The 57,671-nt window shown below is 35.2% G+C and carries 59 protein-coding genes, 2 pseudogenes and 1 riboswitch (2 of these 62 only partly in view); of the genes and pseudogenes, 59 read left to right on the top strand and 2 right to left on the bottom strand.

Annotated elements, in window-relative coordinates:
* The 33 genes and pseudogenes from HMPREF1140_RS04365 to HMPREF1140_RS04200 all read left to right on the top strand — a co-directional run.
* On the top strand, positions 1-303 hold the 3' portion of the coding sequence (locus HMPREF1140_RS04365) for an ACT domain-containing protein (RefSeq protein ID WP_007591092.1). The gene continues 141 nt to the left of window position 1, outside the view; only the last 303 of its 444 coding nucleotides appear in the window; the start codon falls outside the window, past its left edge; its stop codon occupies positions 301-303.
* 3 nt (positions 304-306) lie between these two features.
* Positions 307-1,525: pseudogene (locus HMPREF1140_RS14020) on the top strand (homoserine dehydrogenase).
* 50 nt (positions 1,526-1,575) lie between these two features.
* On the top strand, positions 1,576-1,917 hold the full coding sequence (locus HMPREF1140_RS04355; protein ID WP_009662703.1) for a DUF2752 domain-containing protein: 342 nt from the start codon (positions 1,576-1,578) through the stop codon (positions 1,915-1,917).
* Positions 1,918-1,930: 13 nt separating this feature from the next.
* Positions 1,931-2,284 carry a hypothetical protein gene (locus tag HMPREF1140_RS04350; RefSeq protein ID WP_007591106.1) on the top strand — a complete coding sequence of 118 codons (354 nt, stop codon included), beginning with the start codon at positions 1,931-1,933 and terminating at the stop codon, positions 2,282-2,284.
* 24 nt (positions 2,285-2,308) lie between these two features.
* The gene (locus tag HMPREF1140_RS04345) at positions 2,309-4,462 is read left to right on the top strand and encodes a Tex family protein (protein ID WP_009662412.1); all 2,154 of its coding nucleotides are present in this window, start codon (positions 2,309-2,311) and stop codon (positions 4,460-4,462) included.
* Between the two features lies 1 nt (position 4,463).
* Positions 4,464-4,952: a YcxB family protein gene (locus HMPREF1140_RS04340; RefSeq protein ID WP_009662510.1), complete on the top strand. Its 489-nt coding sequence runs from the start codon at positions 4,464-4,466 to the stop codon at positions 4,950-4,952.
* A gap of 52 nt (positions 4,953-5,004) precedes the next feature.
* The gene (gene tsaE / locus HMPREF1140_RS04335) at positions 5,005-5,466 is read left to right on the top strand and encodes a tRNA (adenosine(37)-N6)-threonylcarbamoyltransferase complex ATPase subunit type 1 TsaE (RefSeq protein ID WP_009662562.1); all 462 of its coding nucleotides are present in this window, start codon (positions 5,005-5,007) and stop codon (positions 5,464-5,466) included.
* Complete coding sequence (gene tsaB, locus HMPREF1140_RS04330; RefSeq protein ID WP_009662468.1) at positions 5,447-6,154, top strand: tRNA (adenosine(37)-N6)-threonylcarbamoyltransferase complex dimerization subunit type 1 TsaB; 708 nt, start codon at positions 5,447-5,449, stop codon at positions 6,152-6,154. The genes tsaE and tsaB overlap by 20 nt, the downstream gene beginning before the upstream one ends.
* Positions 6,144-6,584: a ribosomal protein S18-alanine N-acetyltransferase gene (gene rimI / locus HMPREF1140_RS04325; RefSeq protein WP_035619851.1), complete on the top strand. Its 441-nt coding sequence runs from the start codon at positions 6,144-6,146 to the stop codon at positions 6,582-6,584. The genes tsaB and rimI overlap by 11 nt, the downstream gene beginning before the upstream one ends.
* The gene (locus tag HMPREF1140_RS04320; protein WP_035619848.1) at positions 6,578-7,489 is read left to right on the top strand and encodes a ribonuclease Z; all 912 of its coding nucleotides are present in this window, start codon (positions 6,578-6,580) and stop codon (positions 7,487-7,489) included. Before rimI ends, HMPREF1140_RS04320 begins: the two co-directional genes overlap by 7 nt.
* On the top strand, positions 7,476-8,492 hold the full coding sequence (gene tsaD / locus HMPREF1140_RS04315; protein WP_009662546.1) for a tRNA (adenosine(37)-N6)-threonylcarbamoyltransferase complex transferase subunit TsaD: 1,017 nt from the start codon (positions 7,476-7,478) through the stop codon (positions 8,490-8,492). The genes HMPREF1140_RS04320 and tsaD overlap by 14 nt, the downstream gene beginning before the upstream one ends.
* 1 nt (position 8,493) lies before the next feature.
* Positions 8,494-9,186 carry a 2-C-methyl-D-erythritol 4-phosphate cytidylyltransferase gene (gene ispD, locus HMPREF1140_RS04310; RefSeq protein WP_009662465.1) on the top strand — a complete coding sequence of 231 codons (693 nt, stop codon included), beginning with the start codon at positions 8,494-8,496 and terminating at the stop codon, positions 9,184-9,186.
* Between the two features lie 98 nt (positions 9,187-9,284).
* On the top strand, positions 9,285-10,067 hold the full coding sequence (locus HMPREF1140_RS13910; protein ID WP_156789895.1) for an Imm12 family immunity protein: 783 nt from the start codon (positions 9,285-9,287) through the stop codon (positions 10,065-10,067).
* A gap of 137 nt (positions 10,068-10,204) precedes the next feature.
* Positions 10,205-11,047: an AraC family transcriptional regulator gene (locus HMPREF1140_RS04295; RefSeq protein WP_009662448.1), complete on the top strand. Its 843-nt coding sequence runs from the start codon at positions 10,205-10,207 to the stop codon at positions 11,045-11,047.
* A gap of 433 nt (positions 11,048-11,480) precedes the next feature.
* On the top strand, positions 11,481-11,801 hold the full coding sequence (locus HMPREF1140_RS04290; protein WP_035619845.1) for a hypothetical protein: 321 nt from the start codon (positions 11,481-11,483) through the stop codon (positions 11,799-11,801).
* 14 nt (positions 11,802-11,815) lie between these two features.
* Positions 11,816-12,736, top strand: a complete 921-nt coding sequence (locus HMPREF1140_RS04285; RefSeq protein ID WP_009662659.1) for an ORF6N domain-containing protein — start codon at positions 11,816-11,818, stop codon at positions 12,734-12,736.
* A 100-nt stretch (positions 12,737-12,836) separates the two neighbouring features.
* Positions 12,837-13,277, top strand: a complete 441-nt coding sequence (locus HMPREF1140_RS04280) for a GNAT family N-acetyltransferase (RefSeq protein WP_009662700.1) — start codon at positions 12,837-12,839, stop codon at positions 13,275-13,277.
* A gap of 72 nt (positions 13,278-13,349) precedes the next feature.
* Positions 13,350-13,760, top strand: a complete 411-nt coding sequence (locus tag HMPREF1140_RS04275) for a GNAT family N-acetyltransferase (protein WP_035619843.1) — start codon at positions 13,350-13,352, stop codon at positions 13,758-13,760.
* 108 nt (positions 13,761-13,868) lie between these two features.
* The gene (locus tag HMPREF1140_RS04270) at positions 13,869-14,627 is read left to right on the top strand and encodes a class I SAM-dependent methyltransferase (protein ID WP_034243279.1); all 759 of its coding nucleotides are present in this window, start codon (positions 13,869-13,871) and stop codon (positions 14,625-14,627) included.
* 28 nt (positions 14,628-14,655) lie between these two features.
* Positions 14,656-15,045: a bleomycin resistance protein gene (locus HMPREF1140_RS04265; protein WP_035619841.1), complete on the top strand. Its 390-nt coding sequence runs from the start codon at positions 14,656-14,658 to the stop codon at positions 15,043-15,045.
* A gap of 13 nt (positions 15,046-15,058) precedes the next feature.
* Positions 15,059-15,871 (top strand): annotated as a pseudogene (locus tag HMPREF1140_RS04260) (ORF6N domain-containing protein); the annotation flags it as partial.
* Between the two features lie 208 nt (positions 15,872-16,079).
* Positions 16,080-17,558 carry an ABC-F type ribosomal protection protein Lsa(C) gene (gene lsa(C), locus HMPREF1140_RS04255; RefSeq protein ID WP_009662418.1) on the top strand — a complete coding sequence of 493 codons (1,479 nt, stop codon included), beginning with the start codon at positions 16,080-16,082 and terminating at the stop codon, positions 17,556-17,558.
* Between the two features lie 337 nt (positions 17,559-17,895).
* Positions 17,896-19,377 carry a phytoene desaturase family protein gene (locus tag HMPREF1140_RS04250; RefSeq protein ID WP_009662485.1) on the top strand — a complete coding sequence of 494 codons (1,482 nt, stop codon included), beginning with the start codon at positions 17,896-17,898 and terminating at the stop codon, positions 19,375-19,377.
* Between the two features lie 192 nt (positions 19,378-19,569).
* Positions 19,570-19,950, top strand: a complete 381-nt coding sequence (locus HMPREF1140_RS04245) for a hypothetical protein (protein ID WP_009662649.1) — start codon at positions 19,570-19,572, stop codon at positions 19,948-19,950.
* 47 nt (positions 19,951-19,997) lie between these two features.
* Complete coding sequence (locus HMPREF1140_RS04240; RefSeq protein ID WP_035619839.1) at positions 19,998-20,315, top strand: hypothetical protein; 318 nt, start codon at positions 19,998-20,000, stop codon at positions 20,313-20,315.
* An 80-nt stretch (positions 20,316-20,395) separates the two neighbouring features.
* Positions 20,396-20,806, top strand: a complete 411-nt coding sequence (locus HMPREF1140_RS04235) for a GNAT family N-acetyltransferase (protein WP_035619838.1) — start codon at positions 20,396-20,398, stop codon at positions 20,804-20,806.
* Between the two features lie 77 nt (positions 20,807-20,883).
* Positions 20,884-21,501: an SAP domain-containing protein gene (locus tag HMPREF1140_RS04230; RefSeq protein ID WP_009662436.1), complete on the top strand. Its 618-nt coding sequence runs from the start codon at positions 20,884-20,886 to the stop codon at positions 21,499-21,501.
* Positions 21,502-21,545: 44 nt separating this feature from the next.
* Positions 21,546-22,505, top strand: coding sequence for a DUF4846 domain-containing protein (locus HMPREF1140_RS04225; RefSeq protein WP_035619836.1), 960 nt, complete (start codon positions 21,546-21,548; stop codon positions 22,503-22,505).
* Positions 22,506-22,755: 250 nt separating this feature from the next.
* Positions 22,756-24,288 (top strand): type I restriction-modification system subunit M, encoded by a 1,533-nt coding sequence (locus tag HMPREF1140_RS04220; RefSeq protein ID WP_009662615.1) that lies wholly within the window; start codon positions 22,756-22,758, stop codon positions 24,286-24,288.
* Positions 24,278-25,339, top strand: a complete 1,062-nt coding sequence (locus tag HMPREF1140_RS04215) for a restriction endonuclease subunit S (RefSeq protein WP_009662554.1) — start codon at positions 24,278-24,280, stop codon at positions 25,337-25,339. The genes HMPREF1140_RS04220 and HMPREF1140_RS04215 overlap by 11 nt, the downstream gene beginning before the upstream one ends.
* Positions 25,340-25,478: 139 nt before the next feature.
* Entirely contained in the window at positions 25,479-26,084 is a 606-nt protein-coding gene (gene fic / locus HMPREF1140_RS04210; protein ID WP_009662437.1) for a protein adenylyltransferase Fic, read from the top strand.
* Between the two features lie 82 nt (positions 26,085-26,166).
* A complete protein-coding gene (gene xerA, locus HMPREF1140_RS04205; RefSeq protein WP_009662530.1) occupies positions 26,167-27,150 on the top strand; it encodes a site-specific tyrosine recombinase/integron integrase in 984 nt (327 codons plus the stop codon).
* A 12-nt stretch (positions 27,151-27,162) separates the two neighbouring features.
* Positions 27,163-27,858, top strand: a complete 696-nt coding sequence (locus tag HMPREF1140_RS04200; RefSeq protein ID WP_009662687.1) for a restriction endonuclease subunit S — start codon at positions 27,163-27,165, stop codon at positions 27,856-27,858.
* Here the strand turns inward: HMPREF1140_RS04200 and HMPREF1140_RS04195 are convergent.
* Positions 27,855-28,418: a restriction endonuclease subunit S gene (locus HMPREF1140_RS04195; RefSeq protein WP_009662570.1), complete on the bottom strand. Its 564-nt coding sequence runs from the start codon at positions 28,416-28,418 to the stop codon at positions 27,855-27,857. The genes HMPREF1140_RS04200 and HMPREF1140_RS04195 overlap by 4 nt on opposite strands.
* Positions 28,419-28,602: 184 nt before the next feature.
* On the opposite strand from HMPREF1140_RS04195, the gene HMPREF1140_RS04190 reads away from it, so the two are divergent.
* The 20 genes from HMPREF1140_RS04190 (at position 28,603) to HMPREF1140_RS04095 (ending at position 52,728) form a co-directional block, all read left to right on the top strand.
* A complete protein-coding gene (locus HMPREF1140_RS04190; RefSeq protein ID WP_009662398.1) occupies positions 28,603-31,752 on the top strand; it encodes a type I restriction endonuclease subunit R in 3,150 nt (1,049 codons plus the stop codon).
* 95 nt (positions 31,753-31,847) lie between these two features.
* Positions 31,848-31,943, top strand: a riboswitch (SAM riboswitch).
* A gap of 61 nt (positions 31,944-32,004) precedes the next feature.
* Positions 32,005-33,189 (top strand): methionine adenosyltransferase, encoded by a 1,185-nt coding sequence (metK, locus tag HMPREF1140_RS04185; protein WP_009662555.1) that lies wholly within the window; start codon positions 32,005-32,007, stop codon positions 33,187-33,189.
* The gene (locus HMPREF1140_RS04180) at positions 33,189-34,220 is read left to right on the top strand and encodes a sensor histidine kinase (RefSeq protein WP_009662664.1); all 1,032 of its coding nucleotides are present in this window, start codon (positions 33,189-33,191) and stop codon (positions 34,218-34,220) included. Before metK ends, HMPREF1140_RS04180 begins: the two co-directional genes overlap by 1 nt.
* 10 nt (positions 34,221-34,230) lie before the next feature.
* Entirely contained in the window at positions 34,231-34,920 is a 690-nt protein-coding gene (locus tag HMPREF1140_RS04175; RefSeq protein ID WP_009662429.1) for a response regulator transcription factor, read from the top strand.
* A 323-nt stretch (positions 34,921-35,243) separates the two neighbouring features.
* Positions 35,244-35,603 carry an Asp23/Gls24 family envelope stress response protein gene (locus HMPREF1140_RS04170; RefSeq protein ID WP_009662438.1) on the top strand — a complete coding sequence of 120 codons (360 nt, stop codon included), beginning with the start codon at positions 35,244-35,246 and terminating at the stop codon, positions 35,601-35,603.
* A gap of 12 nt (positions 35,604-35,615) precedes the next feature.
* Positions 35,616-37,271 (top strand): DAK2 domain-containing protein, encoded by a 1,656-nt coding sequence (locus HMPREF1140_RS04165; protein WP_009662550.1) that lies wholly within the window; start codon positions 35,616-35,618, stop codon positions 37,269-37,271.
* A 70-nt stretch (positions 37,272-37,341) separates the two neighbouring features.
* Positions 37,342-39,393, top strand: coding sequence for an ATP-dependent DNA helicase RecG (gene recG, locus HMPREF1140_RS04160; RefSeq protein WP_009662515.1), 2,052 nt, complete (start codon positions 37,342-37,344; stop codon positions 39,391-39,393).
* 10 nt (positions 39,394-39,403) lie between these two features.
* Complete coding sequence (locus HMPREF1140_RS04155; RefSeq protein WP_009662457.1) at positions 39,404-40,963, top strand: L,D-transpeptidase family protein; 1,560 nt, start codon at positions 39,404-39,406, stop codon at positions 40,961-40,963.
* A gap of 3 nt (positions 40,964-40,966) precedes the next feature.
* A complete protein-coding gene (rsmD, locus tag HMPREF1140_RS04150) occupies positions 40,967-41,521 on the top strand; it encodes a 16S rRNA (guanine(966)-N(2))-methyltransferase RsmD (RefSeq protein ID WP_009662692.1) in 555 nt (184 codons plus the stop codon).
* A 2-nt stretch (positions 41,522-41,523) separates the two neighbouring features.
* Positions 41,524-42,027, top strand: coding sequence for a pantetheine-phosphate adenylyltransferase (gene coaD, locus HMPREF1140_RS04145; RefSeq protein WP_009662623.1), 504 nt, complete (start codon positions 41,524-41,526; stop codon positions 42,025-42,027).
* Entirely contained in the window at positions 42,020-42,685 is a 666-nt protein-coding gene (locus HMPREF1140_RS04140; protein WP_009662408.1) for a hypothetical protein, read from the top strand. The genes coaD and HMPREF1140_RS04140 overlap by 8 nt, the downstream gene beginning before the upstream one ends.
* 66 nt (positions 42,686-42,751) lie before the next feature.
* Entirely contained in the window at positions 42,752-44,158 is a 1,407-nt protein-coding gene (locus HMPREF1140_RS04135) for an RsmB/NOP family class I SAM-dependent RNA methyltransferase (protein ID WP_009662551.1), read from the top strand.
* Positions 44,158-44,859: a pseudouridine synthase gene (locus HMPREF1140_RS04130; RefSeq protein ID WP_009662578.1), complete on the top strand. Its 702-nt coding sequence runs from the start codon at positions 44,158-44,160 to the stop codon at positions 44,857-44,859. Before HMPREF1140_RS04135 ends, HMPREF1140_RS04130 begins: the two co-directional genes overlap by 1 nt.
* On the top strand, positions 44,856-48,014 hold the full coding sequence (locus HMPREF1140_RS04125) for an AAA domain-containing protein (RefSeq protein ID WP_009662639.1): 3,159 nt from the start codon (positions 44,856-44,858) through the stop codon (positions 48,012-48,014). Before HMPREF1140_RS04130 ends, HMPREF1140_RS04125 begins: the two co-directional genes overlap by 4 nt.
* The gene (locus HMPREF1140_RS04120; RefSeq protein WP_009662469.1) at positions 48,011-48,655 is read left to right on the top strand and encodes an HAD family hydrolase; all 645 of its coding nucleotides are present in this window, start codon (positions 48,011-48,013) and stop codon (positions 48,653-48,655) included. The genes HMPREF1140_RS04125 and HMPREF1140_RS04120 overlap by 4 nt, the downstream gene beginning before the upstream one ends.
* A complete protein-coding gene (locus tag HMPREF1140_RS04115; protein WP_009662556.1) occupies positions 48,652-49,191 on the top strand; it encodes a hypothetical protein in 540 nt (179 codons plus the stop codon). The genes HMPREF1140_RS04120 and HMPREF1140_RS04115 overlap by 4 nt, the downstream gene beginning before the upstream one ends.
* Complete coding sequence (locus HMPREF1140_RS04110) at positions 49,191-50,213, top strand: RluA family pseudouridine synthase (RefSeq protein WP_009662619.1); 1,023 nt, start codon at positions 49,191-49,193, stop codon at positions 50,211-50,213. Before HMPREF1140_RS04115 ends, HMPREF1140_RS04110 begins: the two co-directional genes overlap by 1 nt.
* Positions 50,185-50,718 (top strand): Holliday junction resolvase RecU, encoded by a 534-nt coding sequence (locus tag HMPREF1140_RS04105; protein WP_009662630.1) that lies wholly within the window; start codon positions 50,185-50,187, stop codon positions 50,716-50,718. The genes HMPREF1140_RS04110 and HMPREF1140_RS04105 overlap by 29 nt, the downstream gene beginning before the upstream one ends.
* Positions 50,719-50,755: 37 nt before the next feature.
* The gene (locus HMPREF1140_RS04100; RefSeq protein ID WP_009662459.1) at positions 50,756-51,121 is read left to right on the top strand and encodes a phosphoribosyl-AMP cyclohydrolase; all 366 of its coding nucleotides are present in this window, start codon (positions 50,756-50,758) and stop codon (positions 51,119-51,121) included.
* Between the two features lie 2 nt (positions 51,122-51,123).
* Positions 51,124-52,728 (top strand): potassium/proton antiporter, encoded by a 1,605-nt coding sequence (locus tag HMPREF1140_RS04095; protein WP_009662520.1) that lies wholly within the window; start codon positions 51,124-51,126, stop codon positions 52,726-52,728.
* Positions 52,729-52,774: 46 nt separating this feature from the next.
* Here HMPREF1140_RS04095 and HMPREF1140_RS04090 read toward each other — a convergent pair whose 3' ends face one another.
* Entirely contained in the window at positions 52,775-53,293 is a 519-nt protein-coding gene (locus tag HMPREF1140_RS04090) for a COG2426 family protein (RefSeq protein ID WP_009662587.1), read from the bottom strand.
* Between the two features lie 131 nt (positions 53,294-53,424).
* On the opposite strand from HMPREF1140_RS04090, the gene HMPREF1140_RS04085 reads away from it, so the two are divergent.
* From HMPREF1140_RS04085 to HMPREF1140_RS04065, 6 genes are all read left to right on the top strand, one after another.
* On the top strand, positions 53,425-54,291 hold the full coding sequence (locus tag HMPREF1140_RS04085; protein ID WP_009662401.1) for a patatin-like phospholipase family protein: 867 nt from the start codon (positions 53,425-53,427) through the stop codon (positions 54,289-54,291).
* Between the two features lie 88 nt (positions 54,292-54,379).
* Entirely contained in the window at positions 54,380-55,369 is a 990-nt protein-coding gene (locus HMPREF1140_RS04080) for an ABC transporter substrate-binding protein (protein ID WP_009662451.1), read from the top strand.
* Positions 55,370-55,383: 14 nt separating this feature from the next.
* Positions 55,384-55,479, top strand: a complete 96-nt coding sequence (locus tag HMPREF1140_RS14115; RefSeq protein ID WP_442852169.1) for a hypothetical protein — start codon at positions 55,384-55,386, stop codon at positions 55,477-55,479.
* Entirely contained in the window at positions 55,451-56,302 is an 852-nt protein-coding gene (locus tag HMPREF1140_RS04075) for an ABC transporter permease (protein WP_432706862.1), read from the top strand. The genes HMPREF1140_RS14115 and HMPREF1140_RS04075 overlap by 29 nt, the downstream gene beginning before the upstream one ends.
* Position 56,303: 1 nt before the next feature.
* Positions 56,304-57,101: an ABC transporter ATP-binding protein gene (locus HMPREF1140_RS04070; RefSeq protein WP_009662574.1), complete on the top strand. Its 798-nt coding sequence runs from the start codon at positions 56,304-56,306 to the stop codon at positions 57,099-57,101.
* A 22-nt stretch (positions 57,102-57,123) separates the two neighbouring features.
* Positions 57,124-57,671, top strand: partial view of an AAA family ATPase gene (locus HMPREF1140_RS04065; RefSeq protein ID WP_009662547.1) — the 5' portion only. It continues 85 nt past the right edge of the window; the window shows 548 of its 633 coding nt (coding positions 1-548); its start codon is at positions 57,124-57,126; its stop codon lies beyond the right edge, outside the window.

The following is a 57,671-nucleotide window of genomic DNA, read 5'->3' as shown; positions in this document are numbered from 1 at the left end:
AGAAGCTCATTTTACAAATATAAAGATGATATCTTTCCATTTGATGATTCTTCAAAGGGAAGGAATATCACCCTCTCTATTCAGATATCGGATGAAATGGGACTTTTATCGGAGTTGTTGGCAGTGGTTGCAAAGTATCATGCCAATATCCTGACAATACATCAGACCATACCCGTAAGCGGTGTGGCGACTATTTCTTTATCTATAGAGGTTTTAAATGATACAGGAGACTTATCTAAGATGGTAGATGAAATCGGAAATTTGGACGGCATCTTTGATATAAAAATATTGGCTAGGGAGTAAATTATGTTTAATATTGCGATATTGGGATTTGGAACAGTAGGTTCAGGCGTATATGAAGTTATAAAGCAAAATAATGCACTTTTAAAGGAGAAGACAGGTGAGGATATAGTTGTGAAAAAAATCCTTGATCTGCGTGAGTTCCCGGGAACCGAATGGGAAAACTTATTGGTACATGATATTAAAGAAATCATAGAAGATAAGGATATAGATGTAGTAGTAGAGACAATGGGCGGAACATCACCGGCTTTTGAGTTTGTAAGGGATGCGCTTTTGTCAGGTAAGCATGTTACCACATCAAACAAGGCTTTGGTGGCGGCACATGGCACGGAACTTTTAAAGATTGCAAGAGAAAAAAATGTAAACTTCTTCTTTGAAGCAAGTGTAGGCGGCGGTATTCCTATTATCAGAACTTTAACAGAGAGTTATGCCGGAGAGCATTTTAAGGAGATCACAGGTATCTTAAACGGTACTACAAACTATATACTTACAAAGATGGATGCAGAGGGTGAGAGCTTTGAAAGGGCACTTGCTACAGCACAGGATCTCGGATATGCGGAGAGAAATCCTGAGGCTGATGTGGAAGGACATGATACTTGCAGAAAGATTGCAATACTTTCATCTCTTGCAACAGGCAAGGAAGTAAACTTTGAAAATATTCATACAGAGGGGTATCACAAAGATAGATACAACGGATTTTGAGTATGCAAAGCATCTTAATACATCAATAAAGCTTTTCGGTGATGCGAAGTTTGAAAATGATAAGCTTTACGCATTCGTAGCACCTGTAATGGTTGAGAGCAGTCATCCGCTCTTTATGGTAAATGATGTATATAACGGAATTATGGTAGAGGGAAATATGCTTGGAAAGAGCATGCTCTACGGTAGCGGTGCAGGAAAGCTTCCTACTGCAAGTGCAGTAGTTGCAGACATTGTTGCAATTGCAAAGAATAAGCATGGAAATGTACCTTTCGGATGGGGTGAGAACAAGCAGGAAGTTGTAGATATGCAGGAGACAAGCCATAGATACTTTGTAAGATTTATGGGCAGAGACAGTGAGTTTATAGAAAAATGCAAGTCCGAATTCAAGGATTCAAGAGAAGTATACCTTGACGGCAAGGACGAATTCGCTTTGATAACAGGAGTACTTAAGGAAAAAGATTTCCTTAGTGCTTTGAATAATCTGAGCGGTGTGATAAAATATATAAGAACAAAGATAGTTTAATTTTTATTGGCACTACCATTGGTGGTGCCAAAATTATATTTGGGAAGAAAATGAGAAAGATATTAGAATTTTTATTAAGTTTTGTACCTCCATGTGCATTTCATGAATTTACAGGTCTATATTGTCCGGGCTGTGGAGGAACCAGAGCAGTGAGATTTTTGGTAAGGGGAAATATATGGAAAAGCTTTATTTATAACCCCACAGTACTTTATATTGTTATTGCAACTTTTATTTTTTTCGCTTTTGTAGTAAAGTATAAGATTAGTGGCAAGCATTTGAATAAAGACAAGATTGTCTTGCCGATGTTATATATAGGAATTGCCATAATGATTTTAAACTGGATTATAAAAGACTGGTTTTTAATTTTTAGAGGAATTGACTTATTAAAATAGACGAGGATTATAGATGAAAGATACCGTAAGTATTGCAAAAAGAAGATGGGAAAACAGAGCTCTGCTATTCGGAACAGTTTCAATAGTTTTGAATATGTGTGCTTTGCCGACATCAGGAGTTCCACTGGGTATTCCTATGGGAATATTTGCTGTTGCATTCGGAATTATTTCAGCCAAAGGCGGAATAAGAGGAAGAGCGGTTGCAGGTATTATTACAGGAATATTCGGTATATTGATAGGTTTAATTATATACTTAATGATACTTTTTGTTATCACACAATTAAAAGACCCTAATATTATGAGTATGTTTAAGCCTGAGCAAATCAAAATATTACAGGATTATATCCAAACTTATATAGCACAGTGATTGTAGATAATGGAGGAGATGACTTTGACTGATATAGTAAAAATACTCGCAGAAGAACTTGGTATAAAGACCACACAGGTTGAGGCCACCATAAAGCTTATAGATGAAGGCAATACCATTCCTTTTATTTCAAGATACAGAAAAGAAGTGACAGGCTCTCTAAATGATGAAATACTCAGACAATTTGATGAGAGATTAAAGTATCTCAGAAATCTTGAGGAAAAGAAGGAGCAGGTATTATCGGCAATTGAGGAGCAGGGAAAGCTTACAGATGAACTTAAAAAAGAAATAGAGTCTGCACTTACCTTAGTGGCGGTTGACGATCTTTACAGACCTTTCAGACCGAAAAGACGTACAAGAGCAATGATTGCTATTGAAAAAGGTCTTGAGAATTTTGCCACAGATATTTACGAGGAAAAGCTGAAGCAGCCTGCACTTGAGGAAGCAAAGAAATACCTTTCAGATAAAGAAGGCCTTGAGGTGGAAACACCTGAAGATGCTATAGCAGGTGCTATGGATATTATCGCAGAGAAAATCTCTGATGATGCGGCTTTTAGAAATAAGATAAGAGATCTCTCATTTAAGCAGGGTATACTGACTTCTGTGGCAAAGGATGAAACTGTAGAATCTGTATATGAAAACTATTACAATTTTGCAGAGAGCGTTTCAAAAACAGCAGGATATAAGATACTTGCAATCAACAGAGGAGAGGAAGAAAAGATACTTACTGTAAAGCTTGACCCTCCGGTTGAGGAGATTATCAGATATCTGGAAAAATGCATTATAAAAAAGCATAATGAACATACAGAGCAGATATTAAAAGATACTATTGATGATGCATATAAGAGACTTATTGCGCCTTCAATAGAAAGAGATATCAGATCAAGTCTTACAGAAAAGGCAGAGGATGAGGCTATAAAGGTATTTGGAAAGAATCTTACACAGCTTTTGATGCAGCCACCTGTAGCAGGAAGAGTGGTACTTGGTTGGGATCCGGCTTTCAGAACAGGATGTAAGCTTGCAGTAGTTGATGAGACCGGAAAGGTGCTTGATACCAAAGTTATCTTCCCTACAGCACCGCAAAATAAGGTTGCAGAGTCAAAGAAGATATTAAAAGAGCTGATAAAGAAATATAATATAAGTCTTATTTCGCTTGGAAACGGTACCGCTTCCAGAGAATCCGAGGCTGTTATTGTGGAGCTTATAAAAGAAGTTGATACAAAGCTTGAGTATATTATTGTAAACGAGGCAGGAGCCAGTGTATATTCTGCAAGTAAGCTGGCGACAGAGGAGTTCCCAAACTTTGACGTAGGTCAAAGATCTGCGGCTTCTATTGCCAGAAGACTTGAAGATCCGCTGGCAGAGCTTGTAAAGATAGATCCTAAGTCCATTGGTGTCGGTCAGTATCAGCATGATATGAACCAGAAAAAACTCTCAGAAGCACTTTCGGGAGTTGTAGAGGACTGTGTAAATAAGGTAGGTGTGGATCTTAATACAGCTTCAGCACCTCTTTTAGAGTATATATCAGGTATTTCAAAGGCTGTTGCCAAGAATATAGTTGTATACAGGGAGGAAAACGGAAGCTTTAAGACAAGGAAAGAGCTTTTAAAGGTTTCCAAGCTTGGACCTAAGGCATTTGAGCAATGTGCAGGTTTCCTTCGAATAAATGACGGTAAAGAGCCGCTTGATATGACAAGTGTGCATCCTGAAAGCTATGAAGCTACAAAGAAGCTTTTAGAGAGTATAGGCTACAGTTCCAAGGATATCACGGTTGCCGGACTTAACGGTATTTCAAAGAAAATTACCGATTTTAAAAAGGTATCCGATGAAATCGGAATAGGTGAGATAACTTTAAAGGATATAGTAAAAGAGCTTGAAAAACCGGGAAGAGACCCCAGAGATGAGATGCAAAAGCCTATACTTCGCACGGATGTTATGGAGATGGAAGATTTAAAAGAGGGCATGATATTAAAGGGCACAGTCAGAAATGTGATTGACTTCGGCGCATTTGTGGATATCGGAGTACATCAGGACGGACTTGTACATATATCAAAGCTTAGTAAGAAGTTTATAAAGCATCCACTTGAAGCAGTGAGTGTAGGAGATATTGTTGAAGTAAGGGTAGACAGCGTAGATCTGAAAAAGAAGAGAATAGCACTGTCTATGGTATTGGATTGATATGAATAAAATAAAGATAGATATGCAGCTTAATGCAAAGGATATATGGCTTTTTTCCATGTATCACAGCAATAGAGGTTTCCTACTGATATTTAATGTGCTTTTTACAATAGTAATGTATTATTATATGATCACCTCTTGGAATACAATTGATATTCCAAGGAAAATCTTGTTTTTGGCATTGGCAAATATGTTTTTACTGATACAGCCGGCAATGCTTTATCTAAAATCTGCAAAACAGGCAAGAAGTGAGGCTATAAGAGCAGGACTTTCACTTGAGATGAATGATGAGGGAATTGTGGTTTCATCAAAGGGAGAGAGTATTGACTTTAAATGGGAGAGCGGATTTCGTTCAAGGATAGTACCCGGTATTATAATAATATATGTGGATGCTGTCAGAGGTTATTTGCTACCTGACAGATATACAAAGGAAAACAAAGAAAAAATAGTTGCTGTTTTAAAAGAGAAGACAAGGGTAAGTTTGTTATAAAATTATAAGTGCTTTTAAAAGCCTATAATTTACAAAGGTGGTTGGAATAAGGATGAATACAAGGGTATTTGAGAGTTTTTCCGATAAGGAAACATTTGATATTGCCTTTAGGATTGCAAATAATCTGAAGGCAAAAACCGGTTCTGTGGTGGTATGCCTTGACGGGGATCTTGGAGTCGGTAAAACCGTTTTTGCAAAGGGATTCGGTGCGGGACTTGGAATAAAGAGAGATATTGTAAGTCCTACATTCAATATAGTAAAAAGCTATGAAGGTGATAAAAGACTGCATCATTTTGACGTGTACAGAATTTCCGATATCTCTGAGCTTGATGAAATAGGATTTGATGAATTTATATATGATGATGCTATAGTCCTTATAGAGTGGTCAAAGCTTATAGAAGAAGCATTGCCGGCAAATATTATAAGGGTTGTTATATCAAAGGATCTTGAAAAGGGATTCGATTACAGAAAAATAGCAGTGGAAGGCATAAATAATGAAGATTTTGGGAATTGAAAGTGCTGCATTAGTGGCTTCAGTTGCAATAATAGATGAAAATGTGACAATAGCGGAATATACCACAAATTTTAAAAAGACTCATTCAGAGACATTATTGCCAATGCTTAATGAAATAGTAAAAATGACGGGAGTGAATTTAAAAGAGCTTTCGGCTATTGCAATTTCAGGAGGTCCGGGATCGTTTACCGGACTTAGAATAGGTGCCGCCAGTGCAAAGGGACTTGGGCTTGCACTTGATTTGCCGCTTATTCATGTGCCTACACTTGATGCTATGGCATTAAATATATACTCAAGTGATGCTCTGATTGTGCCTATAATGGATGCCAGAAGAAATCAGGTATATACAGGTATATATAAAAATGACCATCATTTGGAAGTAGTAAGAGAGTCTATGGCAGTGTCTATAGATGAATTATTAGATATACTTAGAGAGATAGATAGAAAAGAAAAGATAAAAAACATAGTATTCCTGGGTGACGGAGTGCCGGTATTTAGGGAATATATTGATGAAAACTTTGAAATTGCACATGATTTTGCTCCGGCAAATTTGAACAGACAGAGGGCGTCAAATATTGCAATGATTGGTATGGAGATGTTTAAAGAAGGGAAAACCATGATTTCTGATGATATGAGACCGGAATATCTTAGAAAAAGCCAGGCTGAAAGGGAGAGAAATGTGGATTAGACCCATGCTTCTTTCTGATGTGGAAGCAATAAGAAGCTTAGAAAGCGATATTTTCAGTGACGCATGGAGCGAAAATAACATAAAAGACTCTATAGAATCTAAATTCGATTACTGCATAGTGATTGAAGAAGACTATAGAGTCTTGGCATATATAGTTTTCAGAGTAAATGAAGATGAAGCGGAGCTGTTTAGAATAGCTACCGATATGCAGTACAGAGGATTGGGCTGTGGACATAAGTTAATGAACTTTATGATTTCAAATCTTAGAGATATGAAAGTAAAAAAGGTTTTTCTTGAGGTGAGATGCCAAAACAAAGATGCCATAAGTCTGTATGAGCATTATGGCTTTAAGAAGATAGGTATCAGAAAAGAATATTACTCTGATCCCACAGATGATGCTCTGTTAATGGAAGGATATATAAAATGTTAGATATTTGTTTATTAGGTACCGGAGGTATGATGCCGCTACCTTACAGATGGCTGACTTCAATGATGGCCAGATGTGAGGGAGTAAATCTTTTGATAGATTGCGGCGAGGGTACTCAGGTTGCCATAAAAGAGAAGGGATGGAGTCCGAAGCCTATAGATGTAATCTGCTTTACACATTTTCATGCGGATCATATAAGCGGTTTACCGGGACTTTTACTTACAATCGGAAATTGTGAAAAGACCACTCCGCTCCTTATCATAGGTCCTAAGGGACTTGAAAGAGTTGTAAATGCTATGAGAGTTATAGCACCGGAGCTTCCTTTTGAAATTCAATTCCATGAACTTAGAGAGAATGAGGAAGTGATAGATTTTGCACCTTATAAGATAGAAGCGTATAAGGTAAGCCATAGAGTAACATGCTACGGCTACAGAATTTCTATTGACAGAAAGGGCAAGTTTGATGCTGCCAGAGCAAAGGAGCTTGACATACCGTTAAAATACTGGAATAAATTGCAGCATGGTGAAACTATCACTGACGGAGATATCACATATACACCGGATATGGTAATGGGAGAGGCAAGAAGAGGTATAAAGGTAAATTATTGTACAGATACAAGACCTGTTCCGATTATTGCAGATTATGCCACAGATTGTGACCTCTTTATATGTGAGGGTATGTATGGTGAAGATGAAAAAGAAGAAAATGCCAAAGAACATAAGCATATGACTATGATGGAGGCGGCAAATCTCGGAAAAGTTGCTAATCCTAAGAGAATGTGGTTGACACATTATTCACCGTCAATGAATAAACCGGATGAGTATATCGATAAGCTGAAAAAAATCTGTCCGGTTATAGAAACCGCAAGAGATGGATGGAGTGTAGAGCTTGGTTATGAAGAAGAGTAATGTAAAAATACTTGCAATAGAAAGTTCATGTGATGAGACTGCGGCAGCAGTTGTGGAAGACGGAAGAAAGGTGCTTTCAAATGTTATCTCATCACAGATAGACTTGCATACAATATACGGAGGCGTAGTCCCTGAGATTGCCTCCAGAAAGCATATAGAAAATATAAATTTTGTCATAAAAGACGCACTGAAAGAGGCAAATGTTACCTTTGATGATATAGATGCAATAGCGGTTACATACGGACCGGGGCTTGTAGGTGCACTGCTTGTAGGCGTAGGAGAAGCAAAGGCGCTTGCTTACGGCCTAAACAAACCTCTTATAGGTGTACATCATATAAAGGGACATGTTCTGGCAAATCTTATAGAGCATGAAGAACTGGAGCCGCCATTTGTATGTCTTATCGTTTCAGGCGGTCATACTGAAATAGCAATTGTAAAAGATTATAATGATTTTGAGATAGTTGCTACCACCAGAGATGATGCGGCAGGTGAGGCATTTGATAAAGTGGCAAGAAGCGTGGGACTTGGGTATCCCGGGGGTCCGAAGATTGATAAAGCCGCAAAACTTGGAGATTCTCATGCCATAGAATTTCCAAAGGCAAGAGTAAATGATTCCAAATATGATTTCAGCTTTTCAGGTGTAAAGTCTGCCGTATTAAATTATCAAAATAAGGCAAATATGATCGGTGAAAAGATAAATGTAAATGATTTGGTAGCTTCATTTCAAAGAGCAGTTGTAGAAGTTTTAGTAGAACATACCATTACTGTAGCCAAGGATTACAATATAAAAAATGTTGCTATGGCAGGCGGTGTGGCTTCAAATACCGCACTTAGAAGTCTGATGGAAGAAAAATGCAGTGAAGAAGGTTTGAAACTTCACTTCCCTTCACCGATATATTGCACTGATAATGCAGCAATGATAGGTGTAGCCGCATACTTTGAATATTTAAATGAAAACTTTAAAGATTTGACACTTAATGCAGTGCCGAATCTGGAATTATAATATGAAGAGTATAGCAATAATACTTGCGGCAGGCAGCGGTAAGAGATTTAATGCCAAGAAAAAGAAGCAGTTTGTAGAGCTTTTTGATAAGCCATTATTATACTATTCTTTAAAAGCCTTCAGTGAAAGTAAGGCGGATGAAATCATTGTAGTCACTTCAAAAGATGATATTGATTTTGTAAGAGAAGATATTGTAAATAAATATGGATTTAGTAAGGTGATCAGTATCGTAGCCGGTGGTGATGAAAGGTATGACTCCGTATACAACGGGTTAAAAAAAGCTACAGGCGATATCTGTATGATACATGATTCTGCCAGAGCAATGATAAGTGTGGAGCTTATAAACAGATGTATAGAAGAGACCTTTAAATATAGGGCTGTTGTACCTGTAGTAGCTCCAAAGGACACTATAAGAGTTAGAGACGGAGAATTTGGTGGTGAGACAATTGATCGAAATACACTTTGTATCATCCAGACTCCACAGTGCTTTGATATAGCTTTAATAAAGTCTGCCTTTGAAAAGCTGTATAAAACAGATTATAAAAATCTTGGAATCACAGATGATGCAATGGTGTTGGAGAAATTTACCGATACCAAAGTAAGGCTGATAGATGGTGATTATAAAAATATTAAGGTAACAACACCTGAGGATATAGTGATAGCTAAGGCGTTTTTGGACGCCGAGAATTGCTGATAGAAAAGCCGATGCAGCCTTTGGTTGCGTTGGCTTTTTGGGTATTATGTCAAGCGTTGGGGGATTTTTTAACTTCACAGCCGGAATTCGAGGGAAATATGAAAGTCAATATGAATATTATTGTTGGCGGAACGGATGATATATTGGATGATATACTGTCTGCCGCAAGAACGGTAAGAAAAGAAATGAAAAATATTTTTGAAAGCGTTGAGACGGAGACATTACAGAAGATGGATATTTGTGTTTGTCTTAGCGGAAATATATCAAAGTATTATCCTAAGTCGGGAATTTATCAGGCAAGATATTATTCTAAAGCTAAGAAGTTTATGGTATATGTTCATTTCAGCTCTAATGAGTGGAACTCAAAAAAGACAGAAAGTGTAAGTAAGTTTCTTAAAATGTATAAGGACTATCTTATGGAGCTTTCGGATATCATTAAGACGAAAACGACGAAGTATAAACCGGATTTTGATAGTAGGTGTTATGAAGATGGGATTAAAAGCGTGTTTGAGAATTTGAAGATGATGTTAGGTTTGAATTTGGTGATGGAAGATATGATTGGCAAAATTGTAAAAGTTAAAGTTGATCGTAAGCTTGGGAGTGCTCATCCTGATTATCCTGAACATATTTATCCAATCAATTATGGTTATATTGAAGGAATAATCGCTCCTGATGGAGAAGAACAAGACGTATATATACTTGGGGTTGATAAAGCAGTAGATGAATATGAAGGAGAATTAATTGCTGTTATCAAAAGGGACGATGATGAAGAAGAAAAATGGGTTATTGCTCCAATAGGAATAAAGTTTACAGTAGAAGAAATTGAAGAAGCTGTTAGATTTCAAGAGAAATATTTCAAGTCTCATATTGAAATGTTATGATCAAATCTGAATTTGTTGAACGTGGCATACTATAAGTTTCTATGAGATAAAACCTATAAAACTTGTACGGATATTGTAGGGTAGGAAAAGAAATCTTCCTCTATACTAAAATAAACTGAAGGAAAGGAGGAATCGAAATGAATATTATCAAGTCGTTTAACGATACGATTGATTATCTTGAAACAGTTCTTGATGATGAAATTGATGAAAAGAAAGTAACTCAGTTATCCGGATATTCGTATTCAATGTTCAGTCGCTTGTTTTCTATTCTGACTGAAACAACGCTTTCAGAATATTTAAGAAGCAGAAGATTGACGGAAGCAGCCATTATATTAAGAAATACGGATGAAAAAATTATTGATGTTGCTTTCAAATTTGGATATGAGTCATCAGATTCATTTGGAACAGCTTTTAAAAATTTTCATGGATTTACTCCTTCTGAGGTAAGAAATGGAAATCCGTTCAAATTAGTATCACGAGTGCAATTAGCACTAAGTGTAAGGGGAGGAAGAAGCATGAACATTACAATTCAAAAGAAACAAGCATTTACAGTTGCTGGTGTAAATGAACAAAGCATCAATTCATCATTATGTCCGAGTGTATGGAATAAGCTATATAAAAAATATAGCTACGATGAACTTGCAAGTTTGGGAAGCGGTCAAAGTATGGGCGTTTGTCATGATGTAGAAAATCCAAGCAAAATAAACTACATGGCAGGCTATATTGTTAATGATGTAGACAAAGCCATAAGCATGGGGTTAGATGTTTTGGAAGTGGAAGAAGCAGAGTATGCCGTTGTAGAGTTAATAGGAAGGGTTCCGAATTGTATTCATAACGGATGGAAGTATGCGATGGAAGTATTTTTCCCTGAGCATGGTTATGTACATTCAGGTAAACCTGACTTTGAATATTATTACGAAGGTGATATGGATAGTGAAGAATATAAAATGGAACTTTGGATTCCTATAACTAAAGCTTAAAAAAACGGTATGTCTAAATAATCGAATAGCGTAAAAACTAAGCACATAACTTTAAGATTATAGAATCTTTCAGATATGTGCTTTTTCTGTAGTCGGTAATTTTGTTGGAAAAGTTGTAGTAAAGCTTGAAGAATCTGCGAGTACCATAGTAGTGGAGCAGATACAGAAAAGTTTTTCTACAGGCCGGGACTAAAAGATGGACTGAATATGAAAAGTACAGTAAAATCTATATTAGAAATGTTTTCCGGAAATATTCCGGGAGAGGAACTAAAGGATGAAGATATATATAGTTAAAACGAGAGAGTACTACAATTTATTGTCCTCAGGATTGTTATGTGACTGTGATTATTGTAAGCTTTACTATGAAATTATCTATTAAGGGATAATTCGGGTTTGTAGAAATAAAGTATGTGAATTTACGGAGGTAAAGAAAATGAAAAAAATAAGAGAAATGTCTCTTTACTTAATAGTGATAATTCTAGCTTTTTATGTGTTACCTGTTTTAATTAATGATACAGGAACCGGTATATTCTTCTTACTAATTTTAATTACGATTATTTGTTTTTTAACTTCTCTAATTTATGGGATTAGGCATTCTTTTAACTTGATATTTTTATTGCTAATTATGATACTCTTTGTTCCGACTATATTTATATTTTATAATGAAAGTGCAGCTGTTTATGTATTGATATACGGTATAATTGCAACAACAGGAAATCTTTTGGGAAGATTAATTAAAAAAATGAGTAATTAAGAAATCAAAAGGTTATGCTTGATTTTGATCTTGTTGAAATTTATGGGTATTCTACCAAAAGATTTAATGAACAAGTTAAAAGAAATGACGAAAAATTTGATGATGATTTTATGTTTCAATTGACTGAAGAGGAAATATCTGAAATTTCAAGGTCGCAAAATGCGACCTTGAACAAAGGAACAGGTAGAGTAAGCAATATAAAGTATAAACCTTACGCCTTTACGGAACAGGGTATCTATATGCTTATGACTGTATTAAGAGGAGAACTTGCTGTTAAGCAAAGCAAGGCTTTAATACGAATGTTTAAGCAGATGAAAGACTTTATTATTGAGAATCAAGACTTTATTGGTTCAAAAGAATTGTTGCAAATTGCAGTACAGACAAACCAAAATACAAAGGATATTGCAGAAATAAAATCTCAAATGGCTACTAAAGAAGATTTGAAAAAAGTGATGGAAAATTTCATAGATCCGGACACCTATAAGCATTTCCTTTTGATGAATGGAGATAAGATTGAAGCGGATGTTGCCTATACAAAAATATATAAGTCTGCAAAGAAAAGTATTTTTGTGATAGATAACTACATAGGCTTAAAAACATTAGAGCTGCTAAGAACTGCAAAAGATAATGTGGAAGTCATCATATTTAGCGATAATGTTAGAAATAAAGATATGCTTACAAAAAGTATTTTAAATGATTTTATAAGAGATTACCCTAACATTAACTTAAAAATAAAGATTGCAGGTAAAAAGTATCATGATAGGTATATTTCAATAGACTATGGAACGGAAAATGAAGCATTTTATCTTTGTGGAGCATCATCGAAGGATGCAGGAAATAAAATCTCAAGTATTACCAAGATAGAAGAATCGGCAAAGGATTTGTATCATACAATATTTGGTGGAATGTTAAATAATAAGGATTTGAGAATTTAGTGTGTAAATAACAGGACACCTTTTAGTAAGTTTATTAAAAAAGTAATTAAGAAATCCATGTTTACTAGTCTGGGTAAATTTGAATCTGGTGGTGTGAAGCATGAATTATATAAGACAAGCAACGGTTGATGATTTAGTGAGAATAGCCGAAATATTTGTATTTAACAATAGGCTAAATTTTTATCCGATATTTCAAAAAGATACTTTCTATTTTGAAGATTTAACAGTTTTTAATATGGTAGAAAGTTTTGCAAAAGAATTGGATAGCATTTGGGTTTATGATGATGGTGTTGTAAAAGGGTTTATTCAAATCGAAAAAAGGGAAGTGAGGAGATTATTTGTTGAACCTACTCTTCAAGGAAAATCTATTGGGGCTGATTTATTAGAATATGGAATAGCAGAAAAAGATGTTGATTTTTTATGGGTATTAGAAAAAAATATAAAAGCAATAGTATTTTATAAGAAACATGGTTTTGACACTACAAATAAAAAGAAATATAAAGAAGACACGATAGAGTTTCTTGTTCGTATGGAGAGATAAATCCATGTTTGCTAAGTTCGGTAATTAGAATTTAAAAAATTGAAGTACAAAATAGTGAAGGACTTATAAAGTATGAAATTGGAATTAGAAAACACTAAATCGGAAAGAACGCATGAACTGGCAAATTTAATAAGAGCATACAATAGAGCCAATAGAGAACCGTCTAAAAGTGAACCTCTTAATATTTATTTGGAAGATGAAGAGGGCAATTTGGTTGCAGGAATGGTAGCGGAAACTTTTGGAAATTGGCTTGAGATTGAATATTTATATGTCAGTGAGGATTTACGGAGACAAGGGATCGGTTCAAAAATCTTGAAAATGGCGGAAAATGAGTCAAGAAATAGAGGCTGTAAGTATTCATTTGTGGATACTTTTAATTTTCAAGCACCAAAATTTTATGAAAAACATGGTTATAAAGAGGTGTTTGCATTGAAAAAATATCCTTATATAGGGGAGAGGTACTATTATACAAAAGAGTTGTGATTTGAAATGCTGTTTAGAAGTAGATTGTTTACTATGATAAACAGTATAGTTAAATCATGGTTTACCAAGGTTAGTGAATTTTTAGTTGTTATGGAGGTAAGTAAAATAATGAAAACATATCAGGATATAAACAAAGAAACTATTGACAGATGGGTTGAGGAAGGTTGGGAATGGGGGAAACCAACTTCACATGATGCATATATCAGTGCGAAAAATGGAGAATGGAAAGTTTTTCTTACTCCTACATTTCCGGTTCCACATGAGTGGCTGGGAGATTTAAAAGGAAAGAAAATTTTAGGTTTAGCATCAGGTGGAGGTCAGCAAATGCCTATATTTAATGCTTTAGGGGCAGAATGTACTGTGCTTGATTATTCTTCAAAGCAAATAGAAAACGAATTTTTAGTTGCTGAAAGAGAGGGCTATAATATTAAAGCAATTGAAGGTGATATGACAAAAATTTTGCCTTTTGAAAATGAAACTTTTGATATAGTGTTTCATCCTGTTTCAAACTGTTATGTTGAAGATGTGCAACATGTTTTTAACGAAGCATATAGAGTTCTGAAAAAGGGTGGAATTCTTCTTGCAGGTTTAAATAATGAGATAAACTACATTGTGGATGACGAAGAAAAAGAAATTGTTTGGAAAATGCCTTTTAATCCATTAAAAGATAAAGCGGCTAAAGAATATATGATTAAAGGAAATTCAGGAATTCAGTTCTCTCACAATATAACTGAGCAGATAGGTGGACAATTAAAGGCAGGATTTACTCTGCTTGATATATATGAAGATACAAACGGTTCCGGTAGGTTGCATGAAATGAATATTAAAACATATATTGCAACTAAATCAGCTAAATTATCGAAATAGATAAATTAGAATTTTAGGAGAAGTTGATATGGATTTTAATAATTTGATTCCTGAATTATCAGTTTTTGATATTCTTCAAACTAAAAAATTTTACAAAGAACTAGGGTTTAAAATAGAGTACGAACGACAGAAAGAGAAATTTATTTTTATGTCTTTTCAAGATAGTCAGTTTATGTTTGAACAAATTCATGATGATGGGTGGAACACGGGAGAATTAAGTTATCCATTGGGAAGAGGTATAAATTTTTCAATAGCAGTCGAAGATGTTGAAGAACTTTATAAATTAGTGAAAACTCTAAATTTTGAAATATATAAAGAACTAACAAGAAATAAATATCAAGTTAATGGGACAGAAGAAACACAAATTGAGTTCTTAATACAAGATCCCAATGGATATTTATTAAGATTTACAAACTGATAAAGTTACGACAGGTAATTTGAATAAAGCAATGAAAAGAAATATTGCAAGGTTTCCTGAACGCTTTTGTTTTCAAATAACGGAGGTGGAATATAAAAACTTGAGATTCCAAAATGGAACCTCAAGTACAAACAGTACTTATGGCGGTAGGCGATATATGCCTTATGTTTACACAGAACAAGGGATTGCAATGTTATCTGCTGTGCTTAAAAGTGAAGTTGCGGTAGATACCGGCATTAAAATTATGGATAGCTTTGTTGAAATGCGTAAGTTTTTGCTTACGAATCAGGAACTCTTTTCCAGACTTGATAGACTGGAACTTAGTCATTTGGACTTGAAAAAAGAAATAGATAAGGGGATGAATAAGCAACTGGAAACAGATAAGAAACACGAAGAAGTATTCAACTATATTGCGAGCAATACAGAGGTAAAACAAAAGATATTTTTTGATGGTCAAATCTATGATGCTTTCAGTTTTATTGCAGATTTAGTTGGAAAAGCACAGAGTAAACTGATCTTGATTGATAATTATGTGGATGTAAATACGCTTAACATACTTTGTAAGAAGAATTCAGGAGTTGATGTACTGATAGCAACAGCAGGAAAAGAGAGCTTAACAACAAAAGATATCAATAAGTTTAATGCTCAATACCCGAGTGTGAGAATAAAAACGACTACAGATTTTCATGACCGTTTTTTGATTATAGATGACAAAGAAGGTTATTTCACCGGTGCATCTATAAAAGATGCCGGCAAGAAGAGCTTTGCAATAACAAAAATTGAAGATGGAAATTTGGTTCAGGATTTGATAAATAAAGTGAGGTAGGAGGAGAAAAATGCAATCTAATTTTGTTTTTTACAAAATGATTTTCCGGTCTTATATCAGATTGGAATTATTGCTGAAAAATATCTATATACAGATTCAAATGCTTGTTTGATAAAATTGGAAATGTTTGGAGAAACGGTGGTTAATCTAATACTGCAATTAGACAAAATTTCTGCACCACAAACAGGAATTTGAGGGGGGTATTTTTGTGTCAACAATTAAAATTGAAAACCTTAGTTTCTCATATTATGGCTATGAAAAACCTATATTTGAAAATGTATCATTTTCATTTGATACAAACTGGAAAACAGGGTTAATAGGAAGAAATGGAATTGGAAAATCAACACTATTTAAGTTACTTCTAAACCAAGAAGTTTATAGTGGAAAAATCAGCAAAAGTGTTGACTTTATTAAATTCCCACCCAATTTAAGTGATACTTCAAAATTAGGGATTGAGTTATATAAAGAACTAATATCAGATGAGGAAGAATGGAAATTATTTAGAGAACTTAATTTGCTAAATGTAGATGAGAGTCTTGTTTACAGAAAGTTTGAAACACTTTCTAAAGGAGAACAAACAAAAATCCTTTTAGCTATTTTGTTTACAATAGAAGATGGTTTTTTACTTATAGATGAACCAACGAACCATTTGGATATGGACGGAAGAAAAATTGTCAGTGAATATCTGAAAAATAAAAAAGGTTTTTTGCTTATATCTCATGATAGAGATTTTTTAGATGGTTGTATAAATCATGTCATTTCTATTAACAGGAATTCTATTGATGTTCAATCAGGAAATTTTACATCGTGGTATGAAAATAAATTGATGAAAGACCAATTTGAAATCGGTGAAAACGAGAAATTAAGAAAAGATATTAAACGATTAAAAGAAGCTGCAAGACAAAGTCAGATTTGGTCTGATAAAGTTGAAAATACTAAAAACGGTGTGAAAGTATCAGGCGTAAAACCGGACAAGGGACATATAGGTCATCAATCAGCTAAGATGATGAAAAAATCTAAGAATTTGGAGTTTAGACAAAATAGGGCAATAGAAGAAAAACAAAGTTTACTGAAAGATATTGAAACAAAGGAAAGACTATTATTGCATCCGTTACATCACCACAAAAATCCTCTAATTTCAGTTTGCGATTTATCATCATATTATGGAGAAAGGCAAATATTAAGTAATGTAAGTTTTGAGATAAAGCAAGGTGATATAGTGGCTATATATGGTGGTAATGGTAGCGGAAAATCAACCTTGATTAAAATTTTATTAAGGTTACATCATGAGTATTCAGGTGATGTAAAATTAGCAAGTGATTTAAAAATATCATATATTCCTCAGGATACATCAAATTTAACGGGTAGTCTAAATGAGTATATTGAAAGCCAAGGTGTTGATGAAACATTGTGCAAAACAATTCTTAGAAAATTAGATTTTGCAAGAGAATTATTTGAAATGGATATGAAGAACTATAGCGATGGACAAAAAAAGAAAGTTTTAATTGCTGTAAGTTTATCAAAGCCGGCTCATATATTTGTTTGGGACGAACCACTGAACTATATAGATGTAATATCAAGAATACAGATTGAGGAAATTATAAAAGAAGCAAGTCCTACACTCATATTTGTGGAACACGATAAGAGGTTTGTTGAAGATATAGCTAATAAAATAATACGATTATAAACTAAATAACAACTTCCGTTTTGTCGAGCTAATACCTTTTAACGATAACCTTAAGCTATCGTTAAAAGTTAATGGATATGTTCCCACATACGAACACAACTACTTGACATACTTAGTGTTCACTCGTTTCATATGGAATGCGTAACACTGCTTGTACGAGCAACGAAGTAGCGTAGTAGATGTAACCTCTCTTGTAAAGATTTCCTACAGTCAGAGAGTGGGGTGAAATAGTCTACTGAAAGCATAGAACATAGACAAAAAGCGAAATAGTGAAAATCATTAATTTAAGCAGTGTAGAAATTTTATTTTTTGTAGAAGAAGGAGAAGTTGAGACAGTATGGTTAAAAAAGTAGTAATTATTGGAGCAGGTGTTTCGGGGTTGAGTGCTGGAATATATGCATTGCAGGCTGGATATTCAGTAGAAATATATGAAAAAAATAAAATGCCTGGAGGTGAGTGTACGGGGTGGAACAGGCAAGGATATCATATAGATAATTGTATACATTTTCTTGTTGGATGCAATAAGGATGAACAACTATATAAAATGTGGGAAAATCTAGGTGTTATTTCTGATAGTTTGAAAATCTATCGTGAGCCATATTTTTATTGTATGAATATGGATGGAATAACACTACATTTGTGGAGCGATTTAGAGAGGGCAAGAAAAGAGTTTTTAGAGCTTGCTCCGGAAGATTACAAAGAATTAAATTTGTTTTTTGACTGTGCCAAAACCTTAGAGTGTGTAAAGCCACCGTGCGATTATTCGATTGCTCATATGAATCCTTTGCAATTTATAAAACTAGGAATGAGCATGAAAGATGCAAGTAAAGCAATTAAGGAATATGGAAAGCAGTCGATTGAGGAGTTTGTCAATCGCTTTAAGAATCATTACATTAGAGCAATGTTTAAAAATTACTTTAATAGCAATTTTAACGCTCTTTCCCTTGTTGCATCATATGCTTTTTTTACAAGCAACACAGCAGCTATACCGGAAGGAGGTTCTGTTGGATTGGTTGGTAAAATGCTTGCTAAATTTGAATCCTTAGGTGGGAAGTTGCATCTAGGTATTAATATTGTAAAAATAAATATTGTAGATAGTCAAGTTGTTAGTATTCTGGGTAATAATGGAGAGGTAATCAAATCAGATAACTATATTTGGTGTGCAGACCCACATTATCTTTTCTATGACTTAATTGATGAAAAATATTTAGATAAAAATCTTAGGTACATGTATGATAATCCACAGGGCTATGTTTCTAATACATGTTATCAGGTTGCATTTGGAATAGCTACTGAGGAAGATTTGAAATTACCTAAAGGAAGCATTATTTTCCCTTGTGATGAATATGATGTTGCAGGGGAAACACACAATTTTTGTGGAATGCGAGTTTTTGATTATGATGAGACACTATTTCCAATGGAAAAGAGAGTCATTCAATGTAATATTTTACAAAATGATGAAAATTACGCCTATTGGTTTGGACTAAAAAATAATATTAGCTTATACAATCAAGAAAAACAGCGTCTTGCAGATGACTTGAGATTAAGAATTGAAAAAAAGTATCCACAGCTTGAAGGGAAACTCATCGTACTTGGAACATATTCTCCGGTTACATTTACAACTTGGTGTAATGCATATAAAGGGGGTTACATGAGTTTTAATCCACAGAAAGGATATAAAAACAAGTATGTTAAGAGCACTATTAAAGGTTTAAATAATTTATACCTTGCAAGTCAATGGATTCAAACTAGTGGAGGACTTCCTATTGCTGCAGTAAGTGGAAAGTTTGCTATAGATATTATGAAATCTAGTAGATAAAGCTCGGTTTGTCTAAATAATCGAATAGTGTAAAAACAAAGCACATAACTTTAAGATTATAAAATCTATATTAGAAATATTCGAGTGGGGAAACTAAAGGATGAAGAATGAAATGAGACTTTTGTCGGTTTTGCCGACAAAATTATAGGGGGAAGAAAACTTACTGTTTTACAAAGTTTTAAGGAGATAACTGTGAATATAGATATTGTTAAAACGAAAGAGTACTACAATTCATTGTCCTCAGATATGCTATGTGACTGTGATTATTGTAAGCTGTACTATGTTAAGTCAAGAAAAGAATTTCCCAAATTGGCATTATGGCTGGATAAATATGGTGTCGATATCGAAAAACCTTTTGAGGTTATAAGTCTTGAACCGGATGATAACGGGATGCTTGATTATATTGGAGTACAGTATATTGTTTTTGGTAATTTTAAAAATGATAATTCATATTATGTTGGAGATTTTAACATAAAGATTGCAGATTCACACCCCGATACCGGAATTAGTGAAGAACACTTTGTTCTCGAAGTAATCCCTAGGAGTTCTATGAAATTATATATTAAGGGATAAATCAGGTTTGTAAAAATAAAGTATATAAATTTACGGAGGTAAAGGAGATGAAAAAAATAAGAGAAATGTCTGTTTACTTAATAGTGATAACTTTAGCTTTCTATGTGTTACCTGCTTTCATTAATGATACAGGAACCGGTATATTCTTCTTAATTATTTTAACTCCTATTATTTGTTTTGTAACTTCTATCATTTATGGAATTAGACATTCTTTTAACTTGATATTTTTATTGATAATTATGGCCCTCTTTATTCCGACCATATTTATATTTTATAATGAAAGTGCAGCTGTTTATGTATTAATATACGGTATAATTGCAGCAATAGGAAATCTTTTGGGAAGCTTAATTAAAAAAAATGAGTAATTAAGAAATCCCTGTTTGATAAGCAGGGTAATTAGAATTTAAACAATCTAATTATAAAAACAATAATGGACATATAAAATATGAAATTGAAATTAGAAAATATTGAATCGAAAAGAACTCAAGAACTGGCAAATTTAATCAGATCATACAATAGATCCAATAGAGAACCATCTAAAAGCGAACCACTTAATATTTATTTGGAAGATGAACTGGGGAATTTAGTTGCGGGAATGGTAGCGGAGACTTTCGGTAATTGGCTTGAGATTGAATATCTGTATGTCAGTGATGATTTACGTGGACAAGGAATAGGCTCAAAGATCTTAGAAACGGCGGAAAATGAGTCAAGAAATAGAGGTTGTAAGTATTCATTTGTTGATACTTTTAATTTTCAAGCACCGAAATTTTATGAAAAACATGGTTATAAAGAAGTGTTTGCCTTGAAAGAATATCCTTATACAGGGGAGAGGTACTATTATACAAAAGAGTTGTGATTTGAAATGTAGTTTTGAATTGGATTATTTACTATGATAAATATTATAGATAAATCAGTATTTATAGAGGAGGGATGATGAAAGATATCAGACCGGATTTTAAAGATATAAAATCATTTGAAGAATTTAACAGATATTATTGGTATCGAGAAGAACTTTCACAAATTTGTAAATCTCTTAGGCTGGAATATAGATGCACAAAGCAAGAACTGAACTTAATTATAGAACAATTTTTTAAGGGAAATAGAGTGGAAAAATCTGTAAGGAAAGTAAACAAAAATCAAACTGAATCGATAAATTTAAATACGCCATTGCTTGAATGTGGATTTTCCTTTAACCAAAAATTTAGAGATTATTTTTCTGCTGTAACAGGTGTTAATCCATTTAAATTTAATGCTGATATGGCAACAGCTTGGAGGAAAGTAAAAGCTGAAAATGATTTAAGCTTTACGATACAAGATATGCTGAAAGTATATTATGGTGAATCAGATTACGCTAAGTATGATAATTCAGCTTGTCAATGGAATCAGTTCCTAAAAAATTTTTGTTTAGATGAATGTAGCAATAATTATTCTGATAAGTTAAAAGCTGCAGCTATCCTTTGGAAAGAAGTTAGAGACTCAAAAAATGAAAAAGTTTATTCAAGGGAACTTTTAAAAAAATATGAAGACAAAATAGAGGAGTACTTAAAGTAAATAAATCTGATTTTAAGAGTTTGAAAGGGGGTATACAGACATTGATGAATTTTATGAAGAGAAATAAATTTTATTTACTGCTTATTATGATGGCTTGCATATGCTGGGGTTGTAAGAGTAAAAATATGAATACCGTCACAAATGAGGAAGCAGAAAGCACAATTGTTGAAAATAGTAATGATACAAAAACAAATGATAATGAGAGCAAGGAAGAAAATACTGAGGAAAGTGCTGTGAAACTTCCGGATTTTATAAATCCCGAAGGAAATACTCTTTTTACCCGTTTTATCACTCCAAAGGGATATAAAAGGGTGGAAGCGGATGATGGAAGTTTTGCAGATTTTATAGGTAATTATCCGCTTGAGCCTGACGGTACTCCTGTATATTATTTTGATAAAAGAGAAAAAGGCGGAGAAGGTCACGCTGCAGTATTTTCTATGGAAGTAGCGGAGGAAGACTTGCAGCAGTGTGCAGACAGTATTATGAGAATATATGCTGAATATCTGTACAAGAGCGGTAGACATGATAAAATAAGCTTTCATTTTGTAGACGGATTTGTATGCGATTATAATCACTGGAAAGAGGGGTATAGAGTTAAGTTTTCGAATGATAAGCCATATTGGGAGAAGGTTGCTTCATCTGATGACAGTGAAGAAACTTTCAAAAAATATTTACGAATTGTTTTTTCGTATTCGTCCACTCTGTCTATGGAAAATGAATCAAAACCTGTAGATATATCAGAGCTTAAAGTGGGGGATATTTTTATAAAGGGTGGAAGCCCGGGACATGTGTTGATGGTAGCGGATATCTGTGAAAATGAAGCAGGAGAAAAGGCATTTTTACTTGCACAGGGATTTATGCCGGCACAAAGCTTTCATATAATCAAAAATCCTGCTCACACTGAGGACCCATGGTATTATGAAAGTGAGATAACATATCCACTTATAACACAGAGCTATACATTTGATGAAGGCAGCTTGAAAAGGCTTAATTATTTAGATTAGCAGTAAGTGAGGGTAAAAGCATTAAATACTAATTATATAGTATATGTCTATTTCAATGCGAAATAAGTATTTTCAAATAGCAAATTTAAAAAGGTCGAAGTAGTCTATAGACTATATCGGCCTTTTTGAATATTTAAGAGTTTGTATACATGTGTAGTACACTCTATTTTATTACTTAAGAATATGATAAGATATACTAATTGAGGATTTAAATAATATTATAGAATTTAAATAGGATGGAGAATAAATAATGGCCGGAAAAAATAATACAAATATAGGTTTTGAAAAGCAAATTTGGGATGCCGCTTGCGTTCTGTGGGGACATATACCTGCAGCAGAATATAGGAAGGTTATTGTAGGTCTTATTTTTCTTCGCTATATATCAAGTGCGTTTGAAAGACGTTATGATGAATTGGTAAAAGAAGGTGATGGATTTGAAAATGATAGAGATGCATATGCAGAAGAAAATATTTTCTTTGTGCCTGAGGAAGCTCGTTGGAGTAAAATTGCATCTGAAGCTCATACACCTGAAATCGGTACAGTAATTGATGATGCTATGAGAGCCATCGAAAAAGAGAATACGACACTTAAGAATGTTTTACCTAAAAACTATGCTAATCCAGATTTAGATAAAAGAGTACTTGGAGAAGTTGTAGATTTATTTACGAATGAAGTGAAAATGGACGGGACAGAGGCCGGCAAGGATTTATTGGGTAGGACATATGAATATTGTATTGCTCAGTTTGCAGCATATGAGGGAACAAAGGGAGGAGAGTTTTATACACCTTCAAGTATTGTAAAAACAATTGTAGCCATACTGAAGCCATTTGATAATTGCCGAGTATATGATCCCTGTATGGGAAGTGGTGGCATGTTTGTGCAGAGTGAAAAGTTTGTACAGGCTCATAGTGATAACAGGGGAAATATTTCTGTTTATGGACAGGAATCAAATGCAGATACATGGAAGATGGCAAAAATGAACATGGCGATAAGAGGAATTGATGCAAACTTCGGTGCTTACCACGCAGATACATTTTTCAACGATCTTCATAAGACTTTAAAGTCGGATTTTATTATGGCAAATCCACCGTTTAATCTTTCAAATTGGGGTGCAGAAAAATTAAAAGATGATGTCAGATGGAAATATGGAATGCCACCGGCAGGAAATGCAAACTATGCCTGGATACAGCATATGATTCATCACTTAGCACCTAACGGTAAAATAGGATTAGTACTTGCCAATGGCGCATTATCATCTCAAACTTCAGGAGAGGGAGAAATAAGAAAGAGAATCATAGAAGATGATTTAGTTGAAGGTATTGTAGCTTTACCTACACAGCTTTTTTATAGTGTAACTATTCCTGTAACATTGTGGTTTATTACTAAGAATAAAAAGCAAAAAGGAAAGACTCTATTTATTGATGCCAGAAAAATGGGTTATATGGTTGATAGAAAACATAGAGATTTTACAGAAGGGATACAGGAAGACGGAAACCTGGGAGATATTGATTTATTAGCAAAAACATTTGAGGATTTTCAAAACGGAATATTGGAAGAGAAAAAAGGATTTTCGGCTATTGCTACAATAAAAGAGATAGCAAAGCATGACTATATTTTAACCCCAGGTCGATATGTGGGGATTGAAGAACAGGAAGATGATGGAGAGCCCTTTGAAGAAAAGATGACAAGGCTAACCTCAGAGCTGTCAGATATGTTTAAAAAGTCTCATGAATTGGAAGAGGAAATTAGAAAAAAGCTGGGGGCGATTGGGTATGAAATATAAAAGATACGCTTTTTCAGAGCTAGCAATAATTAAATATGGAAAAAATCAGAAAAAAGTTCTTTCAGAAGATGGAAACATTCCTATTTATGGTACAGGAGGATTAATAGGATATGGGACAACAGTTCTTTATGACAAACCATCTGTTTTGATTGGAAGAAAAGGGACAATAGGAAAAGTTAAATATGTAGAGCATCCATTTTGGACAATTGATACGCTTTTTTATACTATTATTAATACAGACATTGTAACTCCCAAATACCTATATTATGTTATGTCTCTTATAGATTTAAACAACTATAACGAGGGAACTACCATTCCAAGTCTGAGAACAGAAACTCTTAACAGGCTTGAATTTAATATTCCTTCAATAGAAGAACAAGAAATAGTGCTTTCTTGCCTTAATCCGATAGATGAAAAAATTGAACTGAATAATGCGATAAACAATAATTTAGAGCAGCAAGTATCAGCACTTTATGAGTCTTGGTTTGAAGATTTTGACCCTACAAATGGTGTTTGTCCCGATAATTGGAGCAATCAGATGCTTTCAACGATTGCTGATATTTCAAGTGGGAAACGCCCACCTATAAAATCGGAAGTTTATAGTAAAGAAACACCTATTTCTATTGTTGGTGCTGCTTCTGTGATGGGTTTTACTTCTGAAGCAAACCATACAGATAAAATCCTTGTCACCGGTCGAGTTGGAACACACGGTGTCATTCAAAGATTTAATACTCCTTGCTGGACTTCAGATAACACTCTTGTGATAACAAGTCCTTTTTACGAATTTACTAATCAAATTCTGCACAGAATTGATTATTCGTCAATGAATCGAGGTTCAACACAACCTCTTATCACACAGGGGGATATGAAAAAGGTGGTTGTGTTAGTTCCAGACGAAGAAATACTTGCAAAATTTGAGGCACTTGCAGGTTCACTGATGGCTCAATGGGAAGCAAATAACAACGAAAATGTCAGACTTACTTCTTTAATATATACGCTTTTACCTAAAATAATGTCTGGCAAACTTGATGTCTCCAACATTGATTTCTAGGCTACAAAATTATTGTTTTACATATTATTGTGAATGCAAATTATCTTATTGACCTGCGGTCAATAAGCGTCGCAAGTCTACGACTTGCTCAATTATTGTATATCATAACTATCATAAAAATATAGAAAGGGAAGTTGCTATGATATTAGAGAATAAACTTGGCATTACTGATTCGGTAGAATTAGCTAAAGCTGAAGAAAAAATAAGTAAAAAAAGAGCAATAGAACTCTTTGAAAGCGGATATTTGGATAATCTTGAACATGGAACTTTTAAATCACTAGCTGAAATACACAAATATTTATTTGATCAGATTTATGATTTCGCCGGACAAATAAGAACTGTTAATATTGCAAAAGGTAATTTCCGTTTTGCTCCGCTTATGTATTTGAGAGCATCTCTTGAAAATATCGAAAAAATGCCACAGTCAACATATGATGAAATTATAGAAAAATATGTAGAAATGAATGTTGCACACCCTTTTCGTGAGGGAAATGGAAGAAGTACAAGAATTTGGCTTGATTTGATTTTGAAAAAAGAGTTAGGTCAAGTTGTTGATTGGAGTCTTGTAGATAAGGAGGATTACCTTTCTGCTATGGAACGCAGTCCCGTTAAAACTATTGAAATCAAATATATATTAAAGCAGGCACTGACAGAAAAAATCAATGACCGTGAGATTTATATGAAAGGCATTGATCACAGCTATTATTACGAAGACTATTTTACATTTAAGACAAGTGATTTGTAACTAAAAACTTCTATCAGCGGCAGAAGTCAATTTAAAGAACAGCCGTTGCTTGTCAGTTCTCAATAAAAAAGGAGAAATGACGATGAAACAAAACTTAATAAATGATATTGTTCAAGGTATGTTGCCATATTTGAACAACGCACAAAACGAAAAGTTGCAGGAGGTTTTGCAATATGTCTTTGCAGACTATGAGGTAAGAGAAAAGCAAAAACAAGGGAAAATTTCAAAGCAAAACTTTGTAGAACTGTTCTTATCGGCAAAACGCATAGAGGGTTGTTCTGAAAAGTCTCTTAAATACTACAAGGCTACGATTGAAGCTATGCTTAATGAACTACAAAAAGATGTCAAACATATAGTTACAGACGACATTAGGGGATACCTGACAGAATATCAGGAAAAGAAAAAATCAAGTAAAGTTACAATAGATAATATCCGTCGTATTCTTTCAAGTTTCTTCGCTTGGTTGGAGGATGAGGACTACATACTGAAAAGTCCGGTAAGACGTATACATAAAGTTAAAACCGGCACAAACATAAAGGAGACCTATTCAGATGAAGCTTTAGAACTTATGCGTGATAATTGCACAGAACTAAGAGATTTAGCAATAATAGATATTCTTGCATCAACCGGTATGCGTGTAGGTGAAATGGTGTTACTTAACAGGAGTGATATTGATTTTAATGAGAGAGAATGTATAGTATTTGGTAAAGGCAGTAAGGAAAGAGTTGTCTATTTTGATGCTCGTACAAAGATACATTTAAAAAATTACTTGGAAAGCAGGGTAGATGATAATCCGGCACTATTTGTATCATTAAAAGTACCATACGAAAGATTGAAAATTGGTGGAGTTGAAGTGCGTCTACGTAAATTTGGGGAAAAGTTAGGATTGCAAAAAGTACATCCACACAAGTTTAGACGTACACTTGCTACTATGGCTATAGATAAAGGAATGCCAATTGAGCAGTTACAACAACTTTTGGGACATAGTAAAATAGATACAACCTTGCAATATGCAATGGTAAAGCAGAGTAATGTAAAAATTGCTCATAGAAAATATATTGGATAGAGAGGCAGAGTTATGTCTACCTTAAGAGATTATATTAGAATTAAACATGGATATGCGTTTAAAGGACAGAATATTAGTACTATAGATAATAACGTGGTATTGGTTACACCAGGAAATTTCTCTGTAGGTGGTGGATTTAAAGAAGATAAATGTAAGTATTTTGATGCAGAATACCCATATGATTATGTATTAAAAGAGGATGACTTGATTGTAACTATGACAGATCTAAGTAAATCTATAGATACACTTGGATACAGTGCATTGGTTCCAACTGGGAAAAATAGAAGGGTGTATTTACATAATCAACGTATTGGATTGGTAACAATTAATTCTGATGAGCTAAATAAGCATTATATATACTGGTTTATGAGGAGTCCATATTATCAAAAAATGATTGCTGCAACGTCAACTGGATCTACAGTTCATCATACATCACCAGACAGGATTTTGGATGTTGAGATTGAATTACCTAAATTAGAGGATCAAAATAAAATAGCAGCATTTTTAGATAATATTGAAAATCGAATACAACTAAATAATGAGATAAACAATAATTTACCGCCTCATCCGTGTTATACACGGATAGCTGCGAAGCAGCGTAGGCAGACACCGAAGACGGACAAATGCTTGCATACGGACGGCAAGGTGTCTGACAGAGGCGGGAACAAGGAAACTGCGGAGCAGTTTTCGAGTCTATTAGCAGCTTAAAAGTCGATGTTGGAGACATCAAGTTTGCCGGACATAAGTTTGGGTAATAATGAATCACGAAGCTGCTTTAAATAACAGATTTCATCGTAATTATTGCGAATAGCAGCATCTATTGGAGAAACTAACGCTTCAAATTCATCAAGCTTTTCACTTGATGGTATGAGGAGAGGCATTTCATTTAGCGAAATTCTGTTAATTGATCCAAATACAGTGCCTTCTCCATTAAAAACATCTAACTGCTTTTTGAGGGAAAACATTGTGTATAGTACAAAAGCTTGATGATTATCCTTTGAATGAATAGCTGCAAGTCCTCGCCCAATACAGCAATCTGTATGAGCAACATTTAAGTCTCCAACAGGCGCTCGAACACTCATTAATGTGTCATTTGCACAAGCCATTCGCTTTGGTTCAGTTGTATAAAGCCGCACAGTTGGAAATCTGAATCCAAATTCGGCACGACCTTGGAAGAAAATTATACCATTTCTATCTTCGTTATAGCTACTGCTGCTTGGAGACTGTCCCATTGTAATATCAGCTATGTCACTCAATGTGCCTTTCATCCAGTCTGAACTTGCATTATCAATAAACATTTGCTTATATATAGACTGAGCTTGCTGCTCTAAATTATTGTTTTACATATTATTAAGAATGTAAACCATCTTATTGACCCGTGGTCAATAAGCGTCGCAAGTCTACGACTTGCTCAATTATTGTTTTAAATATTATTAAATAAAGGAGAGTTTTATGTCCGGATTATACACCGAAGCTGACTACGAAAACTCAATAATAGAACTATTTCAAAATACATTGGAATATGAATATATATATGGTCCGGATATTGAAAGAGATTTCTATAGTCCATTATATGAGGATGTTTTGATAGATTCACTGCATCATTTGAATAGGAATTTGCCTAATGATGCTATTCAGGAAGCGTTACATAAGCTCAAGAATTTTGAAAATGGTGAGCTTGTGCAGAAAAATGCTACTTTTATGGATTACCTGCAAAACGGTATACCGGTAAGATATTTTTTAGATGGGGAAGAACGTTCTGCAATTGTATACCTTGCTGACTACCAAAAGCCTGAAAATAACTCATTTATTATTGCTAATCAGTGGACTTTTATTGAAAACAGCAATAAACGTCCGGATATTATTCTATTTTTGAATGGTTTGCCGGTCGTATTAGTTGAACTTAAGTCTCCGTCACGTGAAGAAACCGATGCTTCAGAAGCTTACAGGCAACTGCGTAACTATATGCAGGAAATTCCTTCTATGTTTATTTATAATGCAATTTGTGTTATGAGCGATCAGTTGACATCGAAAGCCGGGACAATAACTTCCGGTGAAGACCGCTTCATGGAGTGGAAAACAAAAGATGGTAATTATGAGAATACTCAGTATGCTCAGTTTGATACTTTCTTTGAGGGGATATTTCAAAAAGAAAGATTACTTGATATTATAAAGAATTTTATATGTTTTTCGAATGAGGGTATAAATAGTTTCAAAATTCTGGCAGGATACCATCAATATTTTGCTGTAAGAAAAGCGGTTGAGTCAACAAAACACGCTACTGTTACTGACGGTAAAGGTGGTGTGTTTTGGCATACACAAGGAAGTGGCAAATCGCTTTCTATGGTTTTCTATGCTCATTTGTTACAGGAGGCATTGGATAGTCCTACTATTGTTGTACTCACTGACAGAAATGACTTGGATGATCAGCTCTATGGACAGTTTGCAAAGTGTAAAGACTTTTTGAGACAAGCTCCTATACAGGCAGAAAGTAGGGAAAATTTAAAAACTTTGCTTGCCGGAAGGCAGGCAAACGGTATTATCTTTACTACCATGCAGAAATTTGAGGAGTCTGATGAACCGCTTTCTGAACGTAATAATATTATAGTTATGGCAGATGAGGCACATAGGGGTCAGTATGGACTTGCAGAGAAAATTAAGATTGTAAAAAACGATGCCGGTAAGGAAGAGGCAAAGCGAGTTATCGGCACAGCAAGAATTATTCGTAATTCGCTGCCTAATGCTACGTATATAGGATTTACAGGTACACCTATTTCTTCTAAAGACAGAAGTACCCGTGAGGTTTTTGGTGATTACATAGATATATACGATATGACACAGGCTGTTGAAGACGGTGCAACCAGACCGGTGTATTATGAGAGCCGTGTTATAAAGTTGAACCTGGATCAAGAGATATTGGATAAGATTGATGCAGAGTATGATTTGATGGCTCTTAATGCAGATGAAGAAGTAATTGAGAAGAGCAAGCGAGAGCTTGGTCAGATGGAAGCGGTACTTGGAAATGACAATACAATAGATTCACTTGTTTGTGATATCCTTGAACATTATGAGAATAATCGAGAAAATCTTCTTACAGGAAAGGCTATGATTGTAGCATATTCACGTCTTATTGCCATGAAGATTTATAAGCGGATTTTGGAAATACACCCTGATTGGAGCGAAAAGGTGGGGGTTGTTATGACATCAGGAAATAATGATCCGGAGGAATGGAGACAAATTATCGGAAACAAGCATCACAAGGATGAGCTTGCAAAGAAGTTCAAAGATAACAACAGCCCTATGAAGATTGCTATTGTTGTTGATATGTGGCTTACCGGCTTTGATGTTCCATCTCTTGCTACAATGTATGTATACAAGCCTATGGCAGGGCATAATTTAATGCAGGCTATTGCTCGTGTAAATCGTGTGTTCCGTGACAAGGAAGGTGGACTTGTTGTCGACTATGTAGGTATTGCTACAGCATTGAAACAGGCAATGAATGACTATACATCCAGAGATAAAAAGAATTACGGAGATACGGATGTAGCAAAGGTTGCATATCCTAAGTTTATGGAGAAGCTTGCAGTGTGTCGTGATAAATTTCATGGATATGATTATTCGAAATTTAAAAGTGGTACAGATCTTGAAAGAGCAAAGGCTATCAGCGGAGCTGTAAATTTTATTATCGGTAGAGAAAAGGTTGACGATAAGGACTCCTTTGTGAAGGAAGCTCTTATGCTTCATCAAGCACTGTCACTTTGTTCATCCTTGGTTGATGAAGAAAGTAGATTTGAAGCGGCTTTCTTTGAGGCGGTCAGAGTGCTTGTTATCAGGCTTACTGTTACAGGTGTAGGAAAAAAGATTTCATTGCCTGAAATGAATGCGAGAATAAATGAACTTCTTAAGCAAAGTATTAAAAGTGATGGTGTGATAAATCTGTTCTCAGATATTAAAGAGGAGTTTTCTTTGTTTGATCCGAAGTTTCTTCAGGAAGTAGCTAATATGAAAGAGAAAAATCTTGCGGTAGAGCTGCTGAAGAAGTTGATTGCAGAGCAGGTCTCTGTTTATCGTAGAACAAATGTGGTTAAATCGGAGAAATTCAGTGATATTATGCAAAAGGCTATCAACTCTTATCTGAACGGTATGCTGACTAATGAAGAGGTTATAGAGGAGATGCTAAAACTTGCAAAACAGATTGCAGCAGACCAAAAAGAGGGTAATAAACTGGGACTTAATGCTGATGAGCTTGCATTTTATGATGCATTGACAAAGCCACAGGCAATTAAAGATTTCTATGAAAATGATGAGCTTATAGCAATAACAAAAGAACTGGCAGAAACCCTTAGAAAAAATAAGACGATTGATTGGCAGAAGCGAGAATCTGCAAGGGCAAAAATGCGTATGCTTATTAAAAAGCTTTTGAAAAAACACAAATATCCACCTGAGGGAATGGAAGATGCCGTTCAGACAGTTATGACACAGTGTGAGCTTTGGACTGATAATTACAGCTTTGAAGATAAACAAAATATCTATAGATATAATGCTAATACAGAAGAAGATCTGCAAATGGTTGCTGAAGAAGGTGTGAAATATAATACGTAAATCTTAGTATCAAAATTAATATTTACATAACTATATGAAAATGGTATACTATGTTTGCAACAAAATAAATTTGCCCTGATGGGTATATACATATACACTTATTAAGAGTGACGGAGAGTTAAGGATCTGTGATGTCACGGCAACCCCTTTTAGGAAGGTGCCAACCTGAGCGAGAAATCGAGCAATGAGTGGAAGCCTTAGTCCACCATTTGGTGGACTTTTTTATATATAAGTGTAAAAGATAGGAGAAAAATGGAAGAGAGAAGACTTTTTACTTCAGAGTCAGTTACTGAAGGACATCCTGATAAGATGTGCGATCAGATTTCAGATGCAATATTGGATGCATATTTAAGTGCAGACCCGGATTCAAGAGTGGCTTGTGAGACTGCTACGACTACAGGTATGGTACTTGTAATGGGAGAGATTTCATCAAAGGCAACTGTTGATATTCAAAAGATAGTTAGAGAAACTGTAAGAGAAATAGGTTATGACAGAGCAAAGTACGGCTTTGACTGTGATACCTGCAGTGTACTTGTAGCGCTTGATGAGCAGTCAAGTGATATAGCAATGGGTGTAGATAAGGCGCTTGAGGCAAGAGAGCATATCGATTTAGAGGATGAGGACAATGGTGCAGGTGACCAGGGACTTATGTTCGGATATGCTACAGATGAAACAAAGGAGTTTATGCCATACCCTATATATCTTGCACATAATCTTGCAAAAAGACTTACACAGGTAAGAAAAGACGGTACATTAAGCTACTTAAGACCGGACGGTAAGACACAGGTTACTGTAGAGTACGATGAAGAAGGTAAGCCTGTAAGAATAGATACAGTTGTACTTTCTACACAGCATGACGAGGATGTGGAGCAGGAGCAGATTCATACAGATATAAAGAAATATGTATTTGATGAAATAATTCCACATGATATGGTCGATGAGAATACAAAATACTTTATAAATCCTACAGGTAGATTTGTTATAGGTGGACCACATGGAGACTCGGGACTTACAGGAAGAAAGATAATAGTGGATACTTACGGCGGCTATGCAAGACATGGCGGCGGTGCTTTCTCAGGTAAGGACAGTACAAAGGTTGACAGATCGGCAGCTTACGCGGCAAGATATGTTGCAAAGAATATAGTAGCTGCAGGACTTGCAAAAAAATGCGAGATTCAGTTGTCTTATGCTATCGGTGTGGCTCATCCTACATCTATTTCCGTAGATACTTTCGGAACAGGAAAGATAAGTGACGGTGCAATAGTAGAGCTTATCAGAAAGCACTTTGATTTAAGACCTACTGCAATTATAAAGATGCTTGACCTTAGAAAGCCGATATTTAAGCAGACTGCGGCATACGGACATTTTGGAAGAGATGATTTAAGTCTTCCATGGGAAAGACTTGATAAGGTAGAAGAACTTAAGAAGGCTATCTGATGAAAATCGGCTCCGGTTTATTTTCGATATTTTGCCTTATAATAATCATACCGTCTATACTTCTCATATACAGTATGAATTATGATACCACGGGTAATATAGGTATCTGGCTTACCATTCTTGTAACCATAATAGATATTGTGGCGGTTGTTATGTGGATCTGGATCTATAAAAGGATTCTCGTTCCTTTGGATAAATTGCAAACAGCTACAAAGAAGATAGCAGATGGAGATTTGGATTATCAATTAGATGAAAGAGATTTTTCTGAGATTCCTTTTTTATTCAAGGATTTCGAGAGAATGAGAATCAAGTTAAAGGAAGATGAAGAAGAGAAAAAACTTTCAGAAGATGCGGCCAGAGAGTTGGTAAGTAATATTTCTCATGATTTAAAGACACCGCTTACTGCAATAAGAGGATATGTGGAGGGAATACTTGACGGTGTTGCTTCCTCACCTCAAAAGACTAGAGATTACCTGAATACAATATATAATAAGACAAATGATATGACTTCATTGATTGATGAATTGCTGTATTATTCGCAGGTTGCAGAAAAATACATGTCATATAAATATGAAAAGATTTATGTAAAAGATTTTTTCGATGAATATGTAAAGGATTTGTATCTGGAACTTGAAACAATAAAAATCAAATTTGAGTATATAGTTAATGTAGGACGTAATACTGTTATAGATATGGATAAGGAACAGATAAAGAGGGCCTTAAACAATATTGTTTCAAATGCTGTGAAATATATGGACAAGGAAGAACCTGAAATTCATCTTAAGGTTACAGAAATGTCGGATGCAATAAACATACAAATCTCGGATAACGGCAGAGGGATAGATGAAAAAGATTTGCCGCATATATTTGAGAGATTTTATAGAAGTGATGTGTCGAGAAATACTAAACTTGGAGGTAGCGGTATAGGACTTTCTATTGTAAAAAAAGTAATAGAAAATCATGAGGGAAGTGTTGTAGCTATGTCTAAACCGGGCGTTGGAACAGAGGTTAGCATAGAGTTAAAGAAGTAGGAGATATAAAATGGGCAAAGTTCTTATAATAGAGGATGAAGTAAGTATAGCTGAGCTGGAAAGGGATTATTTGGAAATATCCGGCTTTGAGGTCGATATTTCAACTGACGGTAAAGAAGGACTTGGAAGAGCGTTAAATGAAGACTATGAGTTGGTATTACTGGATTTGATGCTGCCCGGAGTTGACGGATATGAGATATGTAAGCAGATAAGAGCTGTAAAAGAGATACCTATTATCATGGTCAGTGCAAAAAAGAATGATATCGACAAGATAAGAGGACTTGGGCTAGGAGCGGATGATTATATGACCAAGCCTTTCTCACCAAGTGAACTTGTGGCAAGGGTAAAGGCGCATATTAACAGATATGACAGGTTGGCAGGTGTTTCTACAGCAAATAAGGACATTGTAGAAATCAGAGATTTGAAGATAGATGCAGGCTCCAGAAGAGTTTGGGGCTATGGAGATGAAAAAACACTGACTGCCAAGGAGTTTGATATACTCTATTTCCTTGCAAAGCATCCGAACAAGGTATATTCAAAAGAAGATTTGTTTAAAGAAGTATGGGGGCTTGAGTCAATGGGTGATATTTCAACAGTTACCGTACATATCAAAAATATCAGAGAAAAAATAGAGCAGGACAGTTCCAAACCTCAATTTATAGAAACTATTTGGGGTGTTGGATACAGATTTAGAGGATAAAGATAAGGGTCGACAAAGGTCGGCCCTATATTTATACAATAAAATATTCAATAATAAGTACAAGGCTACAGCACAGCAGTGCAACCTTAAAAAGATTTGCGCCAAATAGGGCTGCAATTATCCGGATGATATTATAATCGATTTGACAAAATAAAAGCTTGCATATCGATTTGACAAAATAAAAGCTTGCATTGTCTTTATTATAAAAAAATGTTATGATTAAGTATCTTAGATATGTTATGTACCTCAATAGCATATTTGGGAGATATTAAAAATATCTATAAGAATAAAGTCTTTTGACGATAAAATGATTGGAGGGTTATATGAACAAAGGTCAAATCAATACAAATCTTGGTCAGATAAGCATAAATCCGGATGTTATAGCATTCTATGTAGGAATACAGGCGGTTGAATGCTTCGGTATAGTTGGTATGGCGGCAGTTTCTGTAACAGACGGTATATCAAGACTTTTGAAGAGAGAAAATCTCACAAAGGGCATCAGTGTAAAAATAGAGGATAATAAGTTGATTTTGGATTTCCATATCATAGTTGCGTATGGACTTAGCATAAGTGCTGTAACTCAAAATCTAATAGAGACTATCCAGTATAAGGCGGAGAAGTTTACCGGAATGGAAGTAAAGAAAATAAATATATTCGTAGAAGGTGTACGAATAATAGACTAAGGAGGATTTTTTGTGAGTCTAGAGCAGATTGATGCACAATCACTAAAGAGTGCTTTTATAACAGGAGCAAAAAGCTTAGAAGCAAAAAAAGAATGGATAAATGAACTGAATGTGTTCCCGGTTCCTGACGGAGATACCGGTACAAATATGACAATGACAATAATGTCGGCAGCAAAGACATTGGCAGCTGAAGAAGGCGATGACATTGCATCTATGTGTAAGGCAATAGCGCAGGGATCATTGCGTGGTGCCAGAGGAAACTCAGGTGTTATACTTTCTCAGCTTTTTAGAGGTGCAGCCAAGATATTAAAGGAATCCCCTGTTGTAGATGTGTTTGAAATTGCACTTGCATTTGATAAGGCGAGTGAGACTGCATATAAGGCTGTAATGAAGCCGAAAGAGGGTACAATACTGACAGTTGCAAGAGCAATGGGTGAAAAGGCTCTTGAAATACATGATGAATATGATGATATTATCGCATTTTTGGAAGCTGTATTGGCATATGGTGATGAGACTTTAAAGAAAACACCTGAGATGTTGCCTGTACTTAAGAAAGCCGGAGTGGTAGACTCAGGCGGTCAGGGACTTATGGTTATACTTCACGGTATACTTGAAGGTCTTAAGGGAAATGTGATAGAGCTTGGCGATGTGGTACTTTCAACAAAGTCTGAAGGTGGTGCAAACGGTGCCGCAAGAGAGGATATCGATACTTCAGATATCAAGTTCGGATATTGTACAGAGTTCATTGTAAATTTAAATAAGGAATTTACAGATAAGGATGAAGAGGAGTTTAAAGAATTCCTTACTTCAATAGGTGATTCACTTGTATGTGTAGCTGATGATGAAGTGGTTAAGATTCATGTGCATACAAATGATCCGGGACTTGCCATTCAAAGAGGATTGACTTTTGGAGAGCTTACCAATTTAAAGATTGACAATATGCGTGAAGAGCATAGAGAGAGAGTTATCAAGGGTGTAGATCAGATCCTTGAATCTCAAAAGCAGAAAAAGAAAATGGGAGTTATAAGCGTAAGTGCAGGAAGCGGCCTTACATCAATTTTTAAAGAAATAGGAGTTGATGTGGTTGTTGAAGGCGGTCAGACAATGAATCCGAGTACTGAGGACATCTTGAATGCGGTAGAGCATTTGAACGCTGAAACTATATATATATTACCGAATAATAAAAACATTATTTTGGCGGCTGAGCAGGCGGCTAAAATAGTGGAAGATAAGAAGGTTGTAGTAATACCTACCAAGACTATTCCTCAGGGAATCACAGCAATGATAAGTCTTTCAGAGGACAGAAGCGCTGAGGAAAACCTTGAGAATGCTACCGAAGAGATTTCAAATGTGAAGTCGGCTCAGATAACCTATGCGGTGAGAAATACCACTATAGACGATGTTGAAATACATGAAAATGATGTGATGGCATTGGGAGACACCGGCATAATAGGTGTTGATAAGAGTATTGATTCAGCTGTAGATAAGGCACTTGCAAATATGATTGATGATTCAAGTGAATTGGTATGCCTTTACTATGGTGAAGAAGTAAGTGAAGAGGACGCTAACAAGTTATGCGACGAATTGGTTGGCAAATACGAGAATGTAGAGTTTGAATTACATTTTGGAGGACAGCCTGTTTACTACTACTTCATATCTGTAGAATAAGATTTTTAATAACTAGGTCTGTCAAATATATGATTTGGCGACCTAGTTAAAACTTTGTAAGGAGGTCGGCTTGATAGATATATCTGTAAAAAACATAAAGGGCGTAGGAGCAAAAACAGCAGAATATTTGGAAAAGCTTGATATAAAGACTGTCAAAGATCTTTTAAAACATTATCCGATAAGATATTTGGAATACAAAGCTCCTACAAAAATTTCCGAAGTAAACAAGGATGAGGAAGTAGTTATAAAGGCTACAATCACTAAAAGTATATCACTTACCGGTCCAAACAGAAAAATAGCCGTAACGAAAGTTACAGACTTTATTGATGTATTAGATGTAATATGGTATAACTCACCTTACTTAAGAGCAACTCTAAAGCAGGGGGAGAGCTATATTTTTGTGGGTAAATTCTCAAGAAGAAGCAAGAATACACTTGAGCATCCTACAATTTATACCATAGATGAATACAAGAAAAAGATAGGCAGTTTTAAGCCTATATATGCACTTACGGCCGGTATTAATAATAATTTAATGGAGAAGCTGATAAAATCAGCTTTTGAATATATAGATGATAAGGATTTTGAAGAATACTTACCTGAGAGCATACTTAAAGAGTTTTCTTTGGAAGACAGAAATAAAGCTGTTAGAAATATTCATGATCCTATAAGTAAGTCAAGTCTTTTTGAATCTAAAAAAAGGCTGGCATTTGATGATTTCTTTAGATTCTTATATGGAATGAAACTTTTGAAAAATAAAAGGCTTAGAGTCAAGTCAAGGAATATAGTATCAAAAGAAATCAAATATTTGGAAGAAATAAAGTCCACTCTGCCGTTTAAGTTAACCGATTCACAAAATAATGTGATAGAGGAGATCTTAAATGATATGTCAAGCGGTGTGGTTACAAATAGATTGATACAGGGAGATGTAGGTTCGGGAAAGACGGTAGTAGCTTTGATATGCCTATATATGGCTGTAAAATCGGGATTTCAAGGTGTTGTTATGGTGCCTACTGAAGTTTTGGCAAAACAGCATTTTAAATCCATGTCAGATATCCTGGGGAAATTAAAGAATCCGCCTAAGATCGGTATTCTGACAGGTTCTATGACTAAAAAGGAACATTTGGCAGTCTATGAAAAGATAGAAGCCGGTGAGATAGATATTGTAGTAGGTACACATGCTTTACTTGTGGAAGATGTAAAATTTAAAAATCTTGGTCTGGTAGTAACTGATGAGCAGCATCGCTTCGGAGTAAGACAAAGAACAACTCTTTCAGATAAAGGAGAGGATGTTCATGTACTTGTAATGTCGGCTACACCGATACCGAGAACTCTTGCAATAATACTTTACGGAGATCTGGATATTTCGACTATAGAAACAAAACCTGTGGGCAGATTACCTATAAAGAATGCTGTAATTACAGAAAATGACAGGGAAAAAGCGTACAGGCATATATCACTTGAAATAGGTAAAGGACATCAGGCATATATAATATGTCCTATGGTTGAAGAGAGTGAGAATATAGAAGCAGAGAATGTAATAGACTACAGTAAGAAAATAGCAGATAAATTTTCACAAAATTGTAAGATAGAAGTTTTACATGGGAGACTGCAACAGAAAGAAAAAGATGATATAATGTCTCGGTATGTAAATAAAGAAACAGATATTTTAGTTTCTACAACAGTAATTGAAGTAGGTGTGGATGTACCGAATGCGACAGTCATTATGATTGAAAATGCTGAAAGGTTCGGACTTGCGACACTACATCAGCTTAGAGGAAGAGTCGGGAGAAGCGAATTACAATCTTATGCCATATTTGTCAGAACTTCAAATTCAAATATTGCAAAAAAGAGACTGGAAATAATAGGAAATTCTAATGACGGATTTTATATTGCATCAAGGGATCTGGTTTTAAGAGGCCCGGGAGAGCTTTTCGGTCTGGCACAAAGCGGTGAACTCGATTTTGGAATTGCGGATATATACAATGATAATGATATATTTGAAATGGCAAAAAATGCTGTAGATATGATACATAGTGGGAATATAGGGGAAGAAGAGAGTATAAAGCTTGAGAACAAAATAAATAACTACATGGATTTACATTATAAAAAGTTAGCACTTTAATAGGAGTAGTATGGCTGAGAATAAAAAAGAACCAAGAAAAAGAGGTAAAAAAGAGAAGAAGGGAAACAAGTTTGCACTTGGTGTGGCGGTACTTGGAATTGTATTTGTAGCGGGTTGCTATACTGTAAAAGCAAACACTTACAGAACAAAATTTTTCCCACATACAATAATAAACGGTATAGATGCTTCGGAGAAAACTGTTGATGAGGTAAGACAGGTTATGTCTAAGCAGATAGATAATTTTGAGAGTAAAATAAGATCAAGAGATAATAATGATGAGATAATAAAGGGAAGTGATGTGGGTCTTGCCTTTGTTGAGGACTCTTCACTTGAGGATTTATTACATCAGCAAAACAGTATGGCATGGATTGCAAATATGAGCGGTGAAAAGGACTTGAAAATCAAATCCTCATTTACTGTGGATGACAACAAGTTTGAGGATACAGTTTCAAAGCTTAGAGCGTTTGACGAGTCCAAATTTGTTGCGCCTGTAGATGCGAAAATTTCCGATTTTGTTCAGGGTTCGGGATACTCCATCATACCTGAAGTTGAGGGTAATACGCTTGATGTAAAGAAGGCAAAAGAGTATATAAAGAGTCAGCTCATTGTTTTAAACGATGATATAAATCTTGACTATGAAGAAAACGACTTGTATGAAAAGCCGGCAAAAAGATCGGACGATCCTACACTTAATCTTGCACTTACAAATCTGAACAAGTATATATCTGCCAGAATCTCATATGATAAGCTGAATGTTTTAAACGGCGATACTATACATAAATGGTTAACTGTAAACAGTGACGGTTCTGTAAATATATCGGATGAGGGAGTTGCATCATTTGTAAAGACAATTTCAAATGCTTATAACACTGTAGGTAAGCCGAAAACATTGAAGACATCTTACGGCCCTACCGTAACAATATCAGGAGGCTCATACGGATGGAAAGTTGATGCCGAAAAGGAAAAGGCAACTATAAAATCTCTTATTGAGGCAGGTGAGACCACAAAGAGAGAACCCGAGTTCTCAAGAAAAGCGGCTTCACATGGTGAGAATGATTACGGAAATTCATATGTTGAAGTAAACCTTACAACTCAGCATATGTTTGTAATAAAGAACGGTTCAAAGGTACTTGATAGTGATTTTGTATCGGGCAATGTTGCAAAGAACTGGACTACACCTCCGGGCGCATTCCCTCTTACTTATAAGACCAGAAATGCAACTTTAAAGGGTGAAGGATATTCAACTCCGGTAGATTATTGGATGCCTTTTAACGGAGGTATCGGTTTTCATGATGCACCGTGGAGATCGGCTTTCGGAGGTCAGATATATAGGACTTCAGGTTCACACGGTTGTGTAAACCTTCCGCCTGCAATAGCAAGGCAATTATACGATTATGTTGACAGCGGTTTTCCTGTACTTTGCTACAATTTGACACCTACTGTGGCAACACCTGAAACCACAGAGTCTTCATCTTCAAGTGAGAGCAGTGCGACAGAGGCGACTGTAGAGCCGATAGGTGACACTACACAGGCAGGAGAAATCAAATCCGCAGTTGAAATAGGACAGTAATAGATGAGAGTAATTTCCGGAACGGCAAGAAGTCTTATTTTAAAAACGCCAAAGGGTACTTCCACAAGGCCTACTACCGATAAGATAAAAGAAACATTATTTAATATGATTTCAAATGAACTCTATAACGCCACATTCCTTGACTTATTTGCAGGAAGTGGCGGGATAGGTATCGAGGCATTAAGTAGGGGCGCAAAGGAAGCATATTTTTGTGATATAGACAGAGAGGCTATAAGGTGCATAAGAGAAAATCTTGAGCACACAAAGCTGATAGATAAAGCTACCATACTGAAGGGAAGCTTTGAAGCAAATTTAGAAAAGATAAAAACACATGGAAAGAAATTTGATATTGTTTTTATCGATCCACCATATCAAAAGGGATTTGAGGATAAATGTTTAGATATTTTAATAAATTCCACATTGATTGATGAGCATACATTGGTTATAATTGAAGAAGAATTTAAGACTGATACCACACATTTATCAAAAGCTTGGTATATAGATAAGGTCAAAGAGTATAAGTCTAATAAACATATTTTTATGCATAAGCGAGGGTGACTATGGCTAAAGCTATTTATCCGGGAAGTTTTGATCCTATTACTAACGGACATATTGATATTATTGAAAGAGCATCAAAGATGTTTGACAAGCTTATTGTAGGAGTACTTATCAATAACACCAAAGATCCGCTTTTTACGCCTGCTGAAAGAGTGGACATGATAAAAAGTGTAGTAGGACATTTGTCAAATGTGGAAGTTTTAGAATTTGCAGGATTATTGGTGGATTTTGCACACGAGCAAAATTGTAATATATTGGTTAGAGGACTTAGAGTAATAACTGATTTTGAATATGAATTACAATTGGCTCAGACAAATAAAATAATTGCACCGAATCTGGAAACGGTTTTTCTTAGTTCAAGCTTGAAATACTCATATCTGAGTTCAAGTATTGTTAAGGAAATTGCTGTATATAATGGAGATATCAGTCATTTTGTAAGAGACCATATCAGAGAAAAGGTAACGAAAAGACTGATTGAAAAAGGTTTGAGGAGAGATTATGAGTAGAATTGAACAGGTGATAACTGAGATAGAAGAGTTTGTGGAGAGGTGTAAAACCGTTGCACTGTCCAATTCAATAATAAAGGTAAATAAAGAGGAATTTATAGCCTTATTGAACGAGTTGAGACAGGAAATACCTGAGGAGGTAACACAGTCACAAAAAGTTATAAGCAATAAGGACAGCATTTTAACAGATGCAAAAAACAGGGCTGAGAAGCTTATACTCGATGCAAATATTCAAAGCAATTCCATAAGGGAGGATGCAAAGAGAAAGGCTGATGCAATTGTTCTGAGTGCAAGAAAAGAGTCTGATGCCATAATGAATGAGGCAAATAAGTTAAAGTCACAACTTGTAAATGAGAATCAAATTATGCAAACTGCATATGCTGAATCCGATAAAATATTGGAATATGCAAGAATGGAAGCCAACAATATTGTATATGACGCAAGAAATGAAGCCAATAGTGTCAGACAGGCGGCTATATCTTATACCGATGAGTTGCTTCAAAGTCTTCAGGGAATAATCTCGGGGACAATGGTTGAGAGTCAGAACAGATTCAATCAATATTTGAGTTCATTGCAATTTTATACAGGAGAGATCGATAAGAACAGACAGGAACTGGCAACCAGTATTGTTCCTGCAGATCAGAATACACAGGAATAATTATGGGGCTGTTGCTTGCAACAAGCCCTTTTTTGCGTAATAAGATTGATTTAGATTGAGGTATATATGATACAGGAAAAGGATTTACCGAAGTCCTATGTAGATGCCATGAAGGAACTTTTAGAAGAAGATTATGATGCATATATCAAATCTTTGAATGAGAAACCCTATGTAGGTATCAGAACAAATTTATTAAAGCTTACCAAGGAAAAGCTTAAAGAAATTCTTGACAGAGATTTTAAAGAGATTCCATGGGTTAAAGAGGGATTTTACTTTGAAGAAGAAAAGGGAGTATTAACAACACCTTCTTTAAGTAATATTGAAAAAATAAAAAGCATATCTAAAAATCCGTATTATTTTGCAGGACTTTATTATATACAGGAACCCTCAGCTATGACACCTGCAATGGTGGCAGGTATAAAACCGGGTGATAAGGTACTTGATCTTTGCGCCGCTCCCGGAGGAAAGTCTACACAGGCTGCATCATATCTTCAAGGTGAAGGATTATTGGTATCAAATGATTTTTCGGCTTCCAGAGTAAAAGCACTTCAAAAGAATATTGAGGTAAGTGGAATTGACAATGTTTTGATAACAAATGAAGATCCTAAGAATCTTTCAAAAGTGTATATTGAATATTTTGATAAGATAATAGTTGATGCACCATGTTCAGGTGAGGGTATGTTCAGGCGTGACAGTGCAGTTTTTAGAGCATATCTTGGAAGAGGTCCGGAGTTTTTTACAGGATTACAGGTAAGTATATTAAATGAGGCTGCAAAGATGTTAAAACCCGGCGGAACTTTGGTGTATTCCACATGTACATATTCTAAAGTGGAAGATGAGGGAAGCTTATCGGAGTTTTTAGAAAATCATCCTGACTTTAAGATAGATAAAATAAATGCAGATTTCGGATTTGAGGAGTCTAAAATCTTACCGGGAACGATAAGACTTTTTCCACATAAGATAAAGGGAGAAGGACATTTTGTAGCGAGACTGAAAAAAGATGAGAGCACCCTTGAAATTCAGACAAGTAAAATAAAAGATAAAAATAAAAGAAAATCACCGAAGCTTCCGGAAGAGTTGCTTGAGTTTCTCGGGAAAATAAAAAGAGACTGGGATTATGAGAGAATCTTTATAAATAAGGATTATGTATACTATCTTCCAAAGGATGCTTTGATAGATAAGAGTTTACACTATATAAGAACCGGACTGCTGCTTGGTGAGATAAAAAAGAACAGATTTGAGCCTTTTCAGGCATTGGCAATGAATATAAAGTTTGATGAATGGGAAAATCCTTTAAACTTAAGCGCAACGGACGAAAGAGTAATAAAGTATTTAAAGGGTGAAACCATAGAAGCGGATGACGAATATATGGGAATCAGACTTGTATGTGTAGACGGATTTTCACTGGGATTTGTAAAGCAAAATAAAAAGAGCTGTAAAAATAAGTATTATCAAGGTTGGAGATGGATGTAATGATTGTCAGAGTAGATAAAATCCTTTCAGAACTTGGTTTTGGAAGCCGTCAGGAAATAAAAAAATATGTAAAAGCCGGTAAGGTAAGGATAAATGACAATATAGTAAAAAAGCCTGAGGAAAAACTGAACAGCGAAAAAGATAAATTATACTTTGAAGGCAAAGAGGTGGAAGTAGAGGAGTTTGAAACATTTATTCTCTATAAGCCTGCAGGATATGTATGTGCTACTAATGATAATGTACATAAGACCGTTATGGAGCTGATAGACTCAAAAAGAAAAAATATTGTACCTGTAGGAAGGCTTGATTTGGATACTGAGGGTATTTTAATACTTACAAATGACGGAGCTCTAAATCACAGACTGGTATCGCCTGCATCACATGTGGATAAGGTATACTATGCAAAATTTGACGGTGCTTTAGCATCTGATGCCATAGAGCGTACAGCCGAAGGACTTGATATAGGTGACGGAGAAGTCTCAAAACCTGCAAAGCTTGAAATTCTCTCGGATGATGAGGTGCTGCTTACCATACATGAGGGCAAGTTTCATCAGGTCAAGAGAATGGTAAAAGCTTTAGGAGGGGAGGTAACTTATTTAAAAAGAGTTGCCTTTGGAGGACTTATACTTGACGATTTGAAACTAAAAAAAGGGGAAAGCAGAAAAATAACAGAGATTGAGATGGAGATGCTTAAGGGATGAAAAATAATATTTTAGATGCATGGATTATGGTTGAACATCTCTCTGAGGGAGATATAAGTCTGAAAGACAAAAAAAATCTTAGACTTGATGATTTGACCGACAAAAAATACTATGATTATTTTAACTCATTAGTTGAAAAAGAAAACATCAGAAGATATAAGAATTCAGGTTTGGTATTTTATTTGGATATATTTGCTTTTACAGAGGTGGTTGATTTCTTAAGGAAAACATATGGAATAACAAAGCCTGAAGGCGATATAAATTACGGTGATAAATTCAGTATGGCACTGTATTTTGATAAAACCTTGCGCTATATTGACGACAATTTGTTTTTCAGTGCAAGCGCATATATGAGATATTATAGAAAAGTGCCTACAGAGTCGGAGTTTCGTAAGTTTGAAGAGGATTTAAATGATGAACTGAAACAAAGATTTGAAAACTGTGAAGATAATCCTGAGAAATTTGATAAGGCTGTTGAAACCGTTTTAAATAAATACGGAATTGAGTTAAAGAACTGTCGAGTACAGTTTTTAAATAATATTGAAACCGACGCCACAAATCTTCATTCATTTTTCGTGGACGATTTGACAAAGGCTAAGAGAATAGACAATAAAAATCTGAATGATTACCTGTATGGCAAAACAACCGGAAGAAAAAATTTGGACAGCAAAAAAGATTCTTCTTGGTTTAATAAGACAGAGTTTGAAAAGATTTTAAGTCCTGAAAATTATCCTCTTGGAAGATTTCCAAGCAATACAAAATTTGCGCTTTCTTTTATGCAGCAGGTGGCTGTAAATCTTACTATAGGGTTTGATAATAATCAAATGAGAAGTGTAAACGGACCTCCGGGGACGGGTAAGACTACACTTTTAAAAGATATATTTGCACAACTTATCGTAGAGCAGGCGTTTGATATATGCGGATTGTCTGAAAAGTATGTTAAAGGAAGTGAACTGACAAGATATTTTGATAAAGCTTCAATAGGTGAGCTTCCTGAAAGTATTGCAAAAAACAATATAGTTGTTGCAAGCTCAAATAACGGTGCGGTGCAAAATATTGTAAATGAACTGCCTCTAAAAGAGGGTATTGATGAAAATATTTTACCTGAGCTTGAGGCTATAGACTATTTTAAAGAGATTGCAAACAAGAATGTAAAAGAAAATTGGGTTAAGGAAGACGGAAAGAGTAAAAAAGAACTGATACTTGAGGATACCGGTGAAGAAAAATTCTGGGGATCCTTTTCTCTTGAAGGCGGTAAGTCCGACAATATGACCAATATACTCAACAGGATTGAATGTATAATAAACTGTCTTGAAAATGAGTATGAGCCAGATGATGAAATTTATAATAAATTTAAAACTCAATATAAAAAAGTATTAAGTCTTAGAAATGATGCAAAAAACTTACAGAATAAATTTGATGCTTATTATAATGCAAAGTCCGAGCTTAATAAAATTGAGAATACTTTATTAAGTGATGATGAAGAGAGAAGAAAAAAGATTGCTGTATTAAGGGAGCAAGCTGAAGAGTCTGTAAAGGAAAAAATTGTAAGTCTTAATGAGGCTTCAAGCTCACTTGATAATACTAAAAGAAAAAGAGAAGAACTTGCAGGAAGTATTGCAAATCAAAAAATGCTTTTTGAAGCAAAGCAGAGTCAAAAGCCTGGATTTTTCTCATCACTTTTTAATTCTGATAAAAATAAGAACTTTACAAATGAAATAAATGTTTTGCAAAATAAACTTCAGGCTTTATTTGATGAAGATGAGACTTACAGAAAGCTTGAAAATGAGCTTCAAAATAAAATAAATGATCTGAAAAAATCTATAGATACTCAAAGGAATGCGGCAGATAATGAGAATACTCAGTATGAAGCTTGGAAGCAGAATTTAAATAGCAGAAAAGAAAAATACACTCAGATAATAAGTGAATTTGGTGTTGATAATACAATTATATCTAAGGGACTTGACTTTGGCAGTGATTATGAAAAGCTTCAGCTCTCAAATCCATGGTTTGATGAAAACTACAGAGTGGAGCAGTCTAAGCTTTTTGTATCGGCTCTGGGTGTAAGAAAGCAGTTTCTATATGAGAACAGAAAAAACATTAAGGCTGCTGTAAGCATATGGAGAGCTCAAAACAAATATATGGAAAATAAGAGACTGATTAATATCTCCTGGAATTGGATAAATCTTACTATTCCTGTTATCAGCTCCACTTTTGCCAGTTTTTCAAGGATGTTAAAAAATATTGATGAGAATGTTCTGGGACATACATTTGTAGATGAGGCGGGACAGGCTCTACCTCAGGCGGCGGTGGGTGCAATATTTAGAAGCAAGAATATTATGGTTGTGGGAGATCCTTTCCAGATAAAGCCTGTACTTACTTTGGACGGCGGTCTACTTGCACTGCTTTCAAAAAGCTATAATGTAAGTGAAAAATACTTGTCTGAGTCTGCTTCAGTACAGACTTTGGTGGATGCCGCAAGTCAATACGGTTTTTACACAAAAGGGCAAGAGGAAGCGGATTCCTGGATAGGTATTCCGCTTTGGGTACATAGGCGCTGTAAATATCCTATGTTTACCATATCAAATGAGATATCTTATCAAAACCTTATGGTACAGGGCAATGAGGGCTATGGAAAGACCGGATGGTATGATATAAAAGGTAAGGCGGTAGATAAGTATGTTGAGGAACAGGGAGAATTCCTTCTAAAAAAGATACAGGATATGGCAAAGTCAAATCCTAAGATAACGGATAAAAATGAGAGTGACACTATTTATATAATATCACCTTTTAAAAATGTTGCTTATAGGCTGGCAAGAAAGCTTGATGAGATAGGCTTTACCAGAAGAGAAAACGGAAAAGCTACAAATATAGGAACCATACATACTTTCCAGGGAAAGGAAGCTCCGATAGTATTTATGGTACTTGGAGCGGATACAAACAGTAAGGGTGCCGCAAGCTGGGCGGTAGGCGAGGCCAATATGATGAATGTGGCGGCTACAAGAGCAAAGAAGGAATTTTATATAGTAGGAGATAAAAAACTTTACATGAGTTTGGGAAGTGAAGTGATAAGCAAAGTGAATAAGGTTATAACAGCTTACAGTAAGGAACATCCTGAGCTTATAGATGAGAATACAGATTTAGGTAGTTTATGATAAAAGGTATAGATGCATGTATATTCGATCTAGACGGTACTTTGGTAGATTCCATGTGGATGTGGCCTGATATAGATGCCGAGTATTTGGAAAGATTCGGATTTGAATATGATGATAATTTAAAAAATGAAATAGACGGAATAAGCTTTCATGAAACAGCGGTTTATTTTAAAAAGAAGTTCGGTATAAAAGACAGTGTGGAAAAAATCTGTCAGGACTGGGAAGACATGGCACTTAATAAATATAAGTATGAAGTGAAAGAAAAACCCGGTTGCACAAGATTTTTGGAGCATTTAAAGTCAAGAGGAATTAAAATGGGAATTGCAACCAGCAATAACAAAAACATGGTGGATGCGGTACTTAATTCCTTAAATATGAAAGATTATTTTGAGGTTATTACCACATCGGATGAAGTAAAAAAAGGGAAGCCCGCACCTGATGTTTATTTAAGAACGGCCAAACTTCTTGGAGTTAAACCGGAAAAATGTCTGGTATTTGAAGATGTGGTAGCAGGAGTCATAGCCGGAAAAGCCGCCGGAATGAAGGTATGTGCTATAGAGGATGATTTCTCAAAAGATGTCAGAGAAAGGAAAAAGGAACTGTCAGATTATTATATAGATGACTACAGAGAATTACTATGACAAAGAAAAAAGGCGAGTACGGATACAGAAAGTACTTTAAAATAAAAAACGGAATAATTATAGGATTTTTTGTTTTTATTATACTTTTGCTTTTTATAGCATCAAAGGTCACAAAGAATGCCGATATTTCAAGGATACTTCTGGTTTCATCCATACTTATGGTACTTCCTATGGCAAACCTTTTGTCACCTTTTCTGGTGGTGTTTAAGTATAAATCTTTTGAATATGATAAGATAAAGGAATATCTTGATGATAAGCATTTTTTATTTGATATAATCCTTACAATGAATGAGCAGGTAATGCCTCTTGATATAATATATATTGATGGAGAAAAAATCTTCGGGATTCTTTCAAACAAGGCAAATAGGGTAAAAACAGAGGAATTTATCAAAGAAAGAATGAAAATAGGCGGTATCAAGGTTAGTGTGAAGATCTGTGACAGCTTTAATGAAATGAAAAAGTTTGTTCAAAGTAAAGATGCGGATGACAAAAATTTAGATGAGATAAGGGCTATCTTTAAAAGCCTTTCAGTATAATGATTGAAATAATTGTAGGAAAAAATGAAAGCGGACAAAGGCTTGACAGGGTTTTGGAAAAAATATTTGTAAATGCAAATACCGGATTTATTTTTAAGATGCTTAGAAAAAAGAATATTACTTTAAATGATAAAAAAGCTGACGGTAAGGAAAGGCTTGAGCCGGGGGCAAGTATCAAGCTTTGGTTTTCAGATGAAAGTTTTGAAAAACTTTCAGGAAAAAAGGCCGGAGATATAAAAGATTTAGAGAAAAATCCAAAAGTCGATAAAAAAAGTACAGAAACTTTTAAATCATATATAGTATATGAAGATGAAAATACTGTTATAATAAATAAGCCTGCAGGTCTTTTATCACAAAAAGCATATGAAAACGATATATCGGTAAACGATCTTTTGCTTGATTATCTTGAATTTGATTCTAAGGCGTTAAATACATTTAAGCCTTCAATATGCAACAGACTTGACAGAAACACTTCAGGACTTATGGTATGCGGAAAGACTTTGGAAGGCTTAAGAGTAAATAATGAATTGATAAAAACAAAGGCTGTCAGCAAATATTATCTGGCTGTGGTAAAAGGCAGAGTGGAAAAATCGGGGAGTATTAATGCATGGCTTTATAAGGATGAAAAGACCAATAAAGTTACTGTAAAAGAGAAGTCTTTTGAAGGTGCGGAGTTTATACAAACAGAGTATGAGGTACTTGATTATTTTAAAGATGCTACATTACTTTTGGTAAAGCTTATAACCGGAAAAACTCATCAGATTAGAGCACATTTATCTTCAATATCACATCCTATAATAGGGGATTTTAAATACGGAGATAAATCGGTGAATGAAAAGTTTAAAAGAGAGTATGGTATAAAATCTCAGCTTTTACATTCATTCAGGCTTGTATATCCGAACAGCGATATTTCAGATACGGATACTTTTAAAGCTTTAAAGGGAAAGTGCTTTGAGGCTTCATATAATAATGATTTCAGAAAGGTGATAGGAGATGGGTACTTGGAAAACAAGAGGCCTTAGGGGCTCGGCACTGGAAGAGTATATCAACTATTCAAATGAAAAGTACAGAGAAAGCGGACTCGCCCTTATTCAAAAGATTCCTACACCGATTACTCCGATAGAAATTGATAAAAGTACAAGGCATATCACTCTGGCATATTTTGAGAAAAAGTCTACGGTTGATTATATAGGAGTTGTTCAGGGAATACCTGTATGCTTTGATGCCAAAGAATGTGCGAACACAAGTTTTTCACTTGCAAATGTACATGAGCACCAGTTTAAGTTCATGGAGGAGTTTGAGAAGCAGGGCGGTATAGCTTTTCTTATTATTTTCTTTAAATCACTTGATAAGATAATATATTTGCCGCTAAAGGATTTGAAATTTTTCTTTGACAGGATGAATACAGGTGGTAAAAAAAGTTTTAAATATGAAGAGCTTGATGAGGAGTATTTGATACCTAAAAAAGGTGATATTATAGTGCATTATTTAGAGAGCCTTAGCTTATATCTCAGTAAGGAATCTTAAAATAGGATTGAAAAAGTTGGATATAAAGGAGACATAAATGAAACAGATAGATGCAAGAATTTATAACGGAAAAACAAACTTTGAGTGGAAGGATTTAGAATTAAACAGTGAAGGTCTGCTTCCGGTGATAGTACAGGATTATATAGATCATACTGTACTTATGTATACATATATGGACGAATCCGCATGGGAGAAAACACTTGCTACAGGACTCTTGACTTATTACTCAAAATCTCATAAGAGAGCTATAGTAAAGGGGAAAAAATACGGGAATTATCAATATGTCAGAGAACTGTTTTTAAACGGAGAAAGGAATGCACTTTTAATAAAAGTTTATCCTATGGGTCCGGCATGTGACGACAGTAAAAAAAGCTGCTTTTCAAATGAGGTAGAGGAAATATAATGATGAATCATATTTTGCTGATTGTATCATTTATTATTTTACTTTGTATAGTACTGAATCTGATAACAAGTAAAATAGGCGTGCCGGTACTTTTAGCATTTATTTTGCTTGGAATGGTATTCGGGTCTGAAGGCATATTTAAAATAAGATTTGATGATTTCAAACAGGCGGAAACCGTATGTTCATTCGCGCTTATTTTTATCATGTTTTACGGAGGATTCGGAACAAATATAAAGGAGGCAAAGCCTGTACTTTTAAAGGCCGGACTTTTGTCAAGCGTCGGAGTAGTGCTTACTTCAATGTTTGTGGCAATGTTTGCATACCTGGTTCTGAAATTTTCATGGATAAACTCGGTACTTATAGGTGCGGTGATTTCTTCAACGGATGCGGCAAGTGTATTCTCAATATTACGAGACAGACATTTGAATCTGAAATATAATACCGCATCTATTTTGGAAGTGGAGAGCGGAAGTAACGATCCTTTTGCATACATGCTTACGATGATTGCAGTGACTATGATATCGGGAAGTATAACAGTCGGAAGTGTTTTCAGTATGCTGTTTTTACAGCTTTTTGTGGGAGCATTGACAGGTGTTTTAATTGCTTTTATTTTTAGATATTTGATAAACAGATTCATTATAAACACACCCGGATTTAATATGGTGCTTGTAATTGCCGTTGCACTGCTTTCATATTCATTACCGACTGTGGTCGGCGGAAACGGATATTTGAGTGTATATATAACAGGTATTATCCTTGGAAATTCAGATATCAGAGGAAAGAAAGATTTGGTTCCGTTCTTTGACGGTATAACGGGTATTATGCAAATACTTATATTTTTCCTTCTTGGACTCTTAGTCTATCCGTCAAGACTTTTATTTGTTGCAGGTACAGGATTTGCTTTGGCATGTTTTATAACATTTGTTGTCAGACCGCTTGTTATTACAATAATTATGAAACCTTTTAAGGCAACGTGGAATCAAATTTTTCTGGTGTCATGGTCGGGGTTTAGAGGAGCTTCTTCAATAGTTTTTGCAATTACGGCATTATTAAATACAAATGCAAACTATGATATATTCAATAATGTATTTTTTATAGTATTATTTTCAATACTGCTACAGGGAAGCCTGCTTCCGTTTATATCTAAGAAAATTGATATGATTGATGAAGGCTATGATGTAATGAAAACTTTCTCGGATTACAGTGGAGATGAGATACCTATAGAATTTATTCAGCTTACTGTCAGTGAAAATCAAAACTGGTGCGGTAAAAGTATAAGTGATTTAAACCTTCCACCGGATACATTGATGGTTTTAATAAAGCGAGAGGGAGAGGATGTAGTACCTAACGGACAAACTGTACTTTGTTGTGGCGACACGATAGTTCTTGCCGCAAAGTCAATTGACTTTGAAGAATATTACAATATGACCGAGCTTGTTTTAACTAAGAAATTACTTTCAAAAGGTACCACACTTTCAGAGCTTTCAGGGGAAATTGATGCACTTGTAATGCTGATTATAAGAGGGGATGATTTTATTATTCCAAACGGTGAGACAACTCTTTATGTGGGAGACACTTTGGTTTTAAACAACGGACCTATACAATAAAAAGGGATCTGTTAATCGTAGGAATTTACGTTTAACAGACCCTTTTTTATACAACATTTGATATTACGCCGAATGATATAATCATCATTATAATACTTGCCATAAGCATACCTAGGCAGATTGCAAGAAAGGCTTTCTTTCTGTTCATCTCAAGGAATGCGGCTATTATTGCACCTGTCCAGGCACCTGTGCCGGGAAGAGGTATACCTACAAAAATAACAAGCCCCCAGAATCCATATTTTTCTATAGAGTCTTTGTTTTTCATAATCTTTTTATGTAGGAATGAGTGCATTTTATTAAAAAGCTTAAATCTGGATTTTTCCATAGCACTTAAGATTTTGTTAATCAAAAGCAGTAAAAAAGGAATAGGTATAGCATTCCCTACAATTGCTATAACATAACTTTCAACCGGTGAAAGCTTTAGAAGAGAAGCCGCTATAAGACCGCCTCTGAGTTCCAAAATAGGAAGCATTGATATAATAAATACTATCAATTGCTTTCCGAAGCTGAGAGACAACAGTCCGCCCATCATTCCTATAAGTGATTTCGCTAATTTTTCCGCCATAAATTACCTTCCGTTTTAATATGTTTTTATAAAATTCATTGTTATATTCTACCAAAATCAGAATAACTTAGATTTTAACAGATTGAGTAATTACAATCAAGGTGCTAATATTAAGATATGGAGGTAGAAAGATGGAATTATTAAAAGGGGCAATGTGTCTGGAAGGCGGATCTTTAAGAGGTCTGTTTACAGCCGGTGTTTTGGATGCTTTGCTTGATAATGAAGTATATATTGAATACGTAAACGGAGTTTCAGCAGGCTCGATGAACGGAATGAACTATATTTCAAGACAAAGAGGCAGATCAAAGAGAATCAATTTAAAATACCTGCATGATAAGAGATATATAAGTTATAAAAACATGTTCAAATCCAGACAAATATTTAACTTCGATTTCTTATTTGATGATATTTCAAATAAATACGATATTTTTGATTGGGAATCATTTAATGACAAGGCGAAAAAATATGAAGTTGTAGCTACAGATGTGATAACCGGAGAGAGCAAATTTTTTGATAAAAATAATTGCAGCGATATTATATCGGCAGTAAAAGCTTCGGCATCCATGCCTGTAATGTCAAAGATGATAGATGTGGAAGGCAGGAAATATCTTGACGGAGGTATATCAACCTCAATTGCATATAAAAGAGCATTTGATGTCGGTTATTCAAAAGCGATAGTAGTACTTACAAGAGAAGAGGGTTACAGGAAAAAGCCTGTAAATAAGATAAATGAAAGTATATATAAAAGATACTTTAAGCCGCTGCCGAATCTGGTTGAAAAATTAATGACTGTACCTGAGAGATACAATAATATGCAGGAAGAGATGGAAGAGCTGGCTAAAGAGGGTAAGCTTTTAATTATCAGACCGCAGAATAAGGTTACAGTACAAAGGCTTGAGCACAGTAGCGTAAAACTTGAAAAGTTGTATAATGAAGGCTATGAAGTAGGATCAAAAAATATCGAGAACATAAAGAACTTTATTGCTTTAAAGTTTTAAGGTTTAAAGTCTTAGGGTATTGACGTGATAAAATATATATAGTATAATTCCTTGCATAATAAGTTTTATTTATATGGAAGGGAAGTTTATGAAAAAAAATATTTTGACAATAGCAATGGCAATGCTCCTTGGAGCAAGCCTTATGGCATGCGGATCAAAAGCGGATAATACAAACGGCAAGGCTGATTCTTCATCAGAAGTAAGTGCCGATGCAAAAAAAATAGGAGTTTTGCAGTATGTACAGCACCCTGCACTTGATAAAGCAAATGAAGGTTTTGTAGCGGCACTTGAAGAAGCAGGTCTTGAAGTGGATATCGAGCAGCAAAATGCCGGCGGTGAGCAGTCGGCGGCACAGACTATAGCAAACAAACTTGTAAATGATAAGAAGGATTTGATTCTTGCAATAGCTACACCGGCAGCACAGGCGGTAGCAGGAGCCACTTCAGATATTCCGGTAGTTATAACAGCGGTAACAGATCCTGCAGCTTCAGGACTTGTGGAGAGCAATGACGCACCGGGAGGAAATGTTACAGGAAGTTCGGACCTTACACCGGTAGCAGATCAGATCGAGCTTTTAACAAAACTGTTACCTGAAGCAAAGAATGTGGGTATACTCTATTGTACAGCTGAGGCAAACTCCAAGTTACAGGCGCAAATGGCTATGGATGCCCTTAAAGAGAAGGGACTTACCGGAGTCGAGTACACAGTTTCAAGCTCAAATGAGATTCAGACAGTGGTTGAGTCAATGGTAGGTAAGGTAGATGCAATATATGTACCTACAGATAATGTTATAGCTGCAGGTATGACAACAGTAGCTATGATTGCCACTACAGAGCATAAGATTCCTATAATAGGTGCAGAGGCGGCTCATGTGGAAAACGGTGCTTTGGCTACATACGGTATTGATTACTTTGAGGTTGGAAAGCTTGCAGGAGAGCAGGCGGTTGAAATTTTAAACGGAAAGTCACCTGCAGATATTCCTATAGCTTATTTGTCAAAGGATAAATGTAAACTTACAATAAATGAAGAGGTTGCAAAGGAACTTGGAATAGACACATCAAATATTTCAATGGAGTAATTTATATAATATAAATTTTTGGAGGTATAAATGTTTACAGCACTGTTAGGTGCCGTTGCTCAGGGAATACTTTGGGGAGTAATGGTGCTTGGGGTATATATTACCTATAAACTGCTGGATATAGCGGATTTGACAGCAGACGGAAGTTTTGCTTTTGGCGGATGTGTATGTGCGGTCATGATTGTAAACTTCAACATGAATCCTTTACTTGCACTTCTTTTTGCAACTTTTGCCGGAATGATTGCAGGATTTATCACAGGAGCATTACACACAATATTTGAAATACCGGCTATTCTTGCAGGTATACTTACTCAGATTTCTCTTTGGTCTATCAATCTTAGAGTAATGGGAAAGAGTAATATACCGCTTTTAAAGACAAATACAATATTTTCATGGCTTACAGATGCTACAGGTATGAGTAATGCCGTAGCCGGAGTTATTCTCGGCGGAATTATTATTGTACTTATTATAATGATACTATACTGGTTCTTCGGTACGGAGCTTGGTTCCGCGCTCAGAGCAACCGGAAATAATGAAGCTATGATCAGAGCTCTCGGAGTAAATACAGGTCATGCAAAGCTTCTTGCCTTGGTGATAAGCAACGGACTTATAGGTCTTTCAGGAGGCCTTATAGTACAAAGCCAGAAGTATGCCGATATTAATGCAGGAACAGGAGCCATAGTAATCGGACTTGCAGCTATAGTTATCGGTGAGGTAATACTTGGTAAAGTAATATCTTTTTGGATGAAACTTTCGGCAGCTGTTGTAGGTTCTATAGTGTACTTTGTAATCAGAGGTATTGTATTACAGCTTGGAATGGATGCTAACGATATGAAGATGCTTTCTGCAATAATAGTGGCACTTGCGCTTGCCGTACCTGTAATGAGTGCAAAAATAAGGGCTAAAAGAGCCTATTCACCGAAGGGAGAATAAGATGTTAGAGATTAAAAATGTCAGTAAAACCTTCAATATAGGTACAATAAATGAAAAGAAAGCTTTAAATAAATTATCACTCAAGTTAAATCCGGGAGATTTTGTAACAATAATCGGAGGAAACGGTGCAGGTAAGTCAACAATGCTTAATATGATTGCAGGTGTATATCCTATTGACGGCGGTCAGATTATAATAGACGGTGTGGATATATCAAGAATGCCGGAGCATAAGCGAGCAAAGTATATCGGAAGAGTTTTTCAGGACCCTATGATGGGAACCAGTGCAGGAATGCAGATAGATGAAAACCTCGCACTTGCTTTTAGAAGAGGAGAAAAAAGAGGTTTATCTTGGGGAATAAAAAAATCTGAGAAAGAGCTTTACAAGGAAATACTTGCAAAACTTGGACTTGGACTTCAAACCAGAATGACATCAAAGGTAGGACTCTTATCAGGAGGACAAAGACAGGCGCTGACACTTTTGATGGCTACTCTAAAAAAGCCTAAGCTATTGCTTTTAGATGAGCATACAGCGGCACTTGACCCGCAGACTGCAAAGACTGTTCTTGATCTTACAAAGCAGATTGTGGCTGAGCAAAATCTTACCGCAATGATGGTAACTCATAATATGAAGGATGCTCTCAATATAGGTAACAGACTTATAATGATGCATTCAGGCAGAGTAATCTATGATGTAAGCGGTGAGGAAAAAAAGAAACTTAAGGTTGAAGACCTTTTGAGAAAATTTGAAGAGGCAAGCGGCGGTGAGTTTGCCAACGACAGAATGATGTTGGCTAATTAGTAAATTCAAATAGGAGGGGATTATGGATAAGAAACTTATTATCACCATAAACAGAGAATATGGAAGCGGTGGAAGAATAATAGGACAGCAGCTTTCAGAAAAACTGGGTATACCGTATTACGATGATGAAATAATAAAAATGGCGTCAGAACATTCAGCTGTAGCAGAACAATACTTCAGAATGAATGATGAGAAACCGGGGCATAATATTTTACAAAGAATAATAGGCGGAATAAAAAATGCAAATAATAAGCCGTCCATAGGAGACGATATTGTTTCACCTGACAATCTTTTTAGATTTGAAAGCGAAGTTATAAGAGAGCTGGTAGCAAGCGAATCCTGTATACTTATAGGTAGATGTGCGGATTTCGTACTCAGTTCAGCAGGAGAAGATGACTTTGTTTCACTTTTCGTATATGCCGATCTCTCAAAAAAAGTTGACAGAGTAATGGAAGTTGACGGAGTAGATGCAAAAGAAGCACTTAGAAGAGTGCAAAGAAACAATAGAATCAGGAAAGAGTATTACAAGTATTATACCGGAGAGGAGTGGGACGATATGACACATTACGA

It is taken from the genome of Lachnoanaerobaculum sp. ICM7 (assembly GCF_000287675.1).
Taxonomy (GTDB): Bacteria; Bacillota; Clostridia; order Lachnospirales; family Lachnospiraceae; genus Lachnoanaerobaculum.
This window is presented reverse-complemented; position numbering and strand designations above follow the sequence as displayed.

Bases quoted from the DNA above. Each gene is read 5' to 3' on its own strand.
- tsaE (WP_009662562.1), top strand. From the start codon at position 5,005: ATGAATACAAGGGTATTTGAGAGTTTTTCCGATAAGGAAACATTTGAT.
- HMPREF1140_RS04105 (WP_009662630.1), top strand. From the start codon at position 50,185: ATGGGTACTTGGAAAACAAGAGGCCTTAGGGGCTCGGCACTGGAAGAG.
- HMPREF1140_RS04110 (WP_009662619.1), top strand. From the start codon at position 49,191: ATGATTGAAATAATTGTAGGAAAAAATGAAAGCGGACAAAGGCTTGAC.
- HMPREF1140_RS04155 (WP_009662457.1), top strand. From the start codon at position 39,404: ATGGCTGAGAATAAAAAAGAACCAAGAAAAAGAGGTAAAAAAGAGAAG.
- HMPREF1140_RS04175 (WP_009662429.1), top strand. From the start codon at position 34,231: ATGGGCAAAGTTCTTATAATAGAGGATGAAGTAAGTATAGCTGAGCTG.
- HMPREF1140_RS04355 (WP_009662703.1), top strand. From the start codon at position 1,576: ATGAGAAAGATATTAGAATTTTTATTAAGTTTTGTACCTCCATGTGCA.
- xerA (WP_009662530.1), top strand. From the start codon at position 26,167: ATGAAACAAAACTTAATAAATGATATTGTTCAAGGTATGTTGCCATAT.
- tsaD (WP_009662546.1), top strand. From the start codon at position 7,476: ATGAAGAAGAGTAATGTAAAAATACTTGCAATAGAAAGTTCATGTGAT.
- HMPREF1140_RS04240 (WP_035619839.1), top strand. From the start codon at position 19,998: ATGAAAAAAATAAGAGAAATGTCTGTTTACTTAATAGTGATAACTTTA.
- HMPREF1140_RS04195 (WP_009662570.1), bottom strand. From the start codon at position 28,418: ATGAAAGGCACATTGAGTGACATAGCTGATATTACAATGGGACAGTCT.
- HMPREF1140_RS04190 (WP_009662398.1), top strand. From the start codon at position 28,603: ATGTCCGGATTATACACCGAAGCTGACTACGAAAACTCAATAATAGAA.
- HMPREF1140_RS04075 (WP_432706862.1), top strand. From the start codon at position 55,451: ATGGTGCTTGGGGTATATATTACCTATAAACTGCTGGATATAGCGGAT.
- HMPREF1140_RS04200 (WP_009662687.1), top strand. From the start codon at position 27,163: ATGTCTACCTTAAGAGATTATATTAGAATTAAACATGGATATGCGTTT.
- fic (WP_009662437.1), top strand. From the start codon at position 25,479: ATGATATTAGAGAATAAACTTGGCATTACTGATTCGGTAGAATTAGCT.
- HMPREF1140_RS04070 (WP_009662574.1), top strand. From the start codon at position 56,304: ATGTTAGAGATTAAAAATGTCAGTAAAACCTTCAATATAGGTACAATA.
- rsmD (WP_009662692.1), top strand. From the start codon at position 40,967: ATGAGAGTAATTTCCGGAACGGCAAGAAGTCTTATTTTAAAAACGCCA.
- HMPREF1140_RS04295 (WP_009662448.1), top strand. From the start codon at position 10,205: ATGAATATTATCAAGTCGTTTAACGATACGATTGATTATCTTGAAACA.
- HMPREF1140_RS04320 (WP_035619848.1), top strand. From the start codon at position 6,578: ATGTTAGATATTTGTTTATTAGGTACCGGAGGTATGATGCCGCTACCT.
- HMPREF1140_RS04280 (WP_009662700.1), top strand. From the start codon at position 12,837: ATGAATTATATAAGACAAGCAACGGTTGATGATTTAGTGAGAATAGCC.
- HMPREF1140_RS04090 (WP_009662587.1), bottom strand. From the start codon at position 53,293: ATGGCGGAAAAATTAGCGAAATCACTTATAGGAATGATGGGCGGACTG.
- rimI (WP_035619851.1), top strand. From the start codon at position 6,144: ATGTGGATTAGACCCATGCTTCTTTCTGATGTGGAAGCAATAAGAAGC.
- HMPREF1140_RS04120 (WP_009662469.1), top strand. From the start codon at position 48,011: ATGATAAAAGGTATAGATGCATGTATATTCGATCTAGACGGTACTTTG.
- HMPREF1140_RS04270 (WP_034243279.1), top strand. From the start codon at position 13,869: ATGAAAACATATCAGGATATAAACAAAGAAACTATTGACAGATGGGTT.
- tsaB (WP_009662468.1), top strand. From the start codon at position 5,447: ATGAAGATTTTGGGAATTGAAAGTGCTGCATTAGTGGCTTCAGTTGCA.
- HMPREF1140_RS04085 (WP_009662401.1), top strand. From the start codon at position 53,425: ATGGAATTATTAAAAGGGGCAATGTGTCTGGAAGGCGGATCTTTAAGA.
- HMPREF1140_RS04170 (WP_009662438.1), top strand. From the start codon at position 35,244: ATGAACAAAGGTCAAATCAATACAAATCTTGGTCAGATAAGCATAAAT.
- HMPREF1140_RS04285 (WP_009662659.1), top strand. From the start codon at position 11,816: ATGCTTGATTTTGATCTTGTTGAAATTTATGGGTATTCTACCAAAAGA.
- HMPREF1140_RS04215 (WP_009662554.1), top strand. From the start codon at position 24,278: ATGAAATATAAAAGATACGCTTTTTCAGAGCTAGCAATAATTAAATAT.
- HMPREF1140_RS04140 (WP_009662408.1), top strand. From the start codon at position 42,020: ATGAGTAGAATTGAACAGGTGATAACTGAGATAGAAGAGTTTGTGGAG.
- HMPREF1140_RS04095 (WP_009662520.1), top strand. From the start codon at position 51,124: ATGAATCATATTTTGCTGATTGTATCATTTATTATTTTACTTTGTATA.
- HMPREF1140_RS04350 (WP_007591106.1), top strand. From the start codon at position 1,931: ATGAAAGATACCGTAAGTATTGCAAAAAGAAGATGGGAAAACAGAGCT.
- HMPREF1140_RS04290 (WP_035619845.1), top strand. From the start codon at position 11,481: ATGAAAAAAATAAGAGAAATGTCTCTTTACTTAATAGTGATAATTCTA.
- HMPREF1140_RS04235 (WP_035619838.1), top strand. From the start codon at position 20,396: ATGAAATTGAAATTAGAAAATATTGAATCGAAAAGAACTCAAGAACTG.
- HMPREF1140_RS04230 (WP_009662436.1), top strand. From the start codon at position 20,884: ATGAAAGATATCAGACCGGATTTTAAAGATATAAAATCATTTGAAGAA.
- HMPREF1140_RS04115 (WP_009662556.1), top strand. From the start codon at position 48,652: ATGACAAAGAAAAAAGGCGAGTACGGATACAGAAAGTACTTTAAAATA.
- HMPREF1140_RS04135 (WP_009662551.1), top strand. From the start codon at position 42,752: ATGATACAGGAAAAGGATTTACCGAAGTCCTATGTAGATGCCATGAAG.
- HMPREF1140_RS04265 (WP_035619841.1), top strand. From the start codon at position 14,656: ATGGATTTTAATAATTTGATTCCTGAATTATCAGTTTTTGATATTCTT.
- HMPREF1140_RS04180 (WP_009662664.1), top strand. From the start codon at position 33,189: ATGAAAATCGGCTCCGGTTTATTTTCGATATTTTGCCTTATAATAATC.
- HMPREF1140_RS13910 (WP_156789895.1), top strand. From the start codon at position 9,285: ATGAAAGTCAATATGAATATTATTGTTGGCGGAACGGATGATATATTG.
- HMPREF1140_RS04100 (WP_009662459.1), top strand. From the start codon at position 50,756: ATGAAACAGATAGATGCAAGAATTTATAACGGAAAAACAAACTTTGAG.
- HMPREF1140_RS04225 (WP_035619836.1), top strand. From the start codon at position 21,546: ATGAATTTTATGAAGAGAAATAAATTTTATTTACTGCTTATTATGATG.
- HMPREF1140_RS04275 (WP_035619843.1), top strand. From the start codon at position 13,350: ATGAAATTGGAATTAGAAAACACTAAATCGGAAAGAACGCATGAACTG.
- ispD (WP_009662465.1), top strand. From the start codon at position 8,494: ATGAAGAGTATAGCAATAATACTTGCGGCAGGCAGCGGTAAGAGATTT.
- coaD (WP_009662623.1), top strand. From the start codon at position 41,524: ATGGCTAAAGCTATTTATCCGGGAAGTTTTGATCCTATTACTAACGGA.
- HMPREF1140_RS04250 (WP_009662485.1), top strand. From the start codon at position 17,896: ATGGTTAAAAAAGTAGTAATTATTGGAGCAGGTGTTTCGGGGTTGAGT.
- HMPREF1140_RS04130 (WP_009662578.1), top strand. From the start codon at position 44,158: ATGATTGTCAGAGTAGATAAAATCCTTTCAGAACTTGGTTTTGGAAGC.
- metK (WP_009662555.1), top strand. From the start codon at position 32,005: ATGGAAGAGAGAAGACTTTTTACTTCAGAGTCAGTTACTGAAGGACAT.
- HMPREF1140_RS04340 (WP_009662510.1), top strand. From the start codon at position 4,464: ATGAATAAAATAAAGATAGATATGCAGCTTAATGCAAAGGATATATGG.
- HMPREF1140_RS04080 (WP_009662451.1), top strand. From the start codon at position 54,380: ATGAAAAAAAATATTTTGACAATAGCAATGGCAATGCTCCTTGGAGCA.
- HMPREF1140_RS04125 (WP_009662639.1), top strand. From the start codon at position 44,856: ATGAAAAATAATATTTTAGATGCATGGATTATGGTTGAACATCTCTCT.
- HMPREF1140_RS04220 (WP_009662615.1), top strand. From the start codon at position 22,756: ATGGCCGGAAAAAATAATACAAATATAGGTTTTGAAAAGCAAATTTGG.